At 47.0% G+C, this 57671-nt stretch carries 50 protein-coding genes (1 of these 50 cut by a window edge); 36 read left to right on the top strand and 14 right to left on the bottom strand.

Translation table 11 applies throughout. The annotated features are described in order from the left end of the window. Positions 1 to 90: 90 nt before the first annotated feature. The 4 genes from KJS52_RS13370 to zapA all read left to right on the top strand — a co-directional run bounded on the left by KJS52_RS13370 (position 91) and on the right by zapA (position 8613). Entirely contained in the window at positions 91 to 1257 is a 1167-nt protein-coding gene (locus tag KJS52_RS13370; protein ID WP_213515901.1) for a CopD family protein, read from the top strand. A 413-nt stretch (positions 1258 to 1670) separates the two neighbouring features. Beyond that, positions 1671 to 2705, top strand: a complete 1035-nt coding sequence (pheS, locus tag KJS52_RS13365) for a phenylalanine--tRNA ligase subunit alpha (protein WP_213515899.1) — start codon at positions 1671 to 1673, stop codon at positions 2703 to 2705. A 58-nt stretch (positions 2706 to 2763) separates the two neighbouring features. After that, positions 2764 to 5205, top strand: a complete 2442-nt coding sequence (gene pheT, locus KJS52_RS13360; RefSeq protein ID WP_213515892.1) for a phenylalanine--tRNA ligase subunit beta — start codon at positions 2764 to 2766, stop codon at positions 5203 to 5205. Positions 5206 to 5310: 105 nt separating this feature from the next. Continuing rightward, positions 5311 to 8613, top strand: coding sequence for a cell division protein ZapA (gene zapA / locus KJS52_RS27725; protein WP_281425595.1), 3303 nt, complete (start codon positions 5311 to 5313; stop codon positions 8611 to 8613). A 303-nt stretch (positions 8614 to 8916) separates the two neighbouring features. On the opposite strand, the gene KJS52_RS13350 is transcribed toward zapA, so the two are convergent. Together KJS52_RS13350 and KJS52_RS13345 are read right to left on the bottom strand one after the other, a co-directional pair. Next, positions 8917 to 9309, bottom strand: a complete 393-nt coding sequence (locus KJS52_RS13350; RefSeq protein ID WP_213515891.1) for a cupredoxin domain-containing protein — start codon at positions 9307 to 9309, stop codon at positions 8917 to 8919. A gap of 193 nt (positions 9310 to 9502) precedes the next feature. Next, positions 9503 to 9859: a phage holin family protein gene (locus KJS52_RS13345; protein WP_213515889.1), complete on the bottom strand. Its 357-nt coding sequence runs from the start codon at positions 9857 to 9859 to the stop codon at positions 9503 to 9505. Between the two features lie 149 nt (positions 9860 to 10008). Here KJS52_RS13345 and KJS52_RS13340 point away from each other — a divergent pair, with 149 nt between their 5' ends. From KJS52_RS13340 to KJS52_RS13250, 19 genes are all read left to right on the top strand, one after another. Beyond that, positions 10009 to 12369, top strand: a complete 2361-nt coding sequence (locus tag KJS52_RS13340; protein ID WP_213515887.1) for an endonuclease MutS2 — start codon at positions 10009 to 10011, stop codon at positions 12367 to 12369. 26 nt (positions 12370 to 12395) lie between these two features. Continuing rightward, positions 12396 to 12818: a DUF350 domain-containing protein gene (locus KJS52_RS13335; RefSeq protein WP_213515885.1), complete on the top strand. Its 423-nt coding sequence runs from the start codon at positions 12396 to 12398 to the stop codon at positions 12816 to 12818. A 164-nt stretch (positions 12819 to 12982) separates the two neighbouring features. Continuing rightward, the gene (locus KJS52_RS13330) at positions 12983 to 13495 is read left to right on the top strand and encodes a hypothetical protein (protein ID WP_213515884.1); all 513 of its coding nucleotides are present in this window, start codon (positions 12983 to 12985) and stop codon (positions 13493 to 13495) included. A 91-nt stretch (positions 13496 to 13586) separates the two neighbouring features. Next, positions 13587 to 14855, top strand: a complete 1269-nt coding sequence (locus KJS52_RS13325; RefSeq protein WP_213515882.1) for an MFS transporter — start codon at positions 13587 to 13589, stop codon at positions 14853 to 14855. A 2-nt stretch (positions 14856 to 14857) separates the two neighbouring features. After that, positions 14858 to 15775 carry a cysteine synthase A gene (gene cysK / locus KJS52_RS13320; RefSeq protein ID WP_213515880.1) on the top strand — a complete coding sequence of 306 codons (918 nt, stop codon included), beginning with the start codon at positions 14858 to 14860 and terminating at the stop codon, positions 15773 to 15775. 160 nt (positions 15776 to 15935) lie between these two features. Next, complete coding sequence (locus KJS52_RS13315) at positions 15936 to 16148, top strand: hypothetical protein (RefSeq protein WP_213515879.1); 213 nt, start codon at positions 15936 to 15938, stop codon at positions 16146 to 16148. A 29-nt stretch (positions 16149 to 16177) separates the two neighbouring features. Further along, positions 16178 to 16540 carry a spore coat protein gene (locus KJS52_RS13310; RefSeq protein WP_213515877.1) on the top strand — a complete coding sequence of 121 codons (363 nt, stop codon included), beginning with the start codon at positions 16178 to 16180 and terminating at the stop codon, positions 16538 to 16540. A gap of 130 nt (positions 16541 to 16670) precedes the next feature. Beyond that, positions 16671 to 17171: an Lrp/AsnC family transcriptional regulator gene (locus KJS52_RS13305; protein WP_213515875.1), complete on the top strand. Its 501-nt coding sequence runs from the start codon at positions 16671 to 16673 to the stop codon at positions 17169 to 17171. Positions 17172 to 17187: 16 nt separating this feature from the next. Continuing rightward, positions 17188 to 18405, top strand: a complete 1218-nt coding sequence (locus tag KJS52_RS13300) for an aminotransferase class I/II-fold pyridoxal phosphate-dependent enzyme (protein WP_213515873.1) — start codon at positions 17188 to 17190, stop codon at positions 18403 to 18405. 215 nt (positions 18406 to 18620) lie between these two features. Continuing rightward, the gene (locus KJS52_RS13295) at positions 18621 to 19196 is read left to right on the top strand and encodes a cob(I)yrinic acid a,c-diamide adenosyltransferase (protein WP_213515871.1); all 576 of its coding nucleotides are present in this window, start codon (positions 18621 to 18623) and stop codon (positions 19194 to 19196) included. Beyond that, positions 19193 to 20263: an RluA family pseudouridine synthase gene (locus KJS52_RS13290; RefSeq protein WP_213515869.1), complete on the top strand. Its 1071-nt coding sequence runs from the start codon at positions 19193 to 19195 to the stop codon at positions 20261 to 20263. Before KJS52_RS13295 ends, KJS52_RS13290 begins: the two co-directional genes overlap by 4 nt. Continuing rightward, positions 20241 to 20600: an arsenate reductase family protein gene (locus tag KJS52_RS13285; protein WP_213515867.1), complete on the top strand. Its 360-nt coding sequence runs from the start codon at positions 20241 to 20243 to the stop codon at positions 20598 to 20600. The genes KJS52_RS13290 and KJS52_RS13285 overlap by 23 nt, the downstream gene beginning before the upstream one ends. A 4-nt stretch (positions 20601 to 20604) precedes the next feature. Next, positions 20605 to 21801 (top strand): aminotransferase class I/II-fold pyridoxal phosphate-dependent enzyme, encoded by a 1197-nt coding sequence (locus KJS52_RS13280; RefSeq protein ID WP_246563514.1) that lies wholly within the window; start codon positions 20605 to 20607, stop codon positions 21799 to 21801. A gap of 460 nt (positions 21802 to 22261) precedes the next feature. Continuing rightward, positions 22262 to 23167 carry a 5'-3' exonuclease gene (locus KJS52_RS13275; RefSeq protein WP_213515863.1) on the top strand — a complete coding sequence of 302 codons (906 nt, stop codon included), beginning with the start codon at positions 22262 to 22264 and terminating at the stop codon, positions 23165 to 23167. A 261-nt stretch (positions 23168 to 23428) separates the two neighbouring features. Beyond that, positions 23429 to 23887, top strand: coding sequence for a chemotaxis protein CheX (locus KJS52_RS13270; protein WP_213515861.1), 459 nt, complete (start codon positions 23429 to 23431; stop codon positions 23885 to 23887). Between the two features lie 240 nt (positions 23888 to 24127). Beyond that, positions 24128 to 24901, top strand: a complete 774-nt coding sequence (locus KJS52_RS13265; protein ID WP_213515859.1) for an SDR family NAD(P)-dependent oxidoreductase — start codon at positions 24128 to 24130, stop codon at positions 24899 to 24901. 36 nt (positions 24902 to 24937) lie between these two features. Beyond that, positions 24938 to 26413, top strand: a complete 1476-nt coding sequence (locus tag KJS52_RS13260; RefSeq protein WP_213515857.1) for a DEAD/DEAH box helicase — start codon at positions 24938 to 24940, stop codon at positions 26411 to 26413. 34 nt (positions 26414 to 26447) lie between these two features. Next, positions 26448 to 27200, top strand: a complete 753-nt coding sequence (locus tag KJS52_RS13255; protein ID WP_213515855.1) for an ABC transporter ATP-binding protein — start codon at positions 26448 to 26450, stop codon at positions 27198 to 27200. Next, the gene (locus KJS52_RS13250) at positions 27200 to 28438 is read left to right on the top strand and encodes an ABC transporter permease (RefSeq protein WP_213515853.1); all 1239 of its coding nucleotides are present in this window, start codon (positions 27200 to 27202) and stop codon (positions 28436 to 28438) included. The genes KJS52_RS13255 and KJS52_RS13250 overlap by 1 nt, the downstream gene beginning before the upstream one ends. 141 nt (positions 28439 to 28579) lie before the next feature. Here the strand turns inward: KJS52_RS13250 and KJS52_RS13245 are convergent, their stop codons facing one another. Then, complete coding sequence (locus KJS52_RS13245; RefSeq protein ID WP_213515851.1) at positions 28580 to 29884, bottom strand: aminotransferase class I/II-fold pyridoxal phosphate-dependent enzyme; 1305 nt, start codon at positions 29882 to 29884, stop codon at positions 28580 to 28582. 287 nt (positions 29885 to 30171) lie between these two features. On the opposite strand from KJS52_RS13245, the gene KJS52_RS13240 reads away from it, so the two are divergent. After that, positions 30172 to 30957 carry a helix-turn-helix domain-containing protein gene (locus tag KJS52_RS13240; protein ID WP_213515849.1) on the top strand — a complete coding sequence of 262 codons (786 nt, stop codon included), beginning with the start codon at positions 30172 to 30174 and terminating at the stop codon, positions 30955 to 30957. 61 nt (positions 30958 to 31018) lie between these two features. Here the strand turns inward: KJS52_RS13240 and asd are convergent, their stop codons facing one another. From asd to KJS52_RS13205, 7 genes are all read right to left on the bottom strand, one after another. Continuing rightward, positions 31019 to 31813 carry an archaetidylserine decarboxylase gene (asd, locus tag KJS52_RS13235; protein ID WP_213515841.1) on the bottom strand — a complete coding sequence of 265 codons (795 nt, stop codon included), beginning with the start codon at positions 31811 to 31813 and terminating at the stop codon, positions 31019 to 31021. Positions 31814 to 31979: 166 nt separating this feature from the next. After that, positions 31980 to 33083 carry a YheC/YheD family endospore coat-associated protein gene (locus tag KJS52_RS13230; RefSeq protein WP_213515839.1) on the bottom strand — a complete coding sequence of 368 codons (1104 nt, stop codon included), beginning with the start codon at positions 33081 to 33083 and terminating at the stop codon, positions 31980 to 31982. Beyond that, positions 33043 to 33534 (bottom strand): GNAT family N-acetyltransferase, encoded by a 492-nt coding sequence (locus KJS52_RS13225; RefSeq protein ID WP_213515837.1) that lies wholly within the window; start codon positions 33532 to 33534, stop codon positions 33043 to 33045. The genes KJS52_RS13230 and KJS52_RS13225 overlap by 41 nt, the downstream gene beginning before the upstream one ends. 29 nt (positions 33535 to 33563) lie before the next feature. Continuing rightward, complete coding sequence (locus KJS52_RS13220) at positions 33564 to 34685, bottom strand: YheC/YheD family endospore coat-associated protein (RefSeq protein ID WP_213515835.1); 1122 nt, start codon at positions 34683 to 34685, stop codon at positions 33564 to 33566. Next, a complete protein-coding gene (locus tag KJS52_RS13215; protein ID WP_213515833.1) occupies positions 34682 to 36058 on the bottom strand; it encodes a YheC/YheD family endospore coat-associated protein in 1377 nt (458 codons plus the stop codon). Before KJS52_RS13215 ends, KJS52_RS13220 begins: the two co-directional genes overlap by 4 nt. Positions 36059 to 36122: 64 nt before the next feature. Continuing rightward, complete coding sequence (locus tag KJS52_RS13210; RefSeq protein WP_213515831.1) at positions 36123 to 37253, bottom strand: YheC/YheD family endospore coat-associated protein; 1131 nt, start codon at positions 37251 to 37253, stop codon at positions 36123 to 36125. Further along, a complete protein-coding gene (locus tag KJS52_RS13205; RefSeq protein ID WP_213515829.1) occupies positions 37213 to 38646 on the bottom strand; it encodes a YheC/YheD family endospore coat-associated protein in 1434 nt (477 codons plus the stop codon). Before KJS52_RS13205 ends, KJS52_RS13210 begins: the two co-directional genes overlap by 41 nt. 161 nt (positions 38647 to 38807) lie before the next feature. On the opposite strand from KJS52_RS13205, the gene KJS52_RS13200 reads away from it, so the two are divergent. Both KJS52_RS13200 and KJS52_RS13195 read left to right on the top strand, forming a co-directional pair. Beyond that, positions 38808 to 39110, top strand: coding sequence for a hypothetical protein (locus KJS52_RS13200; protein ID WP_213515827.1), 303 nt, complete (start codon positions 38808 to 38810; stop codon positions 39108 to 39110). 155 nt (positions 39111 to 39265) lie between these two features. After that, the gene (locus KJS52_RS13195) at positions 39266 to 40624 is read left to right on the top strand and encodes a DRTGG domain-containing protein (protein ID WP_213515825.1); all 1359 of its coding nucleotides are present in this window, start codon (positions 39266 to 39268) and stop codon (positions 40622 to 40624) included. Between the two features lie 17 nt (positions 40625 to 40641). Here KJS52_RS13195 and KJS52_RS13190 read toward each other — a convergent pair whose 3' ends face one another. Then, positions 40642 to 40950, bottom strand: coding sequence for a YtpI family protein (locus KJS52_RS13190; protein WP_213515811.1), 309 nt, complete (start codon positions 40948 to 40950; stop codon positions 40642 to 40644). 172 nt (positions 40951 to 41122) lie between these two features. Here KJS52_RS13190 and KJS52_RS13185 point away from each other — a divergent pair, with 172 nt between their 5' ends. Beyond that, positions 41123 to 41446, top strand: a complete 324-nt coding sequence (locus KJS52_RS13185) for a hypothetical protein (RefSeq protein WP_213515809.1) — start codon at positions 41123 to 41125, stop codon at positions 41444 to 41446. A gap of 98 nt (positions 41447 to 41544) precedes the next feature. Here the strand turns inward: KJS52_RS13185 and KJS52_RS13180 are convergent, their stop codons facing one another. Next, the gene (locus KJS52_RS13180; RefSeq protein WP_213515807.1) at positions 41545 to 42015 is read right to left on the bottom strand and encodes a sporulation membrane protein YtrI; all 471 of its coding nucleotides are present in this window, start codon (positions 42013 to 42015) and stop codon (positions 41545 to 41547) included. A gap of 41 nt (positions 42016 to 42056) precedes the next feature. Next, complete coding sequence (locus tag KJS52_RS13175) at positions 42057 to 42386, bottom strand: YtrH family sporulation protein (protein ID WP_213515805.1); 330 nt, start codon at positions 42384 to 42386, stop codon at positions 42057 to 42059. A 354-nt stretch (positions 42387 to 42740) separates the two neighbouring features. Here KJS52_RS13175 and KJS52_RS13170 point away from each other — a divergent pair, with 354 nt between their 5' ends. The 8 genes from KJS52_RS13170 to ppk1 all read left to right on the top strand — a co-directional run bounded on the left by KJS52_RS13170 (position 42741) and on the right by ppk1 (position 54975). Next, positions 42741 to 46352, top strand: a complete 3612-nt coding sequence (locus KJS52_RS13170; RefSeq protein WP_213515803.1) for a DNA polymerase III subunit alpha — start codon at positions 42741 to 42743, stop codon at positions 46350 to 46352. A 201-nt stretch (positions 46353 to 46553) separates the two neighbouring features. Then, positions 46554 to 46742 (top strand): glutamate decarboxylase, encoded by a 189-nt coding sequence (locus KJS52_RS13165; protein ID WP_213515801.1) that lies wholly within the window; start codon positions 46554 to 46556, stop codon positions 46740 to 46742. 37 nt (positions 46743 to 46779) lie between these two features. Further along, positions 46780 to 47649: an acetyl-CoA carboxylase, carboxyltransferase subunit beta gene (accD, locus tag KJS52_RS13160; protein WP_213515799.1), complete on the top strand. Its 870-nt coding sequence runs from the start codon at positions 46780 to 46782 to the stop codon at positions 47647 to 47649. Beyond that, positions 47642 to 48622, top strand: a complete 981-nt coding sequence (locus KJS52_RS13155) for an acetyl-CoA carboxylase carboxyltransferase subunit alpha (protein WP_213515797.1) — start codon at positions 47642 to 47644, stop codon at positions 48620 to 48622. The genes accD and KJS52_RS13155 overlap by 8 nt, the downstream gene beginning before the upstream one ends. Before the next feature lie 129 nt (positions 48623 to 48751). Beyond that, a complete protein-coding gene (pyk, locus tag KJS52_RS13150; RefSeq protein ID WP_213515795.1) occupies positions 48752 to 50506 on the top strand; it encodes a pyruvate kinase in 1755 nt (584 codons plus the stop codon). 435 nt (positions 50507 to 50941) lie between these two features. Then, positions 50942 to 51412 carry an acyl-CoA thioesterase gene (locus tag KJS52_RS13145; protein WP_213515793.1) on the top strand — a complete coding sequence of 157 codons (471 nt, stop codon included), beginning with the start codon at positions 50942 to 50944 and terminating at the stop codon, positions 51410 to 51412. A 981-nt stretch (positions 51413 to 52393) separates the two neighbouring features. Then, positions 52394 to 52786, top strand: coding sequence for an FxsA family protein (locus KJS52_RS13140; protein ID WP_213515787.1), 393 nt, complete (start codon positions 52394 to 52396; stop codon positions 52784 to 52786). A 116-nt stretch (positions 52787 to 52902) separates the two neighbouring features. Further along, positions 52903 to 54975 carry a polyphosphate kinase 1 gene (gene ppk1 / locus KJS52_RS13135; protein WP_213515785.1) on the top strand — a complete coding sequence of 691 codons (2073 nt, stop codon included), beginning with the start codon at positions 52903 to 52905 and terminating at the stop codon, positions 54973 to 54975. 76 nt (positions 54976 to 55051) lie between these two features. Here the strand turns inward: ppk1 and KJS52_RS13130 are convergent, their stop codons facing one another. Then, a complete protein-coding gene (locus tag KJS52_RS13130; RefSeq protein WP_213515783.1) occupies positions 55052 to 56578 on the bottom strand; it encodes a Ppx/GppA phosphatase family protein in 1527 nt (508 codons plus the stop codon). A gap of 271 nt (positions 56579 to 56849) precedes the next feature. Between KJS52_RS13130 and citZ the strand changes: the two genes are divergently transcribed. Next, positions 56850 to 57671, top strand: the 5' portion of a protein-coding gene (gene citZ / locus KJS52_RS13125) for a citrate synthase (RefSeq protein ID WP_213515781.1). Its footprint extends 291 nt past the window's final position; the window shows 822 of its 1113 coding nt (coding positions 1-822); it begins with the start codon at positions 56850 to 56852; its stop codon lies off the right edge, out of view.

Below are 57671 nucleotides of genomic sequence, written 5' to 3'. Positions count from 1 at the left end.
GTTCAAGATTCGAAGCCGAATAAACGCCAACGCGATACTTCGTAATCAAGTTCGAGCTTTTTGAACCACCTCTAAGAAGGAGTGTAAATTGTGGACATCTTGATGTATATTATAAAACTAACCGTATACATACTGCTTGTAACGATTTCCGGCTATGTGCTGGTTGACAGCCTGATTCGCAATGCGGTAAGCGAGCAGCGCCAAAGCTGGGCCAATCGCATGCTGCAGCAGGGAGCAAAGGCGCTGCTGCTAGCTGTAATCGTAGCATTATTTGTGCAGCTGGTGAGCTGGACACAGCAGTTTAAGCCAGAAGCAAGTCAGTTGGTAACATTGCTTATGGAGGGCACGACCGGCAAGGTATGGCTAGCTTTAATTATTTGCAGTGCCTTGCTAATGCTGCTGGTCACCAGATCGGCTATTGCCCGTCTGCTGCTTGTGCTCGCGATGCTCTTTGCTGAGAGCATGAATGGTCATGCAAGCGGCGATAGCATAAGAGTTTTGTTCGACTTCATTCATCTCGCTACGGTCTCGATTTGGATCGGGGGAGCCATTTGCTTATGGCTCAATTGGCGCGAAGGAAAGGAACAGGCGATTCATTTTATTCAACGCTTTTCCAAGCTGCTTTGGCTTTCAATCGCCGTTGTCAGCATAAGCGGGGTTATATTAACATTGCTTATTATGCCAAGCATTAGCTACCTGCTTTATACAAGCTGGGGACAAATGCTGCTGCTCAAGCTTGCCGCCGTACTGCTTGCTTTATGGCTCGGCTACAAAGCAAAAACGACGCTGCAAAAGCATAATGGAGCCAAGCTAAAGCCGTTAGCTGCGGAGCTGATCGTGCTCGCTTTCGTCATCGCTTTTGCAGCGCTGGTCAGCTCGCTAAGTCCTGTACCTAGTGCGGCAAATGCGCTCAATCATCACGAGATGGGTGAAGAGCTGCATTATACAGTCAAGCTGACGCCGAATGCTCCCGGTCCCAATCGTCTAAGCTTAAGCCTATGGACGTTAGAAGAGGAAGGCAAGGTTGAACAGGTGCAGCTTTCAATTTATGCGGCAGATAAGCCGAAAACCTCGGAGCGACAGTTCATACTCGAGCCGGCTGAATTAGAGGATTATTTTGAATTCCCGGGCTTTATTGAAACACGCTATAAATTCGATAAGCTCAACCTGCCATATCCAGCCGACTGGGAGGCAACGTTTACGATAACATTTGAAAATGGAACGGAGCGTCAAATCAGCTTCCAATTTGAAAACTAAAGCATTCTATAGTTGCACGAAAACCAGCTTTTGCATATAATAATAGTCATATTGCAACAACTCCAAATCAGATGCGATGAAGGAGACAAGTACACAGGACAACTATACAGGGAAAAGCAGCCATAGATTGAGAGCTGCTTCAATAGTGAAGGCCTGTCGAAATTCACTCCGGAGCATGAGCTTGAACCATCTGCTACGCAGATGCAGTAGAGCTTCACGGAAGCCCTACGATACAGGGCTTTGAGAGACAGGCAAACCGATTTGCCGTCTAAATTAGGGTGGTACCACGGTTCTTCCGTCCCTTCGGGGAGGAGGGACCTTTTTTTATGGTTTTCTACTGAAAGCCAAGCTTCTTGGTCCTGAAAGCCAAACTTTTTGAACACGCATGTAAAGCAAATGGAGGCGAGATCACAATGAAAGAGAAATTAGAAGCATTGCGCACAGAGGCATTGGCTGCACTAAGCGATATTGCGGATGCAGCTGCGCTTCAGGAGCTGCGCGTAAAGTATTTGGGCAAAAAAGGCGCCTTGACTGAGGTGCTGCGTGGAATGGGAGCGCTAAGTGCAGAGGAAAGACCTGTAATTGGACAAGTTGCCAACGAGGTTCGTGCAGCAATTGAGCAGGTGCTGGAGCAAAAGCAGCAGCAGCTTCAAGCGGAAGAAACGAACAAGCGCTTGCGTGAGGAGACCATTGATGTTACATTGCCTGGTCGTCAGCTGCCTACAGGCGCGGTTCATCCGCTCAACAAGGTTGCACAGGAGATTGAGGACATTTTTATCGGGATGGGATACTCCATCGCAGAAGGCCCAGAGGTTGAAACGGATTATTATAATTTCGAGGCGCTTAATCTGCCTAAGGATCATCCGGCTCGAGACATGCAGGATACATTCTACATTACTGAGGAAATTTTGATGCGTACGCAAACGTCCCCGGTTCAGGTGCGCACGATGCAGGCGCATCGCGGTGAAACGCCAATCCGTATCATTTGTCCAGGCAAAGTATATCGTCGTGATGATGATGATGCGACGCATTCCTTCCAGTTCAATCAGGTCGAGGGCTTGGTTGTTGGGAAAAATATTCGAATGAGCGATTTGAAAGGCACGCTGCTGCAATTTGCCCAGCAAATGTTCGGCGAGCATACGCAAATTCGCCTTCGTCCAAGCTTCTTCCCGTTTACTGAGCCAAGTGCAGAGGTTGACGTAACATGTGCGCAGTGCGGAGGAAGCGGTTGCCGTATGTGCAAGGGCACAGGCTGGCTGGAAATATTGGGCTGCGGCATGGTTCATCCTCGTGTACTGGAAATGGGCGGCTATGATCCGGAGGAAGTGACTGGCTTTGCTTTCGGAATGGGCATTGAGCGTATCGCCTTGCTCAAGTATGGCATCGATGATATTCGCCATTTCTATACGAACGATGCAAGATTTTTAACGCAATTTGCCCGTATGTGAGCAGGTGCTTGATTCCTGTAATAGCAAGCTAGAAAAGTTTTAGAAGGGAAGATAACGAATGAAGGTTTCATATAAATGGCTTCAGCAATATGTCGACTTGTCCGGCATTACACCATCTGAGCTGGCTGAAAAAATGACTCGCGGCGGTATTGAGATCGATATTGTGGAAAGCAGAAACAAAGGTGTATCAGGTGTTGTAGTTGGCTATGTCAAAGAAAAGCAAAAGCATCCTGATGCAGACAAGCTGAATGTATGCAAGGTCGACGTTGGAACTGGCGAGGAGCTGCAAATTGTATGCGGGGCGCCAAATGTTGCGGCAGGACAGCATGTTCCTGTTGCCGTTGTTGGAGCAAAGCTGCCAGGTGATTTCAAAATAAAACGAGCAAAGCTGCGCGGTGTAGAATCGCAAGGGATGATTTGCTCTGCTAAAGAGCTTGGCTTAAATGACAAGCTTTTGCCGAAAGAGCAGCAGGAAGGGATTTTGGTGCTGCCATCCTCGCTTGAGCTTGGTACGCCAATTGAGCAGGTGCTTGAGCTTGATGATGAAGTGCTTGAGCTTGATTTGACGCCAAACCGCTCAGACGCGCTTAGCATGCTTGGTGTCGCTTACGAGGTAGCAGCCTTGACAGGTCGTGAAGTAAAGCTGCCTCAGCCGGTAATTGCCGATACAACCGAAAAGACTAATGATTATGTATCTGTGACGATTGAGAGCGAGGAGCTTTGCCAGCATTATTCAGCACGGTATATAAAAGGTGTTAAAGTAGCACCATCGCCGCTATGGCTGCAAAACAAGCTGATTGCAGCAGGCATCCGCCCGATTAACAACATCGTTGACGTTACCAATTTTGTAATGCTGGAATACGGTCAACCGCTGCACGCCTTTGATGCAGATAAAATTCCGAATGGCCAAATCATTGTCCGACAGGCTAAGGCAGGCGAGCTGCTAGTTACGCTGGATGATCAGGAGCGCAAGCTTGAGCCGCATATGCTGGTCATCGCTGATCAAAGCTCTCCAATTGCGCTTGCAGGCGTAATGGGCGGTGCAAGCACAGAGGTAACGGAGCAGACTGTTAATATTATTCTTGAGTCTGCACGCTTCGCTGGAAAGTCAGTGCGCAAAACGTCTCGCGAGCTCGGATTGCGTTCGGAGTCTAGCCTGCGCTTTGAGAAGGAAGTTGACGGAGGTCGGGTTATTCCTGCATTAAATCGCGCAGCTGCTTTGATCGCTGAGCTTGGTGAAGGCTTGGTGCTTGAGGGCATCGTCGATCAAGTTGTTGCCGCAAGCGAGCCAAGAAAGATTGCCCTTACGCTTGAAAAAATTAACCGCATGCTTGGAACAAGTCTGTCTGGCATGGAGATTAGAACGATTTTAACGCGGCTAGGCTTCGATTTTGAGGTGAATGAGCAGGAGCAGTATACGGTTGAAGCGCCAACGCGTCGCGGAGATCTTTTATATGATGTGGATGTGATCGAGGAGATCGCACGTATTTACGGTTATGACAATATTCCGACGACGCCGATTTATGGTGAAGTGATTCCGGGCGCGCTAACGAAGCCGCAAAGCATCCGCCGCGAGCTGCGCAAGCGCCTGTCAGATGCTGGAATGCTTGAGGTAATCAGCTATTCATTTACAAGTGCCAAGCATACAACATTGTTCCCGGAGCTGGCACCTAAAACGAATGCGGTTAAGCTGTTAATGCCGATGAGCGAGGAGCGCAGTGTACTTCGTACAACGATTGTTGCTCAGCTAATCGATATTGCAACCTACAACCGCAATCGTAAAAATGATTCGCTTGCATTGTTTGAGCTAGGCTCAGTTTTCCATACAGCAGAGGCTGATTTGACAACCTTGCCGACCGAAAAGCATCGCTTTGCCGCTTTGCTTACAGGCAATCGCTCATCCGCTGGCTGGAATCAAAAAGCCGAAGCCTATGATTTTTATGATGCCAAAGGTGTCGTCGAAACGATTGCTGCTGCGCTTGGAATTAGTGAGCTAATTTCCTATGAGGCTGCGCAGCCTGCTCAATTCCATCCGGGTCGTACAGCAGCAGTTGTGCTTGCTGCGGGTGAAGCAAAGCAGGTGCTGGGCTATGTAGGCCAGCTTCATCCAGAGCTGCAGCGTGCTGCTGACTTGCAGGATACATTCGTTGTTGAACTGGATCTTGCGCCGCTTTATGAGCATGCCAGCCATGATATCGTGTATAAAGCTTTGCCGCGCTACCCGGCGATTACGCGTGATATTGCCGTAGTTGTTGATAAGTCGGTACAAGTAGGCGATATGATAGCTGCAATTCATCAAGCTGCAGGCGAACTGCTGGAGTCCGTTCAAGTGTTTGACGTCTTTACAGGAGAGCGATTAGGCGTTGATAAGAAAAGCGTCGCGATTTCACTCGTGTATCGTCATAAAGAGCGTACATTGACTGATGAAGAGGTAACCTCATTGCATGAGTCTGTCGTTTTAACATTAGAACAATCTTTTAAAGCAGAATTGCGCAAATAGGCAGGAAACCGTAGAAGCCACATCGAATAAGTTTCTAGGAAACTTAAGATGTGGCTTTTTTGTCGTTCACATAGCTAGTTGACTAGATGGAATGGGGGTATATGCGTGGATACAGAACAAATCGTAGTAACTGTTGATATATATGGTAGCCAGTACAAATTAAAAGGTCATTCAAGCGTTGAATATATGAAGTCAATCGCAGCATCGATTGACGAAAGCATGCATAAGCTTGCCAAAAACTTTCCCATTCTCGATACACATAAATTAGCGGTACTGACCGCTGTTCAAATAACCGAGGAAGTATTTCGTTTGCGTCGTGAAAACAGCAGACTGCAGGCGGAGGAAGCAAGGCTGCATATTACTGAAAAGCAGCTTGAGCTGGAGAAGGAAAAGCTGAAGGAGCATTCCGCTCAATTTGAGCAATACAAGCAGCAGGCTAAGCGCGAGCTCGAGCAGCTAAAGGCCATACATAAGGAGCAGCTCGAGAAGGAGACGGGCTCACTGCAAACGCTATTACATGAGCAGCGCGAGCAGTATGAAGCAGATCGGAAAAGCTTATTAACCGAGCAGGCTGAACAGCGTGAGCAGCTTGCTCAGTCGCATGCTGCTGAACTGCAGGCAGTAATTGAGAAGTCGAGTCAATTGCAGCAAGCACTGGAGCAAACTATTGCTCAGCTCAAGCAGGAGCATGAACAGCAGCTTGTTCAATTGCATAAGCAATATGATGAAGAAAAACGAATTGCTCTTGTAAACCAGAAAAGCCGGTTTGAAACAGAGCTTGCTAAACAAAAAACAGAGCAAGAGAAATTGGAAAGCGAAAGAGAGCAGCAGCAGAAAAAATATTCTGCTGAGCTTGAGCAGTTGCGACAGCAGCTCAAGCAGGCAGAGCAGAAATTAACGGAATCAGACTCAGCTTACAAACAGCGAATAGATAGCTTAATGAAGGAAAATGAACAGCAAATATTGGCGGCTCGCAATGAGCAAGCCGAGCAGTTAGAGCAGCTTCGTCTGCAGCAAGAGCAACTAGCTGCGGAGCGTTCGGAGGAGCAGCAGCGCTGGGATACGGAAAAGAAACAGCTGCAGGCACAAGTAACTGCAGCTAGGCAACAATTATCTGAGCAAACAGAGCGGTTAGAGCTGCGCTTGGCTCAAGCAGATGAGCAGCTATTGGTTGCGTTGGAACAAGAGGAAGCGCTTCGATCTGACCTTAATGAGGCGGCTCGCGCTTATGCAGAGCTGGAGGAGGCGCGTCAGCAGCTGCAGGAGCAGCATGAGCAGGAGCGGGAGAAAGCACAACAGCAGCTGCAAGCGCAGCATGAAGCGAAGCTGGCGGAGCTGAGTCAGCAGCTGCAAGCGCAAAGCAAGCACGATCAGGAAAAAGCGATCCAGCAGCTGCAAGCGCAGCATGAAGCAAAGCTGGCGGAGCTGAGTCAGCAGCTGCAAGCGCAAAGCACGCAGGATCAGGAAAAAGCGATCCAGCAGCTGCAAGCACAGCATGAAGCGAAGCTGGCGGAGCTGCGTCAGCAGCTGCAAAGCATGCAAGAAGCAAGCGAGACGGCGCAGCTGCGAGAGCTTGAGCTGTTGGAGACTCAAGAAAAACTGGAGGCCAAGCAGGAGCAATTGCAATCGGAGCTGACAGACCGCACAAGCCAGCTAGAGCAGCTGCAATCGGAGCTGACAGATCGCACAAGCCAGCTAGAGCAGCTGCAATCGGAGCTGACAGGCCGCACAAGCCAGCTGGAGCAGCTACAATCGAAGCTAGCAGCAGTACAAGCTGACGAAGCGGAAGCGACAAATCAAATTGCTTCCTTGGAGCAGCAGCTGCAAAGCATGCAAGAAGCAAATGAGACGGCGCAGCTGCGAGAGCTTGAGCTGTTGGAGGGCCAGGAAAAGCTGGAGGCCAAGCAGGAGCAATTGCAATCGGAGCTGACCGAACGCACAAGCCAGCTGGAAGAGCTTCAAGCGGAGCTAGCAGAACGCACAAGCCAGCTGGAGCAGCTACAATCGAAGCTAGTAGCAGTACAAGCTGACGAAGCGGAAGCGACAAATCAAATTGCTTCCTTGGAGCAGCAGCTGCAAAGTATGCAAGAAGCAAACGAGACGGCGCAGCTGCGAGAGCTTGAGCTGTTGGAGGCTCAAGAGAAACTGGAGGCCAAGCAGGAGCAACTGCAATCGGAACTGGCAGAACGCACAAGCCTGCTACAGCAATTGCAATCGGAGTTGGCAGAACGTACGAGTCTGCTAGAGCAGCTGCAATCGGAGCTAGCAGACCGTACAAGCTTGCTGGAACAGCTTCAGTCAAAGCTGACAGCAGCAGAAACAAAGGAGTCGGAAGCGACAAATCAAATAGCGAGCCTTGAGCAGCAAATGCTTGAAGAAGGCTTGAAGCTGCTTGCTTTTGAAGAGCAGGAGGAGAAGCTGAAGCAACAAGCAGAGGCTTTAACGTTGGAGCTTGAACACTTGCAGCTGCAATATGATGAGCTTAAGCAATCATACGAGTTGAAGCTGTCCAATTATGAGGCTGAAATGGAGTCTCAGCTTCAGACTGCAGAGCAAAAGCTGAAGCAACAGCATGAAATGCATCTAAACGAGCAGGAATTGACGATGCAACTTATTCAAGAGCTCGAGGATAAATCGAAGCAGCTGGAAGCGAAGCTTGCAGGACAGGTAGCGGAAATCAATCGTTTGGTGGAGCAGAATAACATACTAGAATCGAATCTGGAACAGCAACTGAATGATAATAAAGCTAGAAAAGCTGAATTGCAAGCTTTAGCGGAAGCAAAAGCTAATTTGGAACAGGAAGCGACAGTTTATGTGGAGCTGCAGCATGAGCTTCAGCAGCAAATTGCTAATCAGCAAGCTGAAATGAACCAGCAAGCGGATAAGCTGCGGCAACTGGAAGGGCTGCAGACTCAATTGCAAAAGGCTAAAGATGAGCTTGAACAAATGACCAAGCGTTATGAGCAGTTGCAGGCAAAGCAGCTTGAAGAGGCAGCGAAAGCTGAAGAGCTGCTGCAATATTTGGAAATGAATGCTGCTAAGGAAAGATTAGCGGTTAATCAGATCAATCTTGCTCAGGAAAAAATTGTAGAGCTGGAAAACAGCTTATCGCAATATAAGCAGCGAGACCTTGAGCAGCAGCAGTCGCTAGAGCAGCTTGAAGAGGAGTTGCAGCAGCTTCAGCAGCAGTCGAAGCATCACGAGCAACAGGCGGCAATTTATGAAGAGCAGCTTACAGCGCTGCAAGAGGCAGCAGCAACGTTGCAGCAGGAGCAAGCAGCAGCCGATACAGAACAGCTGGAGCAAGAGCTGCGGCAGCTGCAAGAGCAGCATGAGTTGCTCAAGCGCGAATACGCCAAGCTGCAGACAGAATACAATGAGTGGATCGAGCTTATCGAACAAAGCTAAACATTCCCTAAATACAAGTACAACAAAAAACGCTCTGACCAGGCAAGAGCCTGATCAGAGCGTTAATATTTTTCTAAAACGTCATCAAAGTCGAACTTTCGAACCAACCACGTTAATGGAAGGTTCAAAAGTTTGGCTTTCAGGACCAAGAAGATTGGACGCTAGTAGAAAACGAGGAGCGCAGCGTAGGCAATAGCTACGTGAGCACCGCAGTTTTCGCTAGCGTCCAAGATTCGCCGTCGACTAAGCTGCAAAGAAGCAGCATCGTCATCAAAGTCGAACTTTTGAACCAACCTTCTACGATTAGACGACTACTAGCTTGGTGATCATCGTCCTATGCCCCTGCCCGCATGGAACCGAACAACGGATCTCGTATGTGCCAGGCTCAGTAATCGTGATTTGCGTTGGCTTATCATTTACGATATTGTTGTACTCTGTATTCATAATTTCAATTCCATGAACCCCTTCGATGGAATTAACATTCAATTCGATTGCTTCGCCTGCACGAATGGCATAATACTCCTTGTCGAACTTCCAGTTGGAGGCTACAATTTCCAATGTGCCAGAAGCAATTTCATCCTCAGAAACTTGAATGGGAGTTTCTGGTTCATTTGATGTTTTGCCGTTGTCTGAGCCGCATGCAATTAAAATGCTCACCATAGCAAAGACTAATGATAGAACTAACCATTTTTTCATGCAAAAAACTCCTTTTTTGTATACTCGCTTAAATTGTATACCATTATGGGAACAGATGAAATGCTTTCCTCTGGACAGTCATGACAAAGTGATGAACAATTTATGCTGTTAATGTAGCAAAGTCCTTCACGTTATTATGAAGGACTTCACCAAAATGCATTTATTCTTTTGGATGGAATTGTATTAAGGATAATTATTTTTTACGATCGGCAGCCTCGTAAGGATTTCCAATCGGAATAAACAGATCAACAATCCCGATTACTAATGCAGCAAGGATTGCTCCTAAGATGGTAACACTTACTCCGCCTACGATGAATTGTGCAATCCAGATAACTAATGCGCTTATTAGAAATCCGACAATTCCACGACCGAAAGGCGTTACTCTTTTGCCAAATACAGCTTCAACAACCCAGCCGAGTGCGGCAATGACTAGCGCAAGCAGTAATGCGCTCCAAAAGCCTCCTACGGAAAACTGGGGAACAATCCAGCCCACCAGCATTAGTACTAGTGCGGATACGATAAATCGAACAACATGTCCTAGAAAGTTCATTACAATTACCTCCATGACTTTATTGTAGTACATCAAATTTGTACTGAAAAATCTATATTCAGTGTTGCCAAAACGTAAAATTATATGTATCGCATAGTACAAGAAGTGAAACTTTGAGCTATAATAATAAAGCGAGAGGAGTGTTATCGTTGAATTCGAAAATTTTGACAACACTTGAATATTCAAAAATTGTTGACAAGCTGAAGGAGCATGCTGCTACCTCGCTTGGCAAAAGCAGAGCGGAGGCGCTCTCTCCTCAAACTGAGTTGGAACAAGTAAAAGCATTGTTGCGACTGACGGATGAAGCCTATGCTGCCGATCGTTTAAAAGGAGCCGCTCCATTTGGCGGCATTTTCGATATATCGTCTGCTTTACATCGCGCACGCATTCATGCAACGTTGAATGCTACGGAACTGCTTGAGGTAGCTTCAACCTCCAGAGGCTCGCGGCGTGTTAAACGGTTTATCGAGCAGGTAAACGAAGAGCATGCGATTCCATCTCTGCTGCAATATGCTGAGCAAATCAGCGAGCATCGTTCGCTGGAGGAAGAAATTTTTTCCTGCATCGATGATCAAGGAGAGGTAATGGACTCGGCGAGCGCCGAGCTGGCAAGTTTGCGTCGGGAGCTGCGCAATGGCGAAGCAAGAATTCGTGAGAAGCTGGAGTCGATGATTCGTTCTTCCTCCGTGCAAAAAATGCTGCAGGAAGCGATAATAACGCTGCGCAATAATCGTTTCGTTATTCCGGTTAAATCAGAATATCGTTCAAGCTTTGGCGGTATTGTTCATGATCAGTCCGGATCGGGAGCAACGTTATTTATTGAGCCCGAAGCGATTGTTGCCATGAACAACAGATTGCGTGAGCTGCATGTTCAGGAAATTAAGGAAATCGAAAAAATTTTACAGCGGCTTACCGCGCTTGTTAGCGATTGTGTCGAGGATATGCTGTATGACCAGGAGCTTATCGGTCATATCGATTTTACGTTTGCTAAAGCAAGGCTGGCCCACGGGCTAAAAGCAATTTTGCCGATGATGAATGATCGCGGCTACTTAAAAATAAAACGAGGCCGCCATCCGCTGCTTGACCAGAAAAAAGTTGTGCCATTAGATGTAGAGCTTGGCAATCAGTATCATTCCATTATCGTAACTGGACCGAACACAGGCGGTAAAACCGTGTCGCTCAAGACAGTCGGGCTATTAAGTTTGATGGCGATGTCTGGCTTATTTGTACCGGCAGAGGAAGGAACTCAGCTATGTGTATTTGATGCGATTTATGCAGATATTGGCGACGAGCAAAGCATTGAACAAAGCTTGAGTACCTTTTCAAGCCATATGACTAATATTATCCGCATTCTTGAGCAAATGACCTCCAAAAGTCTTGTATTGCTTGATGAGCTGGGTGCGGGTACAGATCCCGCTGAAGGATCAGCGCTTGCGATTGCCATTCTTGAGCATATTCATGCCAAGGAATGCCGCGTTATCGCAACGACGCATTATTCCGAATTGAAGGCATATGCATTTAATCGCAAAGGCGTCATTAATGCGAGCATGGAATTTGATATTGCGACATTAAGTCCAACCTATCGCTTGCTTGTTGGCATTCCAGGACGAAGCAACGCCTTCGCTATTGCTGAACGCCTCGGCTTGTCTCCGAAAATTATCGAGCATGCCAAAGGCGAGGTAAGCGACGAGGATATGAAGGTAGAAAGCATGATCGCTTCGCTTGAGCAAAATCGTATTTCTGCAGAATCTGATCGTGAACTTGCACAAAAATTGCGACTTGAACTGGAGCAGCAACGTATGAAGTATGAGCATGAGCTTCAGCGCTTTGAAGAGCAAAAAATTAAGCTGCTGGAAAAGGCTCAAGCTGATGCAGAAGCTGCCGTTAGTAAAGCGCGCAAGGAAGCGGAGGAAATTATTGCAGATTTGCGCAAGCTGGCCATGGATGAAGCAGCTTCCATTAAAGAGCATAAGCTGATTGAAGCAAAGCGTCGACTGGATGAGGCTCTACCAGAGCTGGCAGTGAAGCAAAAGCCTTCGCGCAGCGGGAAAAAGCAAAAGATTTCCGCGGGTGATGAAGTTAAGGTTTATAGCTTGAACTCCAAGGGGCATGTTGTAGAGTTGCATGGTGATGAGGCGACCGTTCAGCTTGGCATTATGAAGATGAAGGTCAAGCTTGATGATCTTGAGCTGCTGCAAAGCAAATCACAGCAGCCTGCTCAGCCGCAAAAGCAAGCGGCAAGCGTAAAGCGCACCAAAGACGATTCCGTCCGCATGGAGCTTGATCTAAGAGGAGAATCGCTTGAGGAAGCCATTCTTGAGGTTGACCGTTTCATTGATGAATCCTATATGGCTGGCATGGGTCAGGTTTACATTATTCACGGTAAAGGTACAGGCATATTGCGTACAGGCATTCAGCAATATTTACGTCGTCACAGTCTGGTCAAGTCCTACCGCGATGGTGAATTTGGCGAAGGCGGCAACGGGGTGACAGTTGCACAATTAAAATAGTCGTAGGCTAAAGTGAGGGGAAAGGGATGGATCCGCAAATCGACTGGTTGCTAGAAAATGAATATTTGGCTTCGATCGTATATGTATCAGTAGCAATATTGACGCTAATTGTGTTTTTATCGATCTTTGAGCTTGTTGCGCGATACCGCTGCTGGCACGAAATTAAGCGTGGTAATATGTCGGTAGCAATGGCGACTGGAGGCAAAATATTTGGAATCTGCAATATTTTTAGATTCTCGATTTCCATACACAGCTCGATTTATGAACAATTAATTTGGGCAGCGTTCGGTTTTTTAATTTTGTTAATTGCCTATTTCTTGTTTGAATTTATGACGCCAATCTTTAAAATTGATGAAGAGCTGGTTAATGACAATCGGGCTGTCGGCTTTATCGCGATGATCATTTCGATATCGTTATCTTATGTAATCGGAGCGACTATTTTAATTTAATGCTGAACTGAACACGCATAATAAGGCAGGTGTAGCTGTTGTGAAGTACTTACCTAAGGTACTGGCGCTCGTGTCGATATTGTTTTTTATATTAGGGGTTATTTATGTCATGAATATGGATTAGTCTATGTTCATGACAAGCTAAAGAGAGGAAGTTAAAAGCTATGGAAACACAAACAATCTGTCCGTGGTGCGAGTCGAATATTATTTGGGATGAAGAAATCGGTCCTGAAAAATATTGTCCCCATTGCGACAATGAAATAAGCGGCTATCGCACGTTAGAATTTGAAGCAGGCTTTTCCAATGAAGATGAGGAGCAGCATGAGCATGACGAGCACGTAGCTGCTGATGACTCTGAATGGGATGACGATGATCAAGGTATTTTGCGTTCAACGCGTGAAATTGCGGCAAATAGCCAAATTCAAAGCATGCTCAATGAGCAGTTTGAAATGCCGGAATGTGCCAATTGTCGCGAATATATGCTTGAAGCTGGTGAGCAGATCATTGGCAAGGATGGCGAGTTTACGCCTGTAACTGCGCCTAACAGCGGCCAGCCAATCGTTTCTTCGCCAATGAAGGTCATCTGGTACGTTTGTCCATCCTGCTATCGTACGGACAGTTACTTAAGTTTGCAGGATCGCAAGCAAATGCTTGATGCGTTGTCAGACGAGCAGTAACTTTAAATAATGGAAGATTAGCGCAGGTATGAGCGATTTTGAAGAAGGGTAACTTATTGTGAGCTAAATAAATAAAAAGGAGCGATTCAACATGCAAAAGATGTTAGATCGACAAGCTTGGCTCCTGCTCGCAATTTACGCTTCCTTCGGCTTTGCAAACGCGCTTTCTGGGACATTTATACCCGTATACTTATGGAAAGCAAGTGGTTCATACTTAACGGTTGCGCTGTTTGCGCTTGCCCAGTACAGCTTTTCTGGACTGACCTTCTACTTATGCGGCAAGTGGATTAAGGAAGGAAACAAATTAAATTGCCTGCGAGTAGGCTGTCTGCTCTCAGGCCTTTTTTATTGTATGGTGCTTTGGCTGAAGCAATCAGCCAGCGGCATGCCTTTTGTGTTGGGGGCGATTAATGGAATAGGGCTTGGCTGCTATTGGGTAGCGTATAATCTCATCTATTTTGAAATTACAGAGCCCGATACAAGAGATCGCTTTAATGGCTCGCAAGGGCTGCTTGGCGCAGGTACAGGAATTATCGCGCCATGGCTTTCTGGCTTGCTCATCAGTTGGCTCGCTAATGAACGCGGCTATACGTTGATATTTACAACTTCATTAGTTATTTTCGCTTGCTGTGGCGTTATTAGCTTTTTTATTCATAAACGGCCAGCGCAAGGGAAATATGATTGGCTTTATCCGTTTAAGCAATGGCGTCAGTATACGAAGGAAAGCAAGGAATGGCGCTATGTATTTGCTGGAATTACCGCTCAAGGAATTCGCGAAGGCGTATTTTTATTTTTAATCAATTTGATCGTTTATATTGCGACGAATAATGAAGCGAAGGTGGGAACATATACGTTTGTATCCTCGCTTACCTCATTAGTAAGCTTTTGGCTTTGCGGCAGAATTTTAAAACCGCAAAACAGGCAGCTATCAATGCTGGTAGGAGTAATTAGCTTGACTGCTGTTATTATTCCGTTTTTTTGGCGCGTTGATTATACAATGTTGCTTATATTCGGAGTTGGTACTGCCTTATTGTTCCCGCTATATATTATACCAATTACCTCCAAGGTGTTCGATATGATCGGAGCTACAAAGCAGTCAGTTGAACATCGAGAGGAATTAATTATTTTTAGAGAGATTGCTTTAACATTAGGCAGAATCATTGGCTTGATCCCATTTTTCATATATATAACATGGGTTAATACGGAGAAGGGTTTAGTGTGGCTGCTGCTTATTGTCGGCGCTTCGCCTATTGTCGGCTGGTTTTTTATGCGTCCTTTATTTCGGATTCAGCATAAACGGTATGGAGGAGAATCGCCGCCAAAGCATGCTATTCGCGCGAAACCGCAATCGGAGGCATAGTTATGGCTAAAATCGTAAATAGTGTGCTTGAGCTTGTTGGCGACACGCCAGGTGTAGTCTTACAGCGAATCGTTCCTGCTAATTGTGCGGAAATTATCGTCAAGCTGGAATATATGAATCCAAGTGGCAGTGTAAAGGATCGTGCCGCCTATAATTTGCTTGCCGAAGCTGAGCGACAAGGAGTTCTAAAGCCAGGCGCAACCATTATAGAGCCGACAAGCGGTAATACTGGAATCGGCTTGGCGATGAATGCCGCGGCAAAAGGCTATCGCATTATATTGGTAATGCCTGATAATATGACTAAGGAAAGGATTGCAATGCTGAAAGCATATGGCGCTGAGGTCGTATTGACCGAAGCAGCCAAGCGGATGCCGGGTGCGATTGCTAAAGCTGAAGAGCTTCATGCAGCGATTGAGAACTCATTTATTCCCAATCAATTTAAAAACGCCGCCAATCCGGACATTCATCGTAAAACAACCGCCTTGGAAATAATCGAACAGTGCGAAGGACGGCTGGATGGTTTTGTTGCTTCATCAGGTACAGGTGGAACAATTACAGGCACTAGTGAGGTATTAAAGGATAGACTTCCCAATCTGTATGTAGCAGTAGTGGAGCCTAAGGGCTCGCCAGTGCTGTCAGGCGGGCAGCCTGGACCTCATAAGCTTGTCGGTACAAGTCCTGGTTTCATTCCGGACATTCTAAATACAGCCATTTATGATGAAATCATTCAGGTTGCAGACGAGGATGCGATTAATACGATGAGAATGCTTGCGCGGCAGGAAGGGATACTTGTAGGGCCTTCTTCTGGAGCTGCGGTATGGGCAGCGATACAGCTAGGTATGAGATTGGGAGCTGGCAAACGCGTGCTTTGCATTGCACCAGATACAGGAGAGCGCTATTTAAGCATGGACTTGTTTTAATGCCCAAAGCAGACCTTTCTTCTTCAAATATTAACAGCATAGTTCCAACCGGCAATGCGCAATCTAAATACGTAGTACTGCACGATAGCCGATGTTTTCGGTGCAACATGGATTGCGCAGAAGCTACAAAGACTATATGAACGTTTGAGGAGGAGATCATATGCAAGCAATGACCAATAAAGAGCTTGAATATGTGATTGATTCAATGTCTAATGAGGATTTGCTGATGAAGACATGTGCTGCCGCTGCTGCTGTTTCAACTCATCCAGCAGTAAAAAGCTGCTGTGAGGCAATGGTTCATACGCACCAGGCCAATTACAATACGTTACTGCAATCGTTGCAGCAGCACCAAACGATTGCGCCAATGAACTAACGATAACGATTGAATTGGAGGAATGAGAAATGGTAAATCAATCATTGCAATTATCCGAAGAGGATTTGCTAAGTGTAGTGCTTTCAGATTTGAAACGCTGTGTGCGTGAGTATGCTACTGCGGCAACAGAATCGACTTGTCCTAAAACTCGTCAAATGTTTACGAATTTGCTGAACAGCACGTTGACTATGCAAGGTCAGCTGTTTACTGTAATGTCGCAAAATAATATGTACGAGCAAGCAAGCGTTGCTCCGAAGAAAGAAATCGACAAGCAGATTCAGTCCTATACGTCGACACAGCAGCAAACGCAAAGCTGGCTTCAGCAACAAGGCATGCAGACAAGCATGCAAAGCAATCAGGCAAGCCAACAGGCACAGCCGACAGCACATTAATGTAAAGACCCTGCGGGGTCTTTTTCATTTTGTTTTTTTAATATCTACCTTTGCAGGATTAACATATTCGGTGTAAAATAACGTACATAGCATTTGATGCTAAACCACAACCGTGGGAAGGGGTTATTTCATGACAGGTATATCTGATTTTCAATTAAAGGTGCTGGCCCTTTTACAAGAAGACGCCAGACTGAAGCCAGAAATTATTGCCACAATGCTTGATGCGACAGTTGAGGACGTGAAAGCCGCGATTGCGGCTATGGAAAAAGATCATGTAATTGTAAAATACGCGACAATTGTAAACTGGAGCAAGATGCATGACGAGAAGGTTACGGCCTTGATCGAGGTGCAAATTACACCTGAACGAGGCAGAGGCTTTGATCGGATTGCGGAATCCATTTATTTATATCCTGAAGTCAAATCATTGTACTTAATGTCAGGTGCTTACGATTTGCAGGTAGAAATTGAAGGCGATAGCTTGAAGGAAGTCGCCTCATTTGTTTCCAATAAATTGTCAACGATTGACGCAGTGCTGTCAACGAAAACATACTTTATTCTAAAAAAATATAAACAGGATGGCATTATCTTCGAAGAAACCGAAAGTGATTCTCGAATGATGGTGTCGCCGTAAAAGAAGGGTGAACGTGATGACGAACGAAGCATCGCAACAATCATCCGTACCTGTGCGAACACGTCAAATGTCAGATTTTCTAAACCCGTTGGTGCGAGAAATTAAACCATCAGGTATTCGTCGATTTTTCGACCTTGTTAGCACACGAAAGGATGTTATTACATTAGGCGTAGGCGAGCCGGATTTTGTAACCCCTCGCCATGTTCGTGAAGCAGCCATTATGTCTTTGGATCGTGGAAAAACACAGTATACCTCTAATGCAGGTATGCCCGAGCTGCGAGAAGCGATTTGCAATTATTTATATAACAGCTTTCAACTTCAATATGATGCGGCCAATGAAGTTATTGTTACGATCGGCGGCAGTGAAGCGATCGACCTGGCTTTGCGCGCAATTATCTCTCCTGGAGATGAGGTGCTTGTACCTGAGCCGTCCTATATTCCTTATGCTCCGATTACGACATTAAGCGGTGGAACTGCTGTTGGCATTGAAACCTTTGCCAAGGATAAATTCAAGCTTACAGAGGAATCGCTGCGTAAAGCGATTACACCTCGTTCCAAGGTGTTAATACTAAGCTACCCTAGCAATCCGACGGGCGGAATTATGACGTATGAGGATTGGCTGCCAATTGCGAAAATCGTGGAAGAGCATGATTTGATCGTGATCAGCGACGAAATTTACGCTGAGCTGACGTATGGCATGAAGCATGTAAGCTTTTCATCGTTACCTGGCATGAAGGATCGTACAATACTAGTTAGCGGCTTCTCCAAGGCGTTTGCTATGACTGGCTGGAGATTGGGTTATGTGTGCGGACATCCTGATATTATCGCGGCAATGCTGAAAATCCATCAGTATACCGTCATGTGTGCCCCGACAATGGCACAATATGCTGCATTGGAAGCATTGACGTATGGTCTGGAAGAAAAGGATCGTATGGTTGAGTCCTACAATCAGCGTCGACGACTAGTTGTGCAAGGCTTGCATGATGCAGGATTGGAATGCCATGAGCCGCAAGGCGCATTCTATGCCTTCCCTTCTATTAAATCAACAGGCTTGACGAGTGAACAGTTTGCCCAGCGCTTGCTGGAAGAAGCCAATGTAGCTGCAGTGCCTGGCGATGTATTCGGTTTGGGGGGAGAAGGCTTCCTTAGATGCTCTTATGCTACAAGCGTAGCCAACTTGACTGAGGCGATTGATCGCATCGGGCAATTTGTATATAAGCTGAAGCAGCAATAGGTTTTAGAGTTTAACGGGCCCGTACAGGGTCCGTTTTTTGTTGGAAACGACCGGGCATTAGTCATGCCAGTCTTCTAGTTTGAAATGAGCAATTATGCTAAGATGAAATTGACTGCTTCAACATTATGAATAAAAGCAGGATAATAGATTCGAATATTTCGCTAATGACAGTACGATTAACATAAAGCATGCTGCAATTTTGAGGAGGAGTACATATGAAGCTGTATACGCGCGGAGGAGATAAAGGCATGACCAGCCTGATCGGAGGCAGGGTAATGAAAACCGATACCAAGGTAGAAGCCTACGGTACGATAGATGAATTGAACAGCTTTGTTGGTCTGGCTGCGGCCAAAGCAGCGGCAGTAGAGGCAACGCAGCCGCTCGCTGAGCAGCTGTACGACATTATGCAGGAGCTGTTTGATGCAGGTGCAGATCTCGCCTATGCTTCGCCAGGTCATCCGTATAAGCTAAACGAAGCTGCGGTTTCCCGGCTTGAGCAGTGGATTGATGAGCATACTGCTGCCGCTCCGGAGTTGAGCAAATTCATTTTGCCTGGCGGATCGGAGTTGTCTGCAGCGCTGCACATATGTCGGACTGTTTGCCGCCGAGCAGAGCGACGCACGGTAGCCCTTCTGCAGCAGGAGGAAATCAATCAGTCTGTTCTTGCTTATTTGAACCGGCTGTCGGATTATTTGTTTGCTGCAGCTAGAGCAGCCAATGTGTGTCTGGGAGTAGAGGATACACAATATATTCGCAGCGCAAATGTTTTTAAAGGGAAGAAGCAGGAATGACGGATAACAAGCGATGGACTGGCCGTGTCGTCAAGCATTTGCCTGGTCAGAAGCCAGAGCGACTATTTGGCGCAGAAGAAAATAAAGCGCTGCTGGAGCACTATTATGAGCCGCTGACAACGGTGGCAACAGAGCAGGATGAGGGCAAGACGATTCGTGAGGTGCTGGAAAGGGCATTCGGAGTATCGAGCAAGCTGCTTGCCGCAGCAAGAGCAACTGAATATGGCTTGACGATCAATGAGGAGCGCGTCTATATTTCAGCTCCTGTGCAAGCGGGAGAGGTGATACGGCTTAGGCAGCTGCGCGAGCAATCGGAAGATATTTTGCCGCAGCCGATGCCGCTGGACATCATTTATGAGGACAACTATTTGCTTATTGTCAATAAGCCTGCGGGTCAGGTGGTGCATCCTACACACGGGCACTATACCAATACGCTGGCCAACGGCGTAGTTGCACATTGGCAGCGGCAAAACGAGCAGTTTCGCTTTCGGCCAATTCACCGGCTTGATGAGGAGACCTCAGGTCTTGTCGCGATCGCCAAAAACGCCTACATCCATCAGCAGTTGTCAGAGCAGCTGCAGCAGGGGAAGGTGGATAAGCGCTATGCTGCGCTTGTATACGGCATTCCTCAGCCTGCAGAGGGCATCATTGAGGAGCCTATTGCCCGCGATCCCCAGCAGCCGCATTTGCGGATTGTAACGCCTGAAGGAGCCTACTCCAAAACGGCATACTGGACGGTGCAAGCCTTTAAGGAGCAGCAGCTGGCGGCAAGTCTGATCCGTCTAAAGCTGTATACGGGCCGCACTCACCAAATTCGTGTGCATATGAGCAGCATCGGCCATCCATTAATCGGGGACAAGCTATATTATAAGGAATCGCTGCGGCTGCAGCAGCTTGAAAGCAGCATAGCAAGACATGCGCTTCATGCCGAGCAGCTGGGCTTCTATCATCCTATGACGAAGCAGTATGTACAGTGGACAGCACCACTGCCTGAAGATTTTCAGCGTTTAATAAGCAATTTGCAGAAAGGAATGGAAGGGAAGCATGAGCAAGCTAACGATTTATGAATATCCGAAATGCGGAACCTGCCGCAAAGCAGTAAAAACTTTAAAGGAGCTAGGCAATGAGCTTGAGCAGCGCCATATTGTAGAAGCGCCGCCAACGGTAGAGGAATTGAAGGTGTTAATTAAAAATAGCGGCCAGGAATTGAAAAAGTTTTTTAATACATCTGGAGATTTGTATCGCTCGATGGGGCTGAAGGACAAGCTGTCAAGCATGACCGAGCAGGAGCAGCTTGAACTGCTTGCTTCACACGGCATGTTGATCAAGCGACCGATCGTGACGGATGGACGGAAGGTAACGATTGGCTTTAAGGAAGATGTATACAAGGACGTGTGGGGGTAATCTCGTGGTAAAGCTACTTTCACAGCTAGGCTCATCCATTTTTGCAGAGGTGGCGGAATGGAAGCGGCAGGCTGTTGCTAACGGAATGGATGTTATTGATTTGGGAATTGGCAGTCCTGATCAGCCGCCTTCGCTTAAAGTAAGGCAAGCGTTGTCCGAGGCTGTGCTGCGAGAGGATATGTATGCCTACCCTGCCTTGAAATCAGGTCTCCCTTTTCGGGAGAAGGCGGCTGAATGGATGCGGCATCGCTTTGGTGTCGAGCTGGATCCAGCGCTTGAAATTTGCACACTGGCTGGCTCTCAGGATGGACTGGCGCATTTGGCTATGGCGATTGCCGAGCGCGGCTCAATTGCGCTTGTGCCTGATCCCGGCTACCCGATTTACAGCGCATCGTTGGCGTTAGCAGCTGTTGAGCCGTACTATATGCCGCTAGTAGAAGAGCATCACTATTTGCCGCAGCTAGAAGCTGTCCCGGATGAGGTATGGCAGCGTACATCGTTCCTGCTGCTTAATTATCCGAACAATCCGATTACCGCAGTGGCAGACCTGAGCTTTTTTGAGAAGCTTGTTGCATTCGCCAAGCAAAAGCAGGTGTTGATTGTGCATGATCTTGCGTACTCGGAAATGGGCTATGACGGCTTTCAGCCGCCAAGTATATTGCAGGTGGAGGGAGCGAAGGAGCTCGCAGTTGAGTTTCATTCGCTGTCAAAAAGCTTCAATATGGCTGGCTGCCGGATCGGCTTTATGGTCGGACAGCAGCAGGCAGTTGCAGCGTTAAGCAAGCTGAAGGCGAATATTGACTATGGCGTATTCGATCCGATTCAGGAGGCCGCGATTATAGCGCTTGATGAAGCGATGCAGGACGAGCACTTTGTAAAAGCCAGCACCGTGTACCAGCAGCGCCGCGATTGCTTTATCGCTCGCTTGCATGAGGCGGGCTGGCATGCTGACGCCCCGCAAGCGACGATGTTCGTTTGGGCCAAGCTGCCGAAGCTGAAAAATGGCGATCGACCAGACGGGAGCTGGAGCTCGCGCATGTTTGCTCAGCGCTGTTTGGCGGAAACAGGTGTTGTTGTCATTCCAGGAGATGCCTTTGGCGCACAAGGCGAAGGCTATGTTAGAATAGCATTAGTGGAGGGGGAGGGGCGGCTAATCGAAGCAGCAACGAGACTCGGCCAATTCGTGAAGCGGATGGTTTAAAATGCTGGACTTTGATGACGATGTGGTTGCGTTGGGGATTACTCGACGTCGAATCTTGAACGCTAGCGAAAACTGCGGTGCTCACGTAGCTCTGCTCTACGCTGCGCTCCTCGTTTTCTACTAGCGTCCAAGCTTCTTGGTCCTGAAAGCCCAGCTTTTAAACCTCCATTGGAAGCGGATGGTTTAAAATGCTGGACTTTGATGACGATGTATTGCGTTGGAGCGTATTCGACGGCGAATATGTCACGCTACCGAAAGTTCCGGTGCTCACGTAGCTTTTGCCTACGCTGCGCTCCTCACTTTCTAGTATCGTGCCATCTTCTTGGTCCTGAAAGCCCAGCTTTTAAACCTTTCATTGAATATTGGTAGGTTTAAAAGCTGGACTTTGATGACAATGATTGGCGTTGTAGCGGAGTTGACGATGAGGGTTGGATTTGTTTGAGTGTTATTTGGAGGAGGGATGTTAATGAGCGATAAGCGTCGTTATTTGTTGGTGGATGGGATGGCAATTTTGTTTAGAGCTTATTTTGCTACTTCGTTTACGGGGAAAATTAGACGGACGAGCAGTGGGGTGCCGGTTAATGCGGTGCATGGCTTTGTGCGTTATTTTGTTGATGCGGTTCAAACCTATCAGCCGTCGCATGTGATTTGCTGCTGGGATATGGGCTCTACGACGTTTCGTACGGAACAGTATGGAGAGTATAAGGCCAATCGACCTGAGGCTCCTGAGGATCTTATTCCGCAGTTTGACCTTGTAAAAGAGGTGGTCAGCAGCTTTGATGTTCCCAATATAGGTCTTAACGGCTACGAGGCTGATGACTGCATGGGAACGCTGGCGGCCAAGCTTGGCAAGGAATATGAGGTTGTGATCGTGACAGGCGATCATGATATGCTACAGCTGGTGGACGAGCAGGTCAAGGTTGCGATTATGAAAAAAGGGATCGGCAATTACCAGCTTTACACACCGCAGAGCCTGCTTGAAGAGAAGGGCTTGACGCCAGCTCAAGTTATTGATGTAAAAGGCTTGATGGGGGATACCGCTGACAACTACCCTGGCGTAAAAGGAATTGGCGAGAAGACGGCTTATAAGCTTATTCAGCAATTCGGCACGATCGAAGGGCTGCTGGCAAATTTGGATCAGGTGTCGCCGACGATTAGGAAGAAAATCGAAGAAAATCTCGATATGCTTCACTTGTCTCGCAAGCTGGCAACGATCTATTGCGAGGCTCCATTGCCTTTGGAAGAATTGAATGATGAAGCCTGCAGATGGTGCGTTAATAAGCAGCAGGTGCTATATAAATTCGATGAGCTCGAGTTCGGCAGCTTAAGCAAGCTGATCGATCAGCTTGAGCCTATAGGTGCATAGCCAAGGACAGGCAGTGATAGAATGGAATGCGAAGCAAGGCTGATCGCGATGTCATCAATATAAGATGTCGCTATCGGCCTTTTTGTTTCGACAGTATGTTGCGAGAATCATCAACGAATGGGTATTTAGTTCATAATCGCGCAGCTCCCGGCTTATACTAAAGTCACAACTTTGTGAAAAACTAGTATACTTGACCTAAATGATAAGGTATAATACAAGTAATAGGCTTGATCGTAGATTGCACAGAGGGGAGTAGCTATTGTGAAGGCAGAATATATCAATCCGTTTTTGGAATCCGCTCAGACGGTAATTGAGCAAGTCGTACAAATTCGTCCCTCTACGGGAGCAGTATCAGTTAAGGATATCAAGTTTGTTGAACAATATATTTGGATACATATTGGTGTAAATGGTCAAATGAACGGAAACATAATTTTTGGTTTGAAAGAAGATGTTGCCCTGAAAATGATATCAGCGATGATGGGTGGTTACGCCATTTCAGAGCTTGACGAGATGGGCAAAAGCGCGATATCAGAGCTAAGCAATATGATCAGCGGCAATGCAAGCACGATTATGTACAATCAAGGGATGACAGTCGACATTACTCCGCCTCGGATTGTGGAGATGGCACAGGCAGCAGGCTTTGAATCTTCAAAAGCTATTGCAGTTCCTCTAATTATCGATGGCATTGGTGAGCTGGATATACAGGTTGTTGTTTCATAGCATGAAGCTCCTTTAGGAGCTTCTTTTCATAACGGATATTGTTGTTCTGCCCTGTTTGAAAAGAATAGAAGGAAGCTGGCGATCCCAAGACTGCTATAGCGCGATCATTCTTTCCTGAATGCTGCCAATAGCAGTTTTTTCATGTTTGCTTTTACACGTTTCTGTTTAATTTTTTTGAGATTTTTTTGCAATTTTTGCGTAATAGATTAGAATGAAGTACACTGATGATGGGTGATGCTAATGTTGAATAAGCAAATTATTGTTATTACTGGAGCATCAAGCGGCATTGGAGCGCTGCTGGCTGTTGAGTCTGTCAAGCAAGGCGCAACGGTCGTCTTAACGGGGAGAAATGAACAAAGGCTGCAGCAAATTGTATCACAGCTGGGAAGCTCGGCTTCGTATTATGTGATGGATGTTGCTGATGCCAAGCAAATTGAAAGTGTATTTGCGCAAATTATACATAAGCATGGTCGGATTGATATTCTTATTAACAATGCAGGCTACGGCATATTTGCCACAATCGATGATTTGAGCATTACGCAATATGAACAAATGATGGATACGAATTATATGGGTGTTGTTCGCTGCACGAAGCAGGTGCTGCCTGTTATGAAAGCTGCGGGTAAAGGACATATTGTCAATATTGCTTCCTTGGCGGGCATGATCGGTTCAGCCAAATCCACCGCATATTCCGCTACGAAGCATGCTGTGCTTGGCTTTACCAATTCGCTAAGAATGGAGCTGAGAGAAACCCCGATTGTCGTATCGTCAGTAAATCCAGGGCCGATTCAAACTGCATTTTTCAATACAGCAGATCCAGAAGGTACCTACGTCCGCAATATTAATTGGTTAATGATGAAGCCGGAGTACGTCGTCGCAAAAATTATGCGCTTGCTCCATACAAAGCGGGCAGAGCTGAATCTTCCATATGCAGCTTCATTTGCCTTGAAATTGTATGGGCTATGTCCTCGGCTAATTGATAAAATAGCAGGGAAATGGCTGAATAAAAAATAGAGAAGTCGCTCTGATGAGCAGAGGAAGGAATGCATTATGTCTAGTAACAGATGGTTAGAGCTTGGAATTAGTGAGCAGCTTGCTGCTGCATTACTGAAGCAAGGAATTAAGCAGCCGACGGATGTGCAGCAAGAGGCGATAGCTGAGCTGTTGGCTGGCAATGACATCGTCGTTAAATCTCAAACAGGAAGCGGCAAGACGCTTGCTTTTTTGCTGCCGATGTTGCAGCGCATTGATGCTGGATCGAAGTCGATTCAAGCCGTTGTGCTCGCGCCAACTCAAGAGCTGGCGATGCAAATCGTCCGTGTTGCCGAGCTTTACGCTGAACCGCTCGGTATTAGGGTGCAGCAATTAATAGGCGGCGCTGCTGTCAAGCGCCAGATTGAAAAGCTCAAGCTAAATCCACAGCTTGTAGTCGGTACGCCAGGTCGGATGAATGAGCTTATAAAAAGCAAAAAGCTTAAACTTCACGCGGTAAAATTTTTAGTCATTGATGAAGCGGATCAAACCTTTGAGCTTGGCTCCTCCGCAGATATAGAAAGCTTGCTGTTTGCAGTCAACAAGGAACGGCAAACTGCTTTTTTCTCCGCAACCTATCCGGATACAATGCTGCGTTATGAAGGGCGCTGGATGAAGCAGCCGAAAAAGATCGACATTACGCCTGAAAATAAAGTAGTGAGCACGATTGAGCATTATTTTATCGTTTGTGATCAGCGTTCGAAGCTTGACTACACGCGTCGTTTGCTGCGTGCAATCGATGCAGGGCCTGCGCTGTTGTTTGTCAACGATACGAATCAAATTGCAAACTGGGAAGCTAAGCTGAAATACGAAGGGTTTAAAGTTGAGGCTTTGTACGGCGATGCCGACAAGCAGCGCCGCGCATCAACGCTGTCTGCATTTCGCGAGGGCAAGCTTGAGGCGATTTTGTCTACGGATGTGACGGCACGCGGTATCGATATTGCTGATTTGCCGCTTGTTATCCAGATCGAGCCTGCGATTGATGCTGATCATTATGTGCATCGGGCTGGACGTACAGGCCGCATGGGCAAGCAGGGCTTGGTGGTATCCATTATAACGCCGCAGGAAAGGTTCATAATGGATAAATTCATGAAGCAGCTTGACATAAAAATTGAAGAAAGAAGGCTGTTCAGAGGCAAATTGCTGAATGAAGCGCAAATTTCTCAGGCCGTTCGTTATGCGCCTAATGATGAGAATAGAAGGAATGGAAGGCCTGGCGCGCCCAAGCGTGAAAGCAAGGTTGTACGAGAAACTGCTGCGGTAGAGCGCGAAGGCAAAGCTGTACGAGAGCCTGGAACAGCAAAGCGCAAGGTTGAAAATATACAAAAGTCTGCTGCCGGGCAAAACAATAGGTCTGGCAAAGCTTCTGTGAAAAATGATAAAAACGGACGTGTATCGTCAACAGTTCAACCGAAAAAGAAACAAAGCACTGGTAAAAATAAAGGCGCGCCAAAATGGCTGAAGCAGAAATGGCAGGACGATACGCAGAAGTAGTAAGTTATAGAGGAAGTAAGGATGAGGTGATACGATGAAAACTGTACTGCGTGTGGAGCAGCTGAGCGGGGGCTATAGTCCAAAACGAGCGATTATTCATGATCTTGATTTTGAGATCAAAGCTGGCGAAATGATTGGGCTGATTGGTGTTAACGGAGCAGGAAAAAGCACTACGATCAAGCATATATTAGGTTTAATGACGCCGCATCAGGGCTCAATTAGAATTAATGAGAAAACATTAAATGATGATGTCGAGCAGTATCGCAGCGGATATACTTATGTGCCTGAGACACCAATCTTGTTTGAAGAGCTCACTGTTGAGGAGCACCTTAGATTGACAGCAATGGCCTATGGAGTACCCGAGCAGCAGTATTTGCAGCAGTCAGAGCAATTGCTGGAGCGGTTCCACATGGTTAAGAAGCGCAAAGCGCTAACTGCTCATTTATCCAAAGGGATGAAGCAAAAGGTAATGATTATGAGCGCTCTATTGGCCAAGCCTTCTTTATTTATTATCGACGAGCCTTTTCTGGGGCTCGATCCGCTTGCGATTCGCTCCCTGCTGCAGGAGCTGATGGAGGTCAAGCAAAACGGCTCGGCGATCCTGATGAGCTCGCATATTTTATCAACGATCGAGCATTATTGCGACCGTTTTATTATGCTCGACCAAGGACGCATCGTTGCTCAAGGTGCGCTTGAGGATATGCTGGAGCATGCGAATCGGCAAGGTCATTCCGTTGCTCATTTGGAGGATGCCTTTTATGCTTTACTTAATGGAGGGGAGGCTTAATGGCAGAGCAAGCAGATGTAATCGAGCTGTGGCATAAGCGTAAGCAGCAGTTTTTAAAAGAGGTTGCCCCTTACATACGCTATATGGCACAGAGTGGATTTCCCGCTTTTTTAGCACTGATCGGGATTGTTTGCATCATCCAATATGTTGGACTCATTAAAAATGTGCCGCCGCATTTGCCAATTGCATGGATTGGAGCGATTGTGCTAACACCATTTCTCTGTTACAGTCCGTTGCGCACCTACCTTAAAGAGCCGGACCTCATTTTTTTAATGCCAGCGGAGCATAGACTATCTCCCTACATGCGGCTTTCGTCCAAACGCTCCTTTCGCAACAGCCTACTGCTGTTCTTTGCCGTATTGTTAGTTTTTTGGCCGCTTTATCGGCAAAGCGATGGCTATATCGGGCTATGGCTCGTTGTCGTCATGCTGCTGCTAAAGCCGATCAACAGCTATTTTGCATGGCAGGAAAGACTGCTAAGCTGGAATAACCAAAGGATGCTGCTGCGCCTGCTGCGGTGGCTGCTTATGTTTGTGCTTGTGCTAGCCTGGCTGATGAACGCTTCCTTGCTGGTGGAGGCAGTTTTAACGCTTGCTGTTTTAGGCTTGCTCTATGTTGTTTATCGGCAAATGAGAAAGTTTGATTTTCCCTGGCAGCGTCTCATTATTGAGGAAAAGGCGATGCTGCGTCGGTTATTTTCCTTTTTCAACTGGTTTATTGACGTACAGAGCGAAGCGCCAGCTGTTAGACCGCGCAATTATCTTGCTTGGCTGATTCGCGCTGTTCCATATCGACAATCGGCGACTTTTATATACTTGCATCTCATAACATTTGTAAGAACTGAAATTGGCGGCATTTGCATCAGACTTCTGCTGCTTGGCGGTCTGGTCAATTATTTGCTGGCCGCGAACCGTGGTATGGATGGCTGGGGAGTTGTGCTGTCCTATGTGCTGTTTGGCCTGCTGCTTTCCTTGCAGACTGGCACGCTGCGCAAGGTTCACCGCTATGCGATTTGGAAGGATATTTTTCCGTTGCAGGTTCAGCTGCAGCAGCAGCAAACTATTACGATTGATCGATTGTTGAATATCGTGCTGCTCGCGCTGCTTTTTCTACCTACCTTTCCAATATGGCAAGGCTATGGGGCTCAGCTGCTAACGATGCTCGTATTTTTCATGATTTACCCGTTTGTTCGCAGCAAACGGCTAGCTGCCGTACTGAAAAAGGAAGAGGACGAGTAGAAGGGCGCTTTAGCGTCCAAAAAGCGATTGATTTTGCTCTGAAGCGCTGGATGTCAACTAAAAAGAAGGGGGATGCAAATGGTCAGCTTTCACTGACTTTTTACATCCCCCTTGCTTATTGATACAAGCTTCTGCTCAGCTCTACTGCTGGCTGACAGCCTGAACCGATTGATAAATGCAATCAAACAGCTCTTCCAATTGCTCTGCCTCGATACAAGAGAAAGCGACGCGCAGATCGGTTTGACCTAGAGCAATTGTGCCAATTCCGTAATGCTCCAGCAGGTGCTGGCGAACAGCTTCTGCCGAAACATCGCTTAATCTCAAGCACATAAAGTAGCCTGAGTTGAAAGGATAGTACTGCAACGTATCGCCATAGCGACCGCTGTCCAGCAGATCCTTTACAATGTTGGCGCGCTGTTTCATGATATTGAATTTTTCGGCTTTTTGCGCTTCAAACTGCGGCGATTGCAACGCATGCAGCACAAAGGTTTGCGATGGATGAGGTCCGCTTGAAATCGTAGCGCGAATAATACCTAGCGTTTTTTGCTCAAGCGCAGCCAGAGCTGCTTTGGAGCTGGAAGCATAGGTAATAAAGCCAACACGGAATCCCCATACATATTCCTCTTTCGTAGCGCCATCTACTTTGACAGCAAGCACATTGCTGTGCGTATCTGCCAGCTTGCTGAACAGCGATTCCTGCATCGAATCCTCAAAGAACAAGCCGAAATATGCGTCATCGGTAACGGCAACAATTTTGATACCTTGCTCAGCAGCTTCTTTAATGGCTGCAACAATTGCAGCGCCATCCTGCACATCAGGCGTATAGCCGGTAGGATTGTTCGGGAAGTTTAAAATTACAATCGCCTTGCCTTTGCTTTTTTGCGCCAGCAGAGCTTGCTTCAAGCCTTCACTGTTAAAGCGCATTTGCTCATTATATAGTGGATACTCCACAATTTGCGCATTGCGGCGAATCCCGAAGGTCAGCTCATAGTTTTCCCAATTTTTATCGGGAATGATAACTGGATCGCCAGCTTCAGCGAACAGGTCTGCCACGATGCTCAGTCCGTGGGTCAAAGCGTTTGTGACGATTGGAGTACTAATCTCGGCGCTGATCGACTCAAGCGAAGGATTGTCCTTCAGCATTTTGTCGCGCCAAGCGCTGCGCAATTCCGGCTTTCCGGCAGGCGGCGCATATTCATATATATCTTTAGGATTGTAAGCGCTCAGCGTATCCTGTATGACCTTAAGGTGCATCGGTACGCCGTTTTCAGTTGCAATCCCAATAGTAGCATTGTATTTTTTTGCTTTAGCCTTTGCTTCTGCTGATTGGCTAAGAATCCCTTCTTTTGGAAAATAAATCGCTTTTCCAAGATTAGACAACATGTCATAGACAGCGGGACTTTCCTGCTGCAGCGTCTCATTTAATTGTTGAGCTAATGGGTTCATGGACTTCATTCCATCCTTCCGAAATCAATCATAATTAATAGGTTAGTGCAGTCGCCCATAATTATACCATTAATCGCTCTAGCAGACTATTGAAACGAAAAAATTATTTTGCTATCGTAAATTTGCAGTTTTTTTCTGTTGAACCTTTACACAGTTTAATTATAATGAAGTATAGAGAATTGTTTTTTTGCACAATTTGTATACTTGATTAAGATGGATGAAGAGATGTTAGTTTTTGCAACACAACGAGGCATTTTCTTTACTAATTCATATAGGAGGGTTCAGCAATGCTTGATATTTCGCCAGATAAGCTTATTCTTAAGCCTGCCTTTGCGAAAATTGTATGTGAGCCAGGCTGGAGATGGGCAAGGCGTGAAAAGCCGATGCCTAACTTTGATTTGTTTTACGTATGGAGCGGGGAAGGCGATGTCGAGGTTAATGGAGTTCATCATGAGGTAGGTCCAGGGAGCTGCTTCCTATTTCGTCCTGGAGATTATACTAGCGCAACTCATAACCCACAAAAACCACTTGTGTTAACTTATATACACTTCGCTACGGAAGATCCGGTCGAGGTCATTCCGAAGCGCTACCGTTTGCTTAAGGATACAATTGATTTTGAATTTTTATTGTCTCGCTATGTTCGGCTGTTTTTGATTCAAACCTTTGCCGCAGAGGAAGAAGCGAAGCTCGTGCTCAAGCAAATTATGATTCATTTGCTGCGAGCAGATTTCCAGACGCCAGTCGAGAAAAAGGCCAGCAATCAGTTGACAGAATCGATCCATGAGGTGGCCAATTTCATTCGCCAAAATCCTAGCGTGGCACATCGCGTAGAGGATTTGGCAATGCGCGCACAGCTGTCACCGCGTTATTTTTCGATGAAGTTTCGTGAAGTGCTTGGCATGTCGGTGCAAACCTACATGATTCGGACGCGGATTGACCGCGCCCAATACTTGCTGACGCATGCAGGAATGAATGTAACCGAGGTAGCCGATGCCTTGGGCTACCGCGATATCTTTTTCTTCAGTCGTCAGTTTAAGCAATATACAGGTAAAAATCCATCCGAGATCAGGTAAAATGATAAAAAACCTCTACACGCAGCCACTCCATTCCGGGCGGCTGCGGCAGAGGTTTTTCTTACATTTCTGTGCTCTTCAATAAGCCAAGCCGCTGGCCCATGCGAACCTTCATATCCGGCTTAATTCCCGCATCTGCTTCAAAACTGCCGCTTTCAGCGAGCAGTACGACGGTTGAACCGAAGGCAAAGTAGGCGAGCTCCTCACCGCGCTCCAGCTCAGTCTTGTTCTTATCCACATATTGAATGCTGCTCACATTCAACGCTCCTACCTTAACCGCTGCAATCATGCGCTCTCCTGCCTGAATATACGTAATTAACCGCTCATTGCGGCTGAGCACCAATTTCATGTGCGTCAGCCCAAATTGATTGACAGGGTAAACTTTGCCCGGCAAATGGACCTTGTCAACGATTTTACCGGCTACAGGCGCATGAATGCGATGGTAATCAGTCGGGCTTAAATAAAGGACAAAATAATAGCCATGCTCGAAAGTCTTGCTTCTTTGCTCATCGGCAAGCAGCTCCGCAATAGAGTAATTTTGCCCTTTAACATTGACAATTGTACCTTTGTCAATCTGGCCGCAGCTCGTAATAAGCGCGTCGACTGGCGAGACAACGGCTTCAGCCGCTGCATCGATTTGCCGCATATTCGGCTTCAGCCGCCGTGTAAAAAACTCGTTCAGGGTGCGGTACTGCTCAAGCGGCTTTTCCGCTTCATCAATGTCGATTTTGTATGTATTGGCAAACGTTCGGATTAACTTGCGGCTAAGCGGAGATTGAGCAAATGCTCCCGTTATTGCCGATATCCATTTGCGAGACGTAAGCTCGGTCATGGAGCGAAGTAACCATAGTTTCATCTGCTAGGCTCATCCCTTCTCACGATTAGACATATGCATAAGTCTGCCATATTTAATCCAAGTTTTCAATGGAAAAAGCCAGTTCAGACAAGGAAAAGAAGAGGGCAGTACGCTTGCTTGCCATTTCTCTAATTTCCCGCTTTACTGACTTTTACAAGCTTCACATTCATGTTTTGTATAAATACATATATTTGGCGTATTCCAGTGGGCGGCGAATCGCTTCCATATACCGCTCAGGCTCGCCAATTTCTTTAAATACTTCTCGTGCAGGCTTAGGATTCAATTCAATAATCCAAATTTTTCCGTTACGATCAATTGCGATGTCGATCGCGATTTCACACAGCACATATCCGCTATCCTCCAGGAATGAAGCCACTCTAATCGACAGCGCATTAACCTCATCCTGTATTTGGGCCAGATTAACAGTTGGTGCAACAAAGCTTTGGATGAGCTGGGTCATAGCAACCGCGGAGCCGCCGCCGTGCAGATTAGCTGTTATGCTTCGCTCAGCTCCGACTCGTCCGGCGCCGCCGGTTACGCGCCATTGCCCCGATCCATCCTTCTGCACCAGAATGCGATAATCATGGACCCGCCCATTATCAAGCGTTAACGGGATGCCCTGCTGCACTAAATACGATGCTGTCTGATCGCTCCATTTCGCTATAAAAGCGCGCAGCCCGGAAACGGACAGCGTGCGAGGTGTAATGATGCGTCGTTCGAGATCGCGACCTTCTATTTTGACGCTTGTTGAGGATTGCCGTTCAATTCGCAGGATGCCGCGTCCGCCAGTGCCATTGACGGGCTTGACATAAACGACGTGATACTGCTTGAGCATTTGAATTACATCCTGACTCTGAAAATATTTAATCGTATGCGGCAGGTAGCTTCGAATGTAAGGGGAGTCGAGCAGCTTTTGATGCATCGTCCATTTGTTGCCTAAAGGACGGTTCAAAAACTGAATGTCGGGAAATTTTTGCTTGAATTCCCGCAGCTCCTTCATGCGATGTGATTTTTGGATGCGGCATCGATCAAATACGAGCCTCGGCATCGGCATCCATTTGCGGTGCCATCTTTTCCTTTTCGGATCGTACAAATGAGCCTTCACCTGTTTACCGTGTTCGCTGACATCACCAGGAGATGGTGTAAATACGATTACATCAAGATCGAGCTTATCTCCTTCGATGGTCATATGCTCATAAATGTTGCGTTCCTCGAGTAAACCGGCATCATTAAGATATAGGGTTAGAATTCCTAATGGTATTCGAGGCATTTATGGATCTCCTTTCAAAACGAAGGGTTGATTTTCCAGTTGGCCCCTTAAACATTGCAACGGCATGCAGCTCATTTTTAAAACAGAGCGCGAGACTGGCAACGTTGTCGACTGCTACCTGGCAAGAAAAGGAAGGGAGTGAATGGATTAAAGCTTCCATAAGCTTGCTGCCAATTCCACGCCTTCGTGCATCTGGATGAACGACAACGATGCAATGTCCGCTGCCGTCTGCAATGGCGTAGCCTACTCCCAGCAGGGCTCCCTGCTCCGTATAGGTAACAATAGAAGCAGGTGGAAGCTTCTCCACCTGCGCGTTCAATTGTTCATTGGATATTGCCCGCAGGCTGTGAAGTGCTGCCAACGTAATGCGCTTCTCTCCGTATCGGGTAATAAAATTGAGTATTCGAGCTCTATTCTTGTTCCAGGACTGAGAAGTGAGCTGACGAAGCATTTCCGTCTACCTCCCCGCTGTAGTTCGTATTAGCTTCCGACTAAATAATGGCCGTACTGAAAAATGCGCTGCAATGATTTTTGACGAATATGCGGCTCATCGAATTTCATTGGCTTGGAGTTGGCTTCAAAAAACCATACATTGCCGTTCGTATCGACTCCAATATCCATTGACATTTCTCCAAGACGATATTTCGACTGTTTTTCAATTTGCGATGCGATGATGACTGCGGCCTTGGAAGCTTTTTCTACTATAATATGAGAATCCTTGGCACTGAATGCGTAAGAGAGCAATTTTACGGGGTCATCGATTCTTCCGCCGCGCGGCACATGTGTTGTAATGCTGGTGCTGCCGGCAACACGGGCCCCGAGTCCGGTAATTTCCCATTGTCCGCTAATGTTTTTCTGAATCAGTGCACGAAGGTCGAATTTGTGGTTGCGATAAGTAGCCAAGCGAATGCCTTGCTGAACAATATAAGGTGTTTGATCCATCTCTTCCGAAATTCTTGACCAAAGCTTTTTAAAAGTGACGCAATTATACGTGGTGGAAGTCATTCTCTCTTGAATGTTCAGACGATATGGGAGGCTGCTGTCCGGCTTGTAGGAAATCGTCATAATCCCTTTGCCAGCCTTCCCGCTTTCAGGCTTTAAATATAAGAAGGGGTAGCGTTCCAGCATTCTTTCTAAAATGATTGGGCTCGTTAAGCGACGCGTGCTGGGCAAGTATGCTTTAGCTAAAGGGGAGGCCTTCAGCCATTTGAACAGCTCCCATTTATTGAAAAAGTATGGGTTGAAAATCGTAATTCGCGAATCTCTTTGACAAGCCTTCAGTTTTTTGCGTACCTTTTCAGTACGCTCGATTTCTCGGTTCGGTATTCGATTGTAAATTACGTCAGGAAATGGCATCAAACGGCGCTGCCAGCTTTTGCTCGAGCGATTGTAGACATAGCCTTGCTGCTGAGAATGCCTGAGCGAAAGCTTTTCTACTGGCAATACATATACGATAAAGCCCATTTGCGTGCCGACTTTAATGAGATCGATAAAGTTTTGCCGATTGCCTCGTATATGCCCGGCCTCATCGGAAGAAGTCAAAATAGCAAATACTTTAGGCCCACTCGATAGCTGGTGCAGCTCTAGCGCTGTATCCGTCATGATGCGCCACCTCCTTGAAAGCGACTAAGATATAGACAATGGTCGAGCAAGTAATTTAAAGATTTCTTTCCTTCGGTTTTAAGAGCAGGATGCTTGAAAATAGAGCGTCCTGGTTTTGCATTTGCCTCAAACATCCATACTTTGCCGCTTTGGTCGATGCCAATGTCCAAACCAAGCTCGCCGAGACGATGCGAATAATTGCGCTCAATCGCTTCGGACAGCTTAATTGAGATCGCCTTGGCCTGCTCAAGAATCGCTTCAGTTCGATGACCGAAAGTAAGCTGCAGCGCTTGCTCTGGCGTTAGCAATGTTCCACCGTTTTTCATATGCGTCGTTACGCTGCCTCGTCCTGCCTTTTTGGCGCCAATGCCGACAGGCTGCCACCTGTTATTGCCGTCCTTATGCATATGAAAGCGGAAATCGACGGGGCATTTATCAATTTCGATCAATCGTATCCCTTGCTGCGCCACATAGTTTTTAAGTCCAGCGCCGTGCTTGAGCGATAAGGTGCGGTACAGCTTTTCAAAGCTTGGAAATCTGAGCAGCGTATTGCTTCCGTTGCTGCGATAGCGAACAAAGTAGCCTTTGCCGGTTCGGTAGGTGATGCGGTATATGCCATGGCCTAGGCTGCCCGTCCCTGGTTTAAAGTAGATGAACGAGTACTTGTGGAGCAGCTCTTTCATCTTTTCGGGGCTTGGATTCGTTACGGATTCAGGCAAATGCGCAAGCGCTTCAAGATCATTGCCGAGCAGCTCGTATACATCCGCCTTGTTAAGAAAGCTCCAGTTGAAAATCGGAATGCCTTCCTTAAGCAGCCGTTCCCTCAGCCTCGTCATTTCTTCGCCAATTTCTGCACGGCGGTTGGGCAGACGATTATAGATCACATCAGGGAAGTTGATAATGCGGCGGTACCATCCGCCATGCGCATTTAGAAAATAACCATTAATCGTTTTGTTATGCCAATCGATATCATTTGGCGTAAAGCCGAACGTGTACGCTTTGTTGTGTCCGGCTTTAATCACTTGTTTTACGATGGATGAGCGGGAGCTGAAGGGGGAGGCTTCACCAGCGCTGTAGCTGTCTGTAAGCACGCCAATAAGCGGTCCCAGTTGAATGTCATTGCCGCCATGATGAAGCAGATGAATGACGCCGCTTGATGGCACCTTTATATTTTTTCTAATGCCTGTTGATAAATAGAGATGCTTGCCCTGCCGCTTTAAAGGTTTTAGCAACGCTTTTATTTGTTCATGCCCGAGACGTATATTTAGTGATTTGGCGGTATTAAGCTTAAGCTCTTGGATGAGTTGTCTGGAAGCATAAACAACCTGGTCTGGCTGCTGCGAGAAGTGGATGTTACATGTTATAAGACTCATCGATGTACCTCCTGATAATTTGGGAGCGAAGCTGAATGATTCAGTTCGCTCGATTACTGTAGTTCTATATTACTTTTTGCTTCGTATTTAGACGCTGCTGCAAATATTGCGCATATTGCAATGGGCGTTCATGTGCTAGAGTCGGAAGGTTTGCAGCGAGATTGGTGAACACCTGTCGTCCAGGCTTGCTGTTGCATTCCAGCAGCCAGATGCTGCCTTTGGATGTTACGCCAAAATCAAGCGCCAGCTCGCCAAAGCGTCCAAAATGTCCTTCAATCTCCGCAACAGTTTGCCCACTTATCATATGGATGTTTTGCAGCAAACGTTCTGCTTTATAGCTGCCCATTTTTGGGGTTAATAGCTGAAGCGGGTCGCATGCAGTACCGCCACCATGGATGTTGGAGGTTAATCCATTTGGCTGGCCAACTCTTGCCATGCTTCCTGTCAGCTGCCATTGCCCGCTGCCATCCTTTTGCATCAGTACGCGAATGTCGAATGGCCGATTGTCCTCGGTTCTAAGCTGCAAATAAGGCTGGATTAAATAATTCAGCTCTTTTTTAAAGCGATAGAGCCATTTCAAAGCATTAAGCTCGCTTAAAAAGCTAGCTTCAAAGCTTTCATTGTGCAGGCTTCGTCCTCTAATCTCGTATTGATTCTGGGCGTGATTGTATGCAACATGGAGGACGCCTTTGCCATGCATGCCGGCGGCAGGCTTTATTACAATGCCGTCGGGATACAGCTGCAGCCAGCGAGATATCGTTGCTACTGTATTTAACGGTTCTGTATGCGGCAAAAAGGGTATCAGCTCTTCGACAGCATGCAGTGCTTCATAAACATATAGCTTGCTGGGCAGGCTGCTGTTAAAGCTTTGAAAATGCTTTTTACGCTTGATGGCAGCCAGCATATCCTCACAGGCCTGGCGCTGCCTTGGATTCGTGAAGAAGCATCGATCGTAGACGATATCTGGCAACGGGACGGGTTCTTTCCGCCATTTGCCCTGCCGCAAACGGTAGCCGTATAGTCCCTGTTCTGTCCATTCTGCACTCGAGAATATAAACAGGTCGATGTTGTATTGAATCGCCAGACCAGCCAACTCCTTGCAGAAGATTGGCTCTGGCAAGATGATGTTGACATCATCGCCCTGCAGCTGATATTCAATTTTCGCGACGACGATGCCCAGCTTTAGATTGCCCATGGGAGCGTCTCCCTTCCTGGAAGCCTGTTAAATGCTTGGTGTAAGCAAGCAGTACACGTACAGATGGCCGTATTTTTCTCGATAGCGTAGTTTTATCTACCTTTGAAGGCTTGGAATTCACTTCAATCAACCAAATTTTCCCTTGAATATCAACAGCAAGATCCACACCCAGCTCGGCAAAATGCTCATCCAGCTGCTCATCGATTGCTAGAGCAATTTCCAGTGCAGTCGTGCGCAGCGACTCATATATGCTTTCGTAGCTGATGTGCTGCAATAAATTCGTCTTGGGTAAAGTAGCCAGCACAGACTCGATCGTACCGCCTCTGGCCAGATTGGCTACAAATTGATCGTCGCCCGCAGTGCGCGCGACAATGGAAGTAATGCTCCATTCGCCTTGGCCGTTTTTTTGTACGAGCGCACGAAAATCAACGGGCTTGCGACCAACCTGGATGACAGAGATTCCTTGCTGCAGCTGATATTTTTGCTTTGCTAATCTGGGCTTAATGGCGTTATACAGTCGTTTTAGACTGGAAAACTTGCTGACGCCCTGCACGTTCGATTTTGCTCGCTCAAGTCCATAGCTGTTTTCCGGCAGCGTCGTCAGACGATAGATTCCGCGACCCATGCTGCCTTGCACAGGCTTCAGGTACAGAACCGGATGCTGGCTGATCATTTGCTGCAGCTGCTCATAATTGGACAACAGCTGGGACTGGGGCAAATAGCTGGAAATGGCACTGTTGCCTGATAATATTTCAAACACTTCATGTTTGTCTAAAAAACGTTCATTAAAAATAAAAATGTTGTGAAGTCGTGCGGTTTCACGAATAAGCTTTCGAACATGAGCCTGATTTTCCGCTTTTCTTGAAGGCAGCCGATTGTAGATGACCTCAGGGAGTGGAAGGATGAGCTTCCTCCAATCTCCATCACGCACCCAGCCGGATATTAAGCTGGCATGCGCACCGATTGCCTCAGGTGTAAAGAAGTAAACGAATGCGCCATGCATCGCACATGCCTCGGCCAATTCTGTACAGAAGGAGCTAATTGAACCAAATGGCTGATCAGGGTCCTCTGGCGTTTCCTTGTTGATCATAACAGCCATCAGCGGACCTAGCTTTAATAAAGCCTGCTCGCTGTCATAATGCAGAGCAAGCTTTAATTCACCCTTGATCAAAGGGATGGCCAGCTGCTGGGCGAGACGAGAGTGCATGGTAAGCCCACGCTTTTTTAGACTGGGTAGCACTTTAACCGTTTGCTTATATATGCCAAACTGAAGGCTGATATGCTGCGCTTTCGGGATACCCTGCTTCTTCATCAGCTCTTCCCCCAACATAATGCTGTCAGGAGAAAGCGATTGTACGACATGAATGGGCGCAATGTTTTCGGATTTCAGCATACATGAGCTCCTTTCGGATTAGCTCCGTGTTCAAGAGCCTTGAATGCTGTATCATATGTATACGCCGCGCGGTTGGTGAAACATCTCGTAGACATATCAAGCAGTCCAAAAGCATAGTCTATAGGGAGAGATGAACACTTGTACGAAAGTAGGGATGAGACATGAAGCGCAAAATTTTGCCGTTTATTAATTTGGGACTAGCAGTGGTAATGCTCTTTTTTGCCTTGCCAAAGCTTGGTGCTTCTCCAGAGCCGCTTGCCAATGCCTTCTGGATCGCCTGGACCGGTTTTGCCGCGCTTGCGATAGCTGCCAATGGCAACATTATTTTAATGAGCGAGGAAAAACGTGAGCGTTTGCTAGCGATTAAGCGTCAGCGCGCCCTGCGCTTCGAGCGCAGGCTGGCCTCTATCGGTAGCAAGGCAGAAGCGAAAAGGAAAAAGGATCGTGTCAATGAATCTGCATAAGGCTCAAAGTTGAAGCCGTTATATTAGGTATATGCAGCCAAACGCCTAAGTGAATCACTTAGGCGTTTTTTGGCATGTACGTTTCGCTGTAGATTTTGTTCAAGATCGCTTAAAATAAAAGGATAGTGTTAGTTCTTTCAGAAAGGGAGATAAATATGGAACGTCACGAACAGGGCTCTCCGCTAGAAACGATAACGAAGCATGAAATGATCGTTAATTATATTCAAGAGTTGCCGATCGGTACACGCATATCGGTCCGCGCGATAGCCAAGGAGCTGCAGGTCAGTGAAGGAACGGCCTATAAGGCGTTCAAGGAAGCTGAAGCGGCAGGGCTTGTCTCAACGAAGGAAAGAATAGGGACGGTACGGATTGATCGCAAGCGGAGGGAGGCAATCGACCAGCTAACGTTTCGCGAGGTAGCCGAAATTGTTGACGGAAGATTGCATGGCGGAATTGCCGGCATTGAGAAAACGCTGCAAAAATTTGTAATCGGTGCGATGGAGCTAGAGGCGATGCTGCGCTATATCGGCGAGTCCTCGCTGCTAATTGTCGGGAACCGCAAAAATGTGCATCGCAAGGCATTGGAGCAAGGAGCAGGTATTTTGCTGACAGGAGGCTTTGAGCCGGATGCAGAGGTCATTGGGCTGGCCAATGAATTGCAGCTGCCTGTGCTTTCGACTCGTCATGATACGTTTACAGTAGCATCAATGATTAACCGCGCGATGTACGACCGCCTTATTCGCCGAAAAATCATTTTGCTTGAGGATATTGTCACGTTTACGAAGCCTGCCGATGTGATGCATGTCGGGCAAACAGTAGAGGAATATTATGCGCTGTTCCGCGAAACAGGCTCAGCCCGCTTTCCTGTATTGGATGATCGCGGCAGAGTAGTCGGGATGATGACGGCGAAGGACGCCGCTGGAGCAGATGATCATATCGGAGTCGACAAGGTGATGAGCAAGCATCCGATTACCGCCGCGCCGAATATAACAGTAACCTCAGCCGTGCATACGATGGCGCTGGAAGGAATTGATTTGCTGCCGATTGTCGATCGCCACCGCAAGCTGCTTGCAGTTGTAACGAGACAAGAGGTGCTGGATGCGATGCGCTTTGCTGGCAAGCAGCCGGAAAGCGGGGAAACATTTGAGGAGCTGCTATGGACGGGCTTTGTCTTGCATTCTGAGCTGGGCCAGGAGGATGCGAGCATGGCATACAGCGGTAAAATTACGCCGCAAATGTCGGGCGCGCTTGGCATGGCCTCAGAAGGGCTGCTGAGCACGCTTATGACGCAGGCGGCGCGCAATATGATAAGAGAAACATGCAAGCGGGATTTTTTGCTGGATAATGTGAACACGTATTTCCTGCACCCGATCCCGATTGAAAGTGATGTCACGATTGTTGCCAAGCCGCTCGAAATAAGCCGCATGGTAACCAAAATTGAAATTTCAATTATGGATAATAAAGCATTGGCCGCCAAAGCGATTTTGACGGCCCAGATGATTGATCCTTATTAAGCTCAAAGTTTGCTCACTTAAGGCGCTTGTGAATGCTGCTCCTTATTGCGATAGTAGCTTACGTTACGCAGGCCTGCGAACAGGTTGAACAGACCGAGCAGCAGGAACACGGCGCCAAGCACTATGCGCAGCGTTGATTCATTCGAATAAAGAAGCTGGATGATCGACATAAGGATCAGCATAGCGCCCATGCTGACGTTGAGCTTCCCGCCCAATAGTCCCTTGCGAACCGGATCCTTTGCTTGCCGCGAACGCACGCTGTAAAATATCGAGAACAGCAGGCTAATAAAGATAAGCACTGATGTAATTCCGATGACTACTTCCATAGCTAAAGCTTCCTTTCTGTATCCGTTTGCTGCATCATATTGTAGCATAATTTTCGCTTGATTTATAAATCTATAAAAATTTCTAAAAATATTTTTTAAAAAGCGCAGAGGAAAGTGGGGTGAGATTCGTCTATTAATATAGAATAGGCATAAGTAGGAAGGAAGAACGGTTATGACTGAAAACAAGCTCATTTTAGCAATACAAACACCTTTAATAAATGGACGGGCAGAACGAAGCGCCGATAAAAAGCGTCAGCAAAAAATGGAACGAATGAAGCATTATGAGCTTATTGGATATCGAATTGCATATTATTTGCTGCAAAATGAACAGCTGGCACAGCAAGCGGTTAAATTAACGCTGCGTGAATTATATGAAAATGATCATTTTTTTGCAGCCGCCGCTGCTGAGCAAGAGCAACTGCTGCAGAAATGCTGCAAGCGACACGCGATTCGGCTGCACACAACCTTTCTCCAACGCTCAAAGCTTGCGGAATGATGAGCCGTTAAAGAGAAAGGTTAAGTCAGCTGCAGCCGCTTAGGGCCTGTCTGACAGCGCCCCCTTTCACCGCCTTTCTCGGAGCTCTCAGACACGCTCTAGGAAGGAGGCGGCGTATATTTTCGTACACTCATCCACACCTGAAGCGTGTTGTCGACAAGCAGCACGGTTTTAAGCTCAATCGTGTAGTCTTGATCAAATATGTTGCGGTATACCTTTTTATCTAGTATTTTTCGGGCAAATTGAGCATTGGAGTCAATGTCGTAGATGCTCTGTCCGATCAGGATCGATAAATCCTCTCTAACCTGCTTGAGCAGCTCGCTTTGCGTCATGGCATCAAGCTTTGGCCTTGCTGCTTCATTGCTTTCCTCTTCAATTCTCAGCTTTATACTTTTAATAACAGTATGTTGCGATTTGTACTGAGAAAGATTGTGAATGTCCTCCTCATATTGAAGCAGCTTCGCTTGCAGCTCGATGCGATCATGATAATAGGCTTCAAACTGTACGATGTGCAAGGCGTTCAGTACAATAGCCCCGATAATTACACCAATAAGAAAAGCTCCGCTCATGCTTAAAAATGTAGTGAATCGCTCAAAGGGAGGAAGACGCATTACGTCACCGCTCCCTTGCAAATCAGTTTGACCAGCTCTGTTGCCGTATGCGCGCCGAGAAAAGCAAAAATGATAAAGCAAACCTGCTGGATAGCTGGTGAAATGAGTCCAGCGCTTATATTGCTTTCGATCACTCGAACAGGATCGATCGACCCGCCAATCGCCGCTACAATAGCCCATATTTTCAAGCGTACAGCAGTATCTAATATGACAGTTGCAGGCGGCATCAGCATAAAGACCGCACCTACCCCTGCAATCATTGAGCCTCCCAGCACGATGCCGAAAGCGACGAAAAAGTCAAGCCCGGCTTTTGATAAAAACTCGTTCATACGGAACCCTCCAATAGCAATCATTATGTTTCATTGTATGGGCGTGTCCATATAGATTATGATAAAATAATAGCAATATTAGAGGAGGTTTAAAAAGCTGGACTTTGATGACGATGTAACTTCGTTGTAGCGTATTCGACGGCGAATCTTGAACGCTAGCGAAGGGATTATGCTTCCGAAGTATGTTTCCTGCGGAAACATGTAGGTGCTCACGTAGCTTATTGCCTACGCTGTGCTCCTCGCCTTCTAGTATCGTGTCATCTTCTAGGTCCTGAAAGCCCAGCTTTTTGAACTTTTATTTAAAGGGGAAGTTCAAAAGATTCAAATGCTTGTAGTTAAGGAGAGTGACGAATGATGAGCAATTCATTGGCGACGGATTATGTCCATCTTCATGTTCATAGCGAATACAGCCTTTTAGATGGAGCCGCGCGCATTCAAGAGCTCGTTAAAACGGCTGCAAGCAAAGGGATGAAGGCTCTTGCGCTAACTGATCATGGGGTTATGTATGGGGCAATTGCATTTTATAAAGCATGTAAGGAGCACGGTATTAAGCCTATTATTGGCTGTGAAATCTATTATACGGCTGGCTCGCGGTTTGAGAAGGGCAGCCGCAAGGATAATCCGATCTATCATTTAATTTTGCTGGCGATGAATGAGCAGGGCTATCGCAATCTAATGAAGATCGTGTCGATTGCTCAGCTGGAAGGCAACCACTATCGCCCGCGGGCAGATGCCGAGACGCTTGCTGCACACGCCGAAGGCATTATATGCTTGAGCGCATGTCTTGGCGGCGAGGTCAATCAACAGCTGCTGCATGGGAGCTGGGATGATGCGGTTGCAGCCGCGCTGCGCTACAAGCAAATTTTTGGCGATCGCTTCTATCTGGAGCTGCAGGATCATGGCTTGCTGGAGCAAAAGCGCGCAGGCTCCATGATGATTGAGCTGGCCGAGCAGCTTGATATTCCTCTAGTGGCAACCAATGACGTTCATTATGTTGCACAGCGTGATGCCGAGATGCAGGAGGTGCTGATTTGCATTGGCACAGGCAAAACGCTAAAGGATGAAGAGCGGCTGAAAATGGACACTGATCAAATGTATCTGAAAAGCGGCGAGGAAATGCTAGAGCGTTTCGCTCACGTGCCGCAAGCAATTGCCAACACGAAGTTGATTGCCGATCGCTGTCAATTGGAAATTACACTCGGTCGAGCGAGGCTGCCGCAATTTTCACCGATTCCCGATACGTATAACACGGCCAGCTATTTGAAGACGCTTTGCGAGGATGGGATGCTGCTTCGCTACGGCAGCGATGAGCGATGGAATACAGACCCGGCCTTTCGCGAGCAAATTGCACAGCGGTTAAACTACGAGCTCGCTGTTATTGAACGGATGGGCTATAGCGACTACTTTCTTATTGTTTGGGACTTTATTCGTTTTGCCAAGGAAAGAAAAATTGCAGTAGGGCCAGGGCGCGGATCGAGCGCAGGCAGTCTTGTAGCTTATGTGCTGAACATTACGGATGTTGATCCGATCAAATACAATCTCATTTTTGAGCGCTTCCTCAACCCGGAGCGGGTAAGCATGCCCGATATCGATATTGACTTCGATGACGAGCGGCGTGATGAGGTTATTCATTATGTAGCGGCAAAGTACGGAGAAGAGCATGTTGCGCAAATTATTACGTTTGGCACAATGGCAGCGAAAGCAGCGATACGCGATGTTGGACGCGTGCTGAACGTATCATTCCAGGAGGTAGACCGCGCAGCCAAGCAAATTCCTGGCGGGCCAGGCGTGACGATCACTCATGCACTGGCATCCAATCCGCAGCTGCAGGAGGCGTATAACCAGCAGGTCGGCACTCGGCAAATGATTGAGATGGCGATGAAGGTTGAAGGAATGCCGCGTCATTCATCCACACATGCTGCTGGTGTCGTGATCGCTTCACAGCCATTGACAGATTACACTCCGCTGCAGCATGGCAGCGATCAACTGGCCTTGACGCAATACTCGATGGAGCATCTGGAAGCGATTGGCTTGCTTAAAATGGATTTTCTCGGCCTGAGAACGTTGTCGATTCTTGAGCGTGCTCACCGTTGGGTAGAGCAATTGTATGGCAAAAGCGTAGATTTTAAATCGATTGCCGACGATGATCCGCTTACCTACGAATTGCTCGGCAAAGGCGAAACAACAGGAGTGTTTCAGCTGGAGTCGGCAGGGATAAGGCGCGTGCTTAAGGAGATGAAGCCATCCGACTTTGAAGATATTGTATCTGTTGTTGCACTTTATCGACCAGGGCCGATGGAGTTTATTCCGAAATATATTGATGGCAAGCACGGTAAAATAAATGTCGAATATCCACACGACGAACTTCAGCATATTTTGCAGGATACTTACGGTATTATAGTATATCAGGAGCAAATTATGCAGATTGCTTCTCATATGGCCGGCTTTTCTTTGGGAGAAGCCGACCTGCTGCGGCGAGCTGTTTCAAAAAAGAAACGCGAGGTGCTGGATGAAGAGCGTGCTCACTTCGTCAAAGGCAGCCTGCAAATGGGGTACGATGAAAGCAGTGCACATGCGGTGTACGATATGATCGTCCGCTTCGCCGATTATGGCTTCCCGCGTGCGCATGCCGTAGCCTATGCGGTGCTCGCTTTCCGCACCGCCTGGTTTAAAGCGCATTATCCGGCCATCTTTATGGCATCGATGCTTGCTTCGGTAGCCGGCAATATGCAGAAAACCGCTCAGTATGTGGACGAGTGCAGACGAATGGGGATTATGGTTCTGCCGCCTTCGGTCAATGAAAGCCAAATGAATTTTACACCGACCGAGCAGGGCATTCGCTTTGGCTTGTCTGCGATTAAAAATGTAGGCACACAAGCGATTGATTCGATCATTAAAGCGCGCCAAGCAGGGCCTTATGCAAGCCTGATCGATTTTTGCAAGCGAGTTGATCTGAGAGTGGTCAACAAGCGCGTGCTGGAGTCGCTTATTTTAGCCGGAGCGCTTGACGGGCTGGAGGGACATCGGGCGCAATTGCTTGCCGCGCTTGATGATTGCTTGGAGGCCGTAACAAAGTGGAAGAAAGAGCGGGACGAGCTGCAGCTTGAGATGTTCGGCTTTGAGGAAATCCAAAACTGGGATGTGGAGCTGCCAGACATTCGCCATTTCACCAAGCATGAGCAGCTGGAGCATGAATATGAGCTGCTCGGCATGTACTTGTCCGGACACCCGCTTGATGAGCTGCTCAAAGGGATCGCTGGCGTTAAAACGGATCAGCTTGTTGATTTGTTTGAACGTGAGGATGGCGCCTATGCAGTTGTACCTGTGCGGATTGCTTCACTCAAGTCATTTACAAGCAAAAGTGGTAAGCAAATGGCGTTCGCCGCTGTTGAGGATGCGCTCGTTCGGTTGGAGGCTGTTATCTTTTCCAAGCTTTGGAGCAAGCTGGCCCAGCAGCTGGCCAAGGACAAGCTGGTGCTGATGCTGGTTGAGCTGCAAAAGCAGGAGGAGGAGCTGAAGCTGATCGTTCACGATGCAGCGCTCGCTGCTGACAATCGCTATGAGACGCTGCTGCCTGCCGCCAAGCACATGCTGGCACAAGCACAGAGACGCAATGAAACGGCGTCTTACAGCAAAAGCAAATCTGCAGCAGAACAGCGGCCAGTGAAAACGGCTGGTCAAGCAAGCTTGGAGGCGCAGCACGCTTCCAGACAAGCAGAGCAGGCCGAGACGCAAGCGAAAAGTAAAGTTTTTATTAAGCTGCCGCAGCCTTTGCAGCAGCAGACGGTTTTAGTGAGCCTGCAGCAAATTTTACGGGCGCACGCCGGTCAGCAGCAGACGGTGCTGTTTTATGAAGGCAGCGGCCAAATTGTTGCCTTAAGCGATCAATATCGCGTCAGCTACAGCGAGCAACTGGTTCAGCGCGTCGAGCAGCTGCTTGGCGATGGCACGATTGCGATCAAGTAAGCTTATTTGTTTGCGTATCCAAAAAAGCTGGAATCGTTTGGTGGATAAGCTTTTCAACTAAGGCAAAACGCGGTAATATCATTTGCCGTATTGTCTGTTGTTATGTTATCATGAGTTCATCATGCGGCCTTTGATTGGGAATAGCAGCTATACAGCCCTTCCCCATACAAAGGCTAAGGTGATGTTGTAGGAGGTAATACCATGTGGACGGTATTCTATATTGCTCCATCCGAGAGAGCAGCAGAGAACATAAAAAACAAACTAACACAAGAAGGATTTCTCGTTAAAATCCGTCCTGTCAATTTGTCCAAACAGCAATTCGAAATTCTAGTTCCATCTGGTGAGGTAGAAGAAGTACGTGAAATTTTTGACAGCATTATTCGCCTGTAAGCTAGATCCTTCGATTGTGCCCAAAGAGGTGTGAAACGTGCAAATTAAAGATCTATTTTCGAAAAAAAAATATGCCACGATACCAACGGAGCGCCCCAAGCGGGAAGTGCCTGAAGGGTTAATGAACAAATGCAGCAAATGCGGCAATATCCAGTACAGCAAGGAGCTGGAGAAAAATTTAAAGGTTTGCTCCTCATGCGGTCATCACGGTCGTTTAAATGCGAGAGAGCGCATTGCGATGACGCTGGATGATGGAATTTTTGTAGAATACGATGAAATGATGGAATCAGTTGATCCATTGGATTTCCCGGGTTACAAAACGAAGCTGGAGCAGCAGAAGGCAAAATCTAATCTGCGCGATTCGGTTGTAACCGGAGAAGGCAAAATCGGCGGCTTCCCTGTCGTGATTGCCGTTATGAGCTTTGACTTTTTTACAGGCAGCATGGGCTCGGTAGCCGGAGAAAAAATTACGCGCGCAATTGAAAGCGCACATCTTAAAAAGCTGCCGCTTATTATTTTCTCTACGTCAAGCGGTGCACGAATGCAGGAAAGCATTCTGAGCTTGATGCAAATGGCGAAAACAAGCGCCGCACTGTCCAAATTCCAAGGCGACGGCGGACTTTATATTTCTGTATTTACTGATCCTACAACTGGAGGCGTATCGGCCAGCTTTGCTAGCTTGGGAGATTACAACCTGGCTGAGCCAGGCGCATTAATTGGCTTTGCGGGTCGTATCGTAATCGAGCAAACGATTCGTCAAAAGCTGCCTGACAATTTCCAGACGGCAGAATTCAATCTACAGCATGGTCAGCTCGACAAGGTTGTTCATCGCAAGGATATGCGCTCAACGATTACGAAGCTGCTGGACATGCACTGTGAAAAGGAGGAGGTTGCTTCGGATGAGTGAGTTGCCATTTGAAAAGCCACTTAATGAGCTTCGTAACAAAATTAAAGAGCTGAAAAGCTTAAGTGACGGAAAAGGCATCGATTTTTCCGAGGAAATTGCTAGACTTGAGGAACGCTGCAAGGAGCTTGAGGACAATATGTATCGCGAGCTGACTGCAGCGCAAAAAATGCAGCTAGCGAGACATCATCAACGTCCAACGTCGCTTGATTTCATCCAAGCGATTTTTACAGATTTTATAGAGCTGCATGGCGATCGTCTATTTGCTGATGATTTGGCAATAGTCGGCGGGCTTGCCAAGTTTAATGGCAAACCTGTTACAGTTGTAGGCCATCAGCGAGGCAAGGATACGCGCGACAACATTGCCCGCTTTTTCGGCAGCCCTCACCCTGAAGGCTTCCGCAAAGCGCTGCGCTTAATGCAGCAGGCCAACAAGTTCAAGCGCCCAATTATTACATTTATTGACACGAAAGGAGCCTATCCCGGCAACACAGCAGAAGAGCGTGGGCAATCTGAAGCGATTGCGCGCAATCTGCGGGAGATGGCTGGTTTTGGCGTGCCAATAATTTGTGTTGTTATCGGAGAAGGCGGAAGCGGCGGTGCGCTGGCGCTAGGTGTCGGCAATCGCGTGCTCATGCTCGAAAACGCTATTTATTCTGCAATTTCGCCTAACGGTGCTGCTTCGATTTTGTGGAAGGATGCATCTCGTGCCGACGAAGCGGCTGAGGCTATGAAAATTACAGCGAAGGACTTGCTCGAGCTGGAGATTATCGAGGAAATTATTGCGGAGCCGCAAGGCGGAGCCCATCGTAATTTGGAAGAGCAGGCTGAATCTATCAAGCTTTCAATCGCCAAGCATTTGGACGAGCTGCTGCAAATGTCAGAGGCTGAGCTGATCGAGGATCGCTATCACAAATTCAGAAAAATTGGCCACTATCGTATGGCGGAGGCAGAAGCTGGTCAAGCTATAGAATAGCAAATGCATTGTTCAAGTAGAATCTTATCGCTTTATCATGCAATTTCTGTTGCAATGGTGCTATAAAAGCGATAAAATTATAGATTGTGTATAGTAATGAATTTCAGGCATTAAACGGAGGAACCTATCATGCGCAAAACTAAAATCGTTTGTACAATTGGACCATCCAGCGAATCGTTGGAAAATACGAAGAAACTAATCAATGCAGGAATGAACGTTGCCCGCTTGAACTTCTCTCATGGAGATTTCGAGGAGCAAGGCAATCGTATTAAAAACATTCGTGCAGCGAATCAGGAGCTTGGTACTTCAGTAGCAATTTTGCTAGATACAAAAGGTCCAGAAATTCGTCTTGGCAAGCTGAAGGAAGAACCAATCGAGCTTGTGCAAGGAGATACCATTACAATTACAACAGAAGATATTCTAGGAGATCGCAACCGAATTCCTGTAACGTACAATAATCTTCCTAACGATTTGTCAGTTGGTTCAACAGTTCTAATCGATGATGGTTTAATAGGCTTGAAGGTTGAAAGCATTAAAGGTACAGAGATTCATTGCCGCATCGTAAATAGCGGTCCGATTAAAGGCAAAAAAGGTGTAAACGTACCGGGCGTGAAAATTTCGCTGCCAGGTATTACAGAAAAAGATAGAAACGATATCATTTTTGGAATTGAAATGGGCATCGACTACATAGCCGCTTCTTTTGTCCGCAAAGCAAGCGATGTTCTAGAAATTCGCGAGCTGCTTGAGCTGCACAATGCAACCCATATTCAAATCATCTCCAAAATTGAAAACCAGGAAGGCGTAGACAATCTGGATGAAATTCTTGAGGTGTCTGACGGTCTAATGGTAGCGCGCGGTGATCTTGGCGTGGAAATCCCGGCTGAAGAAGTACCACTCGTGCAAAAAATGATGATTAAAAAATGTAATCTTGCAGGCAAGCCGGTTATTACTGCTACCCAAATGCTTGATTCCATGCAGCGCAATCCGCGTCCTACTCGCGCTGAGGCTAGTGACGTAGCGAACGCTATTTTCGACGGAACAGACGCGATCATGCTTTCTGGTGAAACAGCTGCTGGTAAATATCCGGTAGAATCTGTAGAAACTATGTCTCGAATTGCACAGCGTGCGGAAGAAGCGCTTGAATATCGTGAAATTTTCCTTAAACAAGCGAGCGCACAGCAAAATTCTGTTACCGAAGCGATTAGCCAGGCAGTAGCGAATGCAGCGCTTGACTTGAATGCGAAGGCGGTAGTCACGTCTACACATAGCGGTTTTACTGCGCGTGTCGTGTCCAAATATCGTCCGAAAGCGCCGATCATCGCTGTTACGCCTTCTGAAAAAGTAATGCGTGGTTTGGCTCTATGCTGGGGCGTATTCCCGGTTAAAGGCGAGGAAGCAAAAACAACGGATGAAATGTTTGAAATTGCGGTACAGGGCGGCTTGAGCACAGGCTGGTTGTCTGTTGGCGACACTGTTGTTATTACAGCAGGCGTACCTGTTGGTCGTGCTGGCACAACCAATCTGATGAAAATTCATCATATCGGTGAATTGCTTGCGACTGGACAAGGCGTAGGCAGCCAAAATGTAACAGGTAAAATCGTTGTAGCTCGCAACGCAGAGGAAGCGAATGCGAAGGTTCAGCAAGGCGACATTCTTGTTACAGTTGCGACTGACAAGGACATGATTCCTGCTTTTGAACGTGCTGGAGCGGTCATTACAGAGCAGGGCGGCATTACGAGCCATGCAGCAGTATGCGGAATTAACTTGAGCACGCCAGTCGTATTGGGCGTAGCCAATGCTACTGAAATTTTGCAGGACGGCATGGAAGTAACGATTTATGCGGAGACCGGGTTTATTTACTCTGGTCAATCGAAGGTTCTATAATCAATTACGCTGCAAGGCGTTAACAAGAGCGACGGTGCTATGGCATCGTCGCTTTTTTATTGGCGTAGACTCTCTGAGCCTCCGCTGCATGTCGGTGCAGTATGTGACGCAGCATCCTGTTGATATGATGAGCGGACGCTACGGCACAAAGGGCTCTTGCAGTCGCTTTTTAAAGTCAGATTCTGGAATGAAGAGATCGGAAGAATCGGCCTTTAAAGACGACCCACTGACGTTTTCCAGAATTCCTTTGTGTCGAGCTTGCCTGCGCAGCTCTGATCGTTCCCAAAGGATGCCCAGCATCGTAGTGGATGTCTATCAGCATAATTGCATCAATTGCGGATACTTGCTTATAATCTAAATAAGTATATTGCAGCAGAGGAGGCTCAATACGCTCGACTTTTGAGCCTATATGGAATAGTAAAAGGAGCAATCGACATGGCAAATAACTGGTTTGTTCACCCGATTCGGGTAAGATATCAGGAGACTGACCAAATGGGTGTTGTATTTCATGGCAATTATGTAACCTGGTTCGAAATTGGACGTACAGAATGGATAAGAAATATCGGATACTCCTATGCCGATTTAGAAAGCAAGGGGCTGCTGTTTCCTGTTATTGATTTGGCTGTCAGCTATGGGTTGCCTGCGAAATACGATGACATGGTTATCGTCTGCACACGAATGAAGGAGTTCACACCACTTCGTATGGAATTTCAGTCGCAGGTGCGCAGAGTAAGCGAGCAGCATTTTAAGGCTGCCAGCTTCCAGTCCGAGGAGCAATTACCAGGCGAACTGCTCGTACACGGCGGAACGAAGCATGTATGGGTAAATGAGCACTTTAAGCCCACACGCTTGTCGAAACTGATGCCTGAGCTGTATGAAAAGCTGACAAACCTCTGTAAGAGGTAGTTTAAAAAGCTCGACTTTGATGACGAAGTGTTTTGCTGTAGCGTATTCGACGGCGAATCTTGAACGCTAGCGAAAATTCCGGTGCTCACGTAGCTATGCTCTACGCTGCGCTCCTCATTTTCTACTAGCGTCCAAGCTTCTTGGTCCTGAAAGCCAAGCTTTTTAAACACATATTTAAAGAGGAAGTTTAAAAAACTCGACTTTGATGACGAAGTGTTGCGCTGTAGCGTATTCGACGGCGAATCTTGAACGCTAGCGAAAATTCCGGTGCTCACGTAGCTCTGCTCTACGCTGCACTCCTCATTTTCTACTAGCGCCCAAGCTTCTTGGTCCTGCACTCAAAAAGCACCAGCGAAGGAGCAAAGCATCCGAAAAACGAAGAGGGTCGCCTTTAACATCGTAATGCAACATATAAAAATTAAATAAGAAAGCATTACGCTTTAAAAAGCGACTGTAGGAATGTCTTGCTCCAGAGAACTGCCAAACAAAAAAAGCACCAGCGGAGGAGCAAAGCATCCGAAAAACGAGAGTGTGTCGCCTTTAACATCGTAATGCAACATTTAAAAAATCAAATAAGAGAGCATTACGATTTAAAAAGCGACTGTAGGATGTTTTGCTCCGGAGCGCTGATTTAAAAAGCGACTGTAGGATGCATTGCTCCGGAGCGCTGAAAAGAACATTCATAAGCTCAACTATGAGTACGCTACGATCGCTTCGTAGCACACCCAAAACAAAAAAAGCACCAGCGGAGGAGCAAAGCATCCGAAAAACGAGAGTGTGTCGCCTTTAACATCGTAATGCAACAATTAAAAATTAAATAAAAAAGCATTACGATTTAAAAAAGCGACTGTAGGATGCATTGCTCTGGAGCGCTGATTTAAAAAGCGACTGGAGGATGTTTTGCTCCGGAGCGCTGATTTAAAAAGCGACTGGAGAATGCATTGCTCCGGAGCGCTGACTAAAAGGAAGGTGAAGATAACGATGAGAAAATGGCTTCCTGTAATATTAATACTGTTTCCAATTCTCGAAATATGGGGGATTTTGCTAGTCGGCGATTGGCTTGGCGGCTGGAACACTTTTTCGCTTATTCTTTTAATTAGCTGTATTGGGGCAATCGCAGCTATTTATGAAGGGCGCAAGGTAATGGAGCAAGCCAGATTGCAAATGAGCCATGGACAAATTCCAGGACGCTCCTTTGTAAATGGTGTTTGCATTCTAGTCGGCGGCCTGCTCTTGATCATCCCTGGTTTTTTATCGGATATTGTCGGGATATTACTGCTAATCCCTTTTACGCGCCGCATTTTTGAAGGCATAATTCTGAAATGGATTGAAGCCGCGATGAATAGTGGAAAATTTATTATGCGCCGCTACTAATTTTAACAATTCCTTAACATTAGTTGACATTATATTTAATGAATGTCGGATATAGTTTGGCTATTGCAGTATTTGCTGATTTTCAGTTGAAAAAACACTGCACAGGGGGAAATCTCATGTCGAAGCAAATATCACCTTATCTTAATCGAGATTTAAGCTGGGTTGAGTTTAATCGAAGAGTGCTGCAAGAGGCTCAGGATCCGGAAAATCCGCTGCTGGAGCGGGCCAAGTTTCTTGCAATTGTATCAAGCAATATGGATGAATTTATGAGTGTGCGCGTGGCAGGCATTCATGAACAAATTCGTGCCGGCTTAGTAAAAATGGATTTTACAGGCTATTCGCCAGCGGGCTTGTGGAAAAGATTGCTTAAACGCACTAAAAATATGGTGAGTGAACAATACCGCGCCTACCGCGAGCTTATGAAATGTCTGCATAAAAAGGGCATATTTATAAAGGAGTATGATGAGCTAAGCCTGACTGCGCAGAAGGCGATGGCCGATTATTATAATGAAATCGTATTTCCGGTTATAACGCCAATGGCCGTTGATCAAAGCCGTCCTTTTCCTCATGTACATACGAAGGAGCTGTATCTTGCAGTGACGCTCGGGATTGAGGGAGAGGAGACTACGGAGGAGCCATTATTTGCAATTATCCAAATTCCTTCGATTTTGCCGCGCTGTGTACCGATTCCAGGCCGCAGCAATAGTAAAAAGCAAGAGTTTATTTTGCTGGAGGACATTATTACAACGTTCATTGATACTTTATTTACAGGCTACAACGTATATTCTGTCAGCCCGTTCCGCCTGACTCGCAATTCAGATCTATCGATTGATGAGGAAGGGGCCGAGGATTTGCTGGAGGAGATCGAGAAGGAGCTGCGCCGCAGAAAATGGGGGGCGCCTGTGCGACTTGAGGTTGAGTCTGATATTGATCCGTATGCGCTGCAAATTCTTAAGGAAGAGCTGGAAATTGACGATGGTCTGTATACGATTGACGGACCGCTTGATTTAAGCTTTTTGATGAAGTTTTCCAGTGCGGTTACCGGACATGAGCAGCTGCGCTACAAAAAATATGAGCCCGAGTATCCGAAGGAATTCGAAACTGACCAGGATATTATGAGCGTAATTGCCGAGCGTGACGTGCTGCTGTATCATCCGTATGAATCGTTCGAGCCGGTCAATGAGTTTGTTTGGGAGGCTGCACAGGACCCTGATGTGCTGGCGATTAAGATGACCATGTATCGTGTAAGTGGTCAGTCCTCGCTAGTCAAGGCGCTGGAAAGCGCTGCTGCTGCTGGCAAGCAGGTGACGGTTATTGTCGAGCTTAAAGCGCGCTTTGACGAGGAAAACAATATCGCATGGGCCAAGCAGCTTGAAAAAGCAGGCTGTCATGTTGTATACGGCTTGGTAGGCTTGAAAATCCATGCGAAAATGCTGCTCGTTGTACGCCGCGAAAAAGATGGACTAAAGCGTTACGTGCATGTCGGCACAGGAAACTATAACGAAAATACGGCTAAGCTGTATACGGATATCGGCTTAATGACGAGCAATGACATTATTGGCGCCGATACATCTGCTTTATTTAATGAGATTACGGGTTATTCTGCGCCGCGCGATTGGGAAGCCTTCGCGGTAGCGCCAACTGGCTTGAAAACGAAGCTGCTCGAGCTGATTGATCGGGAAATTTCCCATGCGCAAGCGGGCAAACCAGCCAAAATTATAGCTAAAATGAATAGCCTTTCCAATCAGGAAATGATTGATAAGCTCTATGAAGCCTCCACTGCGGGCGTCAGCATTCAGCTTATCGTGCGCGGCGTATGCTGCTTAAGGCCGGGACTGCCGGGTATAAGCGACAATATTCAAGTCATTAGCATTGTGGACCGCTATTTGGAGCACTCGCGAGTCATATATTTTTACAATGACGGCGAGGAAGAGCTTTACTTATCAAGCGCGGATTGGATGACGAGAAATTTGCAGAAGCGCGTGGAGCTAATGTGCCCTGTTTTTGATGACAGCCTTAAGCGGACGCTAATCAATATCCTGAAGCTAAGTCTGGACGATAATAAAAAAGCGAGAGTATTGCGAGTAAATGGGCAGTACGAGCATTTTGAGTTGGGAGAGGAGCAGCCTTTCCGCAGTCAATTTGCTGCCCAGAAGGTGAAAAGCTGGAAGGAAGCAATAGTCGAATAACCTAAAACGGGGTGTTCAAATGGTCAGGCTTCATTGACCTTCTGACACCCCTTGCTTGCATTTGTCGGTGAGGCGTCTAGTTGACGCTTGTAACAAGCTTTAGCACAGGCTTGACGCCCCATTGCTTTTTGAAATCAGAGGCGATCTCGGCTACTTTAAGTGCCTCCAGCTGCAAATCCGAGCTTGCCTTGGCTGTGATATAGAGCTTTTCCGCTTCTATCTTTAGCTCCAGGCTATCAATGCTATGGGTTTCACTGCGATCCAGCGCGATAGCAAGCTGTAGCAATGTGCCAAGGCGGTAGATCAGCTCAAGCTCGTCATTGGAAATTAGCAGACCATAGCTTTTGAGCTCCGCCCTCGCCTTGCTTTTGCTGCGATAGGAGGCTATTGCGGCGACTAGCAATATTTCTTTATGGCTTAACCCGTTCAAATGCGAATGGACAATCAAGTAAAAGGTGTGCTTGGCAAAATTGTAGTATTCAATCGCTGCGCCGATACGATAGAGCTTCGCTGCTGTCAACAAATAGACGGAATAAGGCTGCTTGCCTTCGTCATTCTCCATCAGGCAGCCAAGCAGCTGCTCTGCTATCCAGCTGACATGCTCGACATGATCGCGCGAGGCAGCGGTGTGCAGCGCTACAATATTTTCAATGCTGTAGTCAAGCGGATTTTGCTGCATCGGTTGCTCTGGAAAAAACAGCTTATGAAATACACCATCTCGCAAGCCGGCACCGCAAATGACATATTTGGTCGCTTCAACATATTGAAAGACAGTGCTTAATATTGCGACGCCGGGAATAATAACATCGACGCGATCCTTGCTAAGGCCCTCTGTTTTTTTGCGCTTGTCTTGAGGGAGCTGGCGCAGCTGCTGAAACAGCTCGTCCACTTCAAGGGCCTGCAAATGATAATTGTGCGTTTGCGCAAATGGATAATCGATGGCTGCCTGATGGATTTTGCCCACTGCTCGCGCAGTGCCGCCAACTGCAATCAGGGGCAGCTGTTTATAGCGGGCTATCCACTCATGCTGCGCTAATGCCGCGGTTACCTCCTGTCTCAGCTCAGCCAGAGCAGCATCGCTCAGCCCTTCCTTGCTGTCGAAGCGCTTGTTAAGGCTAACGCAGCCAAAGGGAAAGGAGAAGCTGTGAACAATCTTCCGATCAAGAAACAGTGTCAGCTCGGAGGAGCCGCCACCGATATCAAGCAGAAAGCCATCCTGCACGGCAATGGAGTTGATCATTCCGAGAAATCCGTATTCTGCTTCTTCTACTCCGGACAAGACACGTATTTTCAGTCCGGTAGCTTGTTCGACTTGTTTAATAATTTCATTCTGATTGCCGGCATTGCGAATAGCTGCCGTTGCAATGGGCACAATTTCAGTTAGCTGATGCTGCTTGGCCAGCAGCATAAATACGGACAAGGTTTCGATCAGCAAATCGATGCCTTCCTGGCTTAAAAAGCCTTGCTCATTGATTCGACTGCTTAAGCGAGCTGCACGCTTGCTGCCATCGACAACGCGATGGGCACCGTGTTCAGTCTTCTCATAAATGACAAGTCGAATCGAATTCGAGCCGATATCAATAATGCCATAACGTTGTGACATTTTATTCCTCCATTATGTAATCTCGTTCAATAGTTTAACATAATATTTCACAACTTATTAGTCGTGTTCAAAAAGTCTGCTTATTTATGCTATAATAGACAGGCTGTGAGAAAATTTTTCCTGATACATTTTATCAATGAAGGCGATAAAGCATTTCTATCTTCGCTTATGTTCACTTTTTTGACAAAATCCTATATCATTGAATTTGATGAGTTTAGGGTGTTATCTGGAATGAAGTACGTACACATTCAATAATAAAGGAGAGGGAACGATGACAGCAACAAAAGGTCTTGAAGGTATTGTGGCAGCGCAATCCTCTATCAGTTCTATTATTGATGGAGTTCTAACATACCGCGGCATTAACATCGACGAGCTTGCTGAAAAGGCATCTTTCGAAGAAGTTGCCTATTTATTGTGGTATGGTAAATTGCCTAACCGTAAAGAGCTGGCTGATTTGCAGCAAAAGCTGGATCAATATGCTGCAATCCCGAACGAAGTGATCGAAACGATCAAGCTGTATCCAAAAAATACAAACTCGATGGCAGCTCTTCGTTCAGCAGTTTCCAGCCTTGCGCTATATGATCCGATTAGCGGCGATATGTCTCTAGAAGCTAATCAACTGAAAGCGATTAAATTGCAAGCGCAGCTTCCTACTATTGTTGCGGCATTTGCTCGCATTCGCGAAGGACAAGAACCAATTGCTCCTAAGAAAGGCGTTTCAATTGCGCATAATTTCTTGTATATGCTTACTGGAGAAGAGCCGGACAGTGTTGCTGTAAAAGCATTGGATCAAGCGCTTGTGCTGCATGCTGACCATGAGCTTAACGCTTCTACATTCGCAGCTCGCGTTACAGTTGCTACGCTTTCTGACATCTATTCTGGCGTAACTTCTGCAATTGGAGCATTAAAAGGGCCGCTTCATGGCGGTGCAAATGAAGCTGTTATGGTTATGCTGGAGGAAATCGGCTCCAAGGAGAATGTAACGGCTTACATCGACAATGCTTTAGCGAACAAAGTGAAGATTATGGGCTTTGGACACCGCGTTTACAAAAACGGCGATCCGCGCGCCAAGCATCTGCAAAAGATGTCGCTT

The sequence above is a fragment of the Paenibacillus montaniterrae genome (genome assembly GCF_018403185.1).
GTDB classification, from domain to species: domain Bacteria; phylum Bacillota; class Bacilli; order Paenibacillales; family Paenibacillaceae; genus Pristimantibacillus; species Pristimantibacillus montaniterrae.
Note: the sequence above shows the minus strand (reverse complement) of the source record. Positions and strands in the feature narration are given on the sequence as shown.

Coding starts and splice junctions, on each gene's coding strand:
- pheS (WP_213515899.1), top strand. CDS start 1,671: ATGAAAGAGAAATTAGAAGCATTGCGCACAGAGGCATTGGCTGCACTA.
- pheT (WP_213515892.1), top strand. CDS start 2,764: ATGAAGGTTTCATATAAATGGCTTCAGCAATATGTCGACTTGTCCGGC.
- KJS52_RS13350 (WP_213515891.1), bottom strand. CDS start 9,309: ATGAAAAAATGGTTAGTTCTATCATTAGTCTTTGCTATGGTGAGCATT.
- KJS52_RS13345 (WP_213515889.1), bottom strand. CDS start 9,859: ATGAACTTTCTAGGACATGTTGTTCGATTTATCGTATCCGCACTAGTA.
- KJS52_RS13335 (WP_213515885.1), top strand. CDS start 12,396: ATGGATCCGCAAATCGACTGGTTGCTAGAAAATGAATATTTGGCTTCG.
- KJS52_RS13330 (WP_213515884.1), top strand. CDS start 12,983: ATGGAAACACAAACAATCTGTCCGTGGTGCGAGTCGAATATTATTTGG.
- KJS52_RS13325 (WP_213515882.1), top strand. CDS start 13,587: ATGCAAAAGATGTTAGATCGACAAGCTTGGCTCCTGCTCGCAATTTAC.
- cysK (WP_213515880.1), top strand. CDS start 14,858: ATGGCTAAAATCGTAAATAGTGTGCTTGAGCTTGTTGGCGACACGCCA.
- KJS52_RS13315 (WP_213515879.1), top strand. CDS start 15,936: ATGCAAGCAATGACCAATAAAGAGCTTGAATATGTGATTGATTCAATG.
- KJS52_RS13310 (WP_213515877.1), top strand. CDS start 16,178: ATGGTAAATCAATCATTGCAATTATCCGAAGAGGATTTGCTAAGTGTA.
- KJS52_RS13305 (WP_213515875.1), top strand. CDS start 16,671: ATGACAGGTATATCTGATTTTCAATTAAAGGTGCTGGCCCTTTTACAA.
- KJS52_RS13300 (WP_213515873.1), top strand. CDS start 17,188: ATGACGAACGAAGCATCGCAACAATCATCCGTACCTGTGCGAACACGT.
- KJS52_RS13295 (WP_213515871.1), top strand. CDS start 18,621: ATGAAGCTGTATACGCGCGGAGGAGATAAAGGCATGACCAGCCTGATC.
- KJS52_RS13290 (WP_213515869.1), top strand. CDS start 19,193: ATGACGGATAACAAGCGATGGACTGGCCGTGTCGTCAAGCATTTGCCT.
- KJS52_RS13285 (WP_213515867.1), top strand. CDS start 20,241: ATGAGCAAGCTAACGATTTATGAATATCCGAAATGCGGAACCTGCCGC.
- KJS52_RS13275 (WP_213515863.1), top strand. CDS start 22,262: ATGTTAATGAGCGATAAGCGTCGTTATTTGTTGGTGGATGGGATGGCA.
- KJS52_RS13265 (WP_213515859.1), top strand. CDS start 24,128: ATGTTGAATAAGCAAATTATTGTTATTACTGGAGCATCAAGCGGCATT.
- KJS52_RS13260 (WP_213515857.1), top strand. CDS start 24,938: ATGTCTAGTAACAGATGGTTAGAGCTTGGAATTAGTGAGCAGCTTGCT.
- KJS52_RS13255 (WP_213515855.1), top strand. CDS start 26,448: ATGAAAACTGTACTGCGTGTGGAGCAGCTGAGCGGGGGCTATAGTCCA.
- KJS52_RS13250 (WP_213515853.1), top strand. CDS start 27,200: ATGGCAGAGCAAGCAGATGTAATCGAGCTGTGGCATAAGCGTAAGCAG.
- KJS52_RS13245 (WP_213515851.1), bottom strand. CDS start 29,884: ATGAACCCATTAGCTCAACAATTAAATGAGACGCTGCAGCAGGAAAGT.
- KJS52_RS13240 (WP_213515849.1), top strand. CDS start 30,172: ATGCTTGATATTTCGCCAGATAAGCTTATTCTTAAGCCTGCCTTTGCG.
- asd (WP_213515841.1), bottom strand. CDS start 31,813: ATGAAACTATGGTTACTTCGCTCCATGACCGAGCTTACGTCTCGCAAA.
- KJS52_RS13230 (WP_213515839.1), bottom strand. CDS start 33,083: ATGCCTCGAATACCATTAGGAATTCTAACCCTATATCTTAATGATGCC.
- KJS52_RS13225 (WP_213515837.1), bottom strand. CDS start 33,534: ATGCTTCGTCAGCTCACTTCTCAGTCCTGGAACAAGAATAGAGCTCGA.
- KJS52_RS13220 (WP_213515835.1), bottom strand. CDS start 34,685: ATGACGGATACAGCGCTAGAGCTGCACCAGCTATCGAGTGGGCCTAAA.
- KJS52_RS13215 (WP_213515833.1), bottom strand. CDS start 36,058: ATGAGTCTTATAACATGTAACATCCACTTCTCGCAGCAGCCAGACCAG.
- KJS52_RS13210 (WP_213515831.1), bottom strand. CDS start 37,253: ATGGGCAATCTAAAGCTGGGCATCGTCGTCGCGAAAATTGAATATCAG.
- KJS52_RS13205 (WP_213515829.1), bottom strand. CDS start 38,646: ATGCTGAAATCCGAAAACATTGCGCCCATTCATGTCGTACAATCGCTT.
- KJS52_RS13200 (WP_213515827.1), top strand. CDS start 38,808: ATGAAGCGCAAAATTTTGCCGTTTATTAATTTGGGACTAGCAGTGGTA.
- KJS52_RS13195 (WP_213515825.1), top strand. CDS start 39,266: ATGGAACGTCACGAACAGGGCTCTCCGCTAGAAACGATAACGAAGCAT.
- KJS52_RS13190 (WP_213515811.1), bottom strand. CDS start 40,950: ATGGAAGTAGTCATCGGAATTACATCAGTGCTTATCTTTATTAGCCTG.
- KJS52_RS13185 (WP_213515809.1), top strand. CDS start 41,123: ATGACTGAAAACAAGCTCATTTTAGCAATACAAACACCTTTAATAAAT.
- KJS52_RS13180 (WP_213515807.1), bottom strand. CDS start 42,015: ATGAGCGGAGCTTTTCTTATTGGTGTAATTATCGGGGCTATTGTACTG.
- KJS52_RS13175 (WP_213515805.1), bottom strand. CDS start 42,386: ATGAACGAGTTTTTATCAAAAGCCGGGCTTGACTTTTTCGTCGCTTTC.
- KJS52_RS13170 (WP_213515803.1), top strand. CDS start 42,741: ATGAGCAATTCATTGGCGACGGATTATGTCCATCTTCATGTTCATAGC.
- KJS52_RS13165 (WP_213515801.1), top strand. CDS start 46,554: ATGTGGACGGTATTCTATATTGCTCCATCCGAGAGAGCAGCAGAGAAC.
- KJS52_RS13155 (WP_213515797.1), top strand. CDS start 47,642: ATGAGTGAGTTGCCATTTGAAAAGCCACTTAATGAGCTTCGTAACAAA.
- pyk (WP_213515795.1), top strand. CDS start 48,752: ATGCGCAAAACTAAAATCGTTTGTACAATTGGACCATCCAGCGAATCG.
- KJS52_RS13145 (WP_213515793.1), top strand. CDS start 50,942: ATGGCAAATAACTGGTTTGTTCACCCGATTCGGGTAAGATATCAGGAG.
- KJS52_RS13140 (WP_213515787.1), top strand. CDS start 52,394: ATGAGAAAATGGCTTCCTGTAATATTAATACTGTTTCCAATTCTCGAA.
- ppk1 (WP_213515785.1), top strand. CDS start 52,903: ATGTCGAAGCAAATATCACCTTATCTTAATCGAGATTTAAGCTGGGTT.
- KJS52_RS13130 (WP_213515783.1), bottom strand. CDS start 56,578: ATGTCACAACGTTATGGCATTATTGATATCGGCTCGAATTCGATTCGA.